Source organism: Paracoccus binzhouensis, assembly GCF_016446475.1.
In the GTDB taxonomy this organism is placed as follows: domain Bacteria; phylum Pseudomonadota; class Alphaproteobacteria; order Rhodobacterales; family Rhodobacteraceae; genus Paracoccus; species Paracoccus binzhouensis.
On the sequence record NZ_JAEHFP010000006.1, the window covers coordinates 1 to 56,137 of the forward strand.

Annotated in this window: 52 protein-coding genes and 1 tRNA gene (1 of these 53 cut by a window edge); 17 read left to right on the forward strand and 36 right to left on the reverse strand. The window is 68.3% G+C overall.

Translation table 11 applies throughout. The features are described from left to right. The 5 genes from I9P22_RS03215 to I9P22_RS03235 form a co-directional block, all read right to left on the reverse strand. Positions 1-198, reverse strand: a 198-nt coding sequence (locus I9P22_RS03215; RefSeq protein WP_199257956.1) for a patatin-like phospholipase family protein, incomplete at its 3' end; no start/stop codon positions are given. Positions 199-369: 171 nt separating this feature from the next. Next, positions 370-1,497 carry a peptide chain release factor 2 gene (gene prfB / locus I9P22_RS03220; protein ID WP_199257957.1) on the reverse strand — a complete coding sequence of 376 codons (1,128 nt, stop codon included), beginning with the start codon at positions 1,495-1,497 and terminating at the stop codon, positions 370-372. Between the two features lie 148 nt (positions 1,498-1,645). Next, positions 1,646-4,183: a penicillin-binding protein 1A gene (locus I9P22_RS03225; RefSeq protein WP_199257958.1), complete on the reverse strand. Its 2,538-nt coding sequence runs from the start codon at positions 4,181-4,183 to the stop codon at positions 1,646-1,648. A gap of 70 nt (positions 4,184-4,253) precedes the next feature. Continuing rightward, a complete protein-coding gene (locus I9P22_RS03230; protein ID WP_199257959.1) occupies positions 4,254-5,489 on the reverse strand; it encodes an N-acetylmuramoyl-L-alanine amidase in 1,236 nt (411 codons plus the stop codon). Beyond that, positions 5,486-6,622 carry a pyridoxal phosphate-dependent aminotransferase gene (locus I9P22_RS03235; protein ID WP_199257960.1) on the reverse strand — a complete coding sequence of 379 codons (1,137 nt, stop codon included), beginning with the start codon at positions 6,620-6,622 and terminating at the stop codon, positions 5,486-5,488. The genes I9P22_RS03230 and I9P22_RS03235 overlap by 4 nt, the downstream gene beginning before the upstream one ends. A gap of 136 nt (positions 6,623-6,758) precedes the next feature. On the opposite strand from I9P22_RS03235, the gene I9P22_RS03240 reads away from it, so the two are divergent. Further along, entirely contained in the window at positions 6,759-7,511 is a 753-nt protein-coding gene (locus I9P22_RS03240) for a DsbA family protein (protein WP_199257961.1), read from the forward strand. 89 nt (positions 7,512-7,600) lie between these two features. Here the strand turns inward: I9P22_RS03240 and ispG are convergent, their stop codons facing one another. The 3 genes from ispG to hemA form a co-directional block, all read right to left on the reverse strand. Next, on the reverse strand, positions 7,601-8,725 hold the full coding sequence (ispG, locus tag I9P22_RS03245; RefSeq protein ID WP_199257962.1) for a flavodoxin-dependent (E)-4-hydroxy-3-methylbut-2-enyl-diphosphate synthase: 1,125 nt from the start codon (positions 8,723-8,725) through the stop codon (positions 7,601-7,603). Between the two features lie 130 nt (positions 8,726-8,855). Continuing rightward, complete coding sequence (locus I9P22_RS03250; protein WP_199257963.1) at positions 8,856-10,079, reverse strand: helix-turn-helix domain-containing protein; 1,224 nt, start codon at positions 10,077-10,079, stop codon at positions 8,856-8,858. Positions 10,080-10,187: 108 nt separating this feature from the next. Continuing rightward, on the reverse strand, positions 10,188-11,417 hold the full coding sequence (gene hemA, locus I9P22_RS03255; protein ID WP_199258021.1) for a 5-aminolevulinate synthase: 1,230 nt from the start codon (positions 11,415-11,417) through the stop codon (positions 10,188-10,190). Between the two features lie 170 nt (positions 11,418-11,587). On the opposite strand from hemA, the gene I9P22_RS03260 reads away from it, so the two are divergent. After that, positions 11,588-12,973: a dipeptidase gene (locus I9P22_RS03260; RefSeq protein WP_199257964.1), complete on the forward strand. Its 1,386-nt coding sequence runs from the start codon at positions 11,588-11,590 to the stop codon at positions 12,971-12,973. Between the two features lie 102 nt (positions 12,974-13,075). Here the strand turns inward: I9P22_RS03260 and I9P22_RS03265 are convergent, their stop codons facing one another. From I9P22_RS03265 to I9P22_RS03285, 5 genes are all read right to left on the reverse strand, one after another. Beyond that, positions 13,076-13,585, reverse strand: coding sequence for a CarD family transcriptional regulator (locus I9P22_RS03265; RefSeq protein WP_036749634.1), 510 nt, complete (start codon positions 13,583-13,585; stop codon positions 13,076-13,078). 456 nt (positions 13,586-14,041) lie between these two features. Further along, positions 14,042-14,380 (reverse strand): ferredoxin FdxA, encoded by a 339-nt coding sequence (gene fdxA / locus I9P22_RS03270; RefSeq protein WP_199257965.1) that lies wholly within the window; start codon positions 14,378-14,380, stop codon positions 14,042-14,044. Between the two features lie 175 nt (positions 14,381-14,555). Then, the gene (locus I9P22_RS03275) at positions 14,556-14,831 is read right to left on the reverse strand and encodes an RNA-binding S4 domain-containing protein (RefSeq protein ID WP_199257966.1); all 276 of its coding nucleotides are present in this window, start codon (positions 14,829-14,831) and stop codon (positions 14,556-14,558) included. After that, complete coding sequence (locus tag I9P22_RS03280; protein WP_199257967.1) at positions 14,828-17,791, reverse strand: helicase-related protein; 2,964 nt, start codon at positions 17,789-17,791, stop codon at positions 14,828-14,830. The genes I9P22_RS03275 and I9P22_RS03280 overlap by 4 nt, the downstream gene beginning before the upstream one ends. Further along, entirely contained in the window at positions 17,791-18,252 is a 462-nt protein-coding gene (locus I9P22_RS03285; protein ID WP_233253175.1) for a tetratricopeptide repeat protein, read from the reverse strand. Before I9P22_RS03285 ends, I9P22_RS03280 begins: the two co-directional genes overlap by 1 nt. 304 nt (positions 18,253-18,556) lie before the next feature. Between I9P22_RS03285 and I9P22_RS03290 the strand changes: the two genes are divergently transcribed. The 6 genes from I9P22_RS03290 to I9P22_RS03315 all read left to right on the forward strand — a co-directional run bounded on the left by I9P22_RS03290 (position 18,557) and on the right by I9P22_RS03315 (position 24,199). Next, positions 18,557-18,841 (forward strand): SCP2 sterol-binding domain-containing protein, encoded by a 285-nt coding sequence (locus tag I9P22_RS03290; RefSeq protein WP_199257969.1) that lies wholly within the window; start codon positions 18,557-18,559, stop codon positions 18,839-18,841. A gap of 3 nt (positions 18,842-18,844) precedes the next feature. After that, a complete protein-coding gene (locus tag I9P22_RS03295; protein ID WP_199257970.1) occupies positions 18,845-19,792 on the forward strand; it encodes an alpha/beta fold hydrolase in 948 nt (315 codons plus the stop codon). A gap of 87 nt (positions 19,793-19,879) precedes the next feature. After that, the gene (locus I9P22_RS03300; protein ID WP_233253176.1) at positions 19,880-21,718 is read left to right on the forward strand and encodes a M3 family oligoendopeptidase; all 1,839 of its coding nucleotides are present in this window, start codon (positions 19,880-19,882) and stop codon (positions 21,716-21,718) included. After that, on the forward strand, positions 21,715-22,224 hold the full coding sequence (locus I9P22_RS03305; RefSeq protein WP_199257971.1) for a GNAT family N-acetyltransferase: 510 nt from the start codon (positions 21,715-21,717) through the stop codon (positions 22,222-22,224). The genes I9P22_RS03300 and I9P22_RS03305 overlap by 4 nt, the downstream gene beginning before the upstream one ends. Before the next feature lie 97 nt (positions 22,225-22,321). Beyond that, a complete protein-coding gene (locus I9P22_RS03310; RefSeq protein ID WP_199257972.1) occupies positions 22,322-23,503 on the forward strand; it encodes a dipeptidase in 1,182 nt (393 codons plus the stop codon). A 36-nt stretch (positions 23,504-23,539) separates the two neighbouring features. Next, the gene (locus tag I9P22_RS03315) at positions 23,540-24,199 is read left to right on the forward strand and encodes a glutathione S-transferase family protein (RefSeq protein ID WP_199257973.1); all 660 of its coding nucleotides are present in this window, start codon (positions 23,540-23,542) and stop codon (positions 24,197-24,199) included. 10 nt (positions 24,200-24,209) lie between these two features. On the opposite strand, the gene ppk2 is transcribed toward I9P22_RS03315, so the two are convergent. Next, the gene (ppk2, locus tag I9P22_RS03320) at positions 24,210-25,148 is read right to left on the reverse strand and encodes a polyphosphate kinase 2 (RefSeq protein WP_199258023.1); all 939 of its coding nucleotides are present in this window, start codon (positions 25,146-25,148) and stop codon (positions 24,210-24,212) included. Positions 25,149-25,485: 337 nt separating this feature from the next. Between ppk2 and parE the strand changes: the two genes are divergently transcribed. Further along, complete coding sequence (gene parE / locus I9P22_RS03325) at positions 25,486-27,456, forward strand: DNA topoisomerase IV subunit B (RefSeq protein WP_199257974.1); 1,971 nt, start codon at positions 25,486-25,488, stop codon at positions 27,454-27,456. A 1-nt stretch (position 27,457) separates the two neighbouring features. Then, positions 27,458-27,790, forward strand: a complete 333-nt coding sequence (locus I9P22_RS03330; RefSeq protein ID WP_199257975.1) for a YnfA family protein — start codon at positions 27,458-27,460, stop codon at positions 27,788-27,790. Between the two features lie 482 nt (positions 27,791-28,272). Here the strand turns inward: I9P22_RS03330 and I9P22_RS03335 are convergent, their stop codons facing one another. From I9P22_RS03335 to I9P22_RS03360, 6 genes are all read right to left on the reverse strand, one after another. Next, positions 28,273-28,674 (reverse strand): hypothetical protein, encoded by a 402-nt coding sequence (locus tag I9P22_RS03335; protein ID WP_199257976.1) that lies wholly within the window; start codon positions 28,672-28,674, stop codon positions 28,273-28,275. 213 nt (positions 28,675-28,887) lie between these two features. Further along, complete coding sequence (locus I9P22_RS03340; RefSeq protein ID WP_332908994.1) at positions 28,888-29,367, reverse strand: phosphatase PAP2 family protein; 480 nt, start codon at positions 29,365-29,367, stop codon at positions 28,888-28,890. 200 nt (positions 29,368-29,567) lie between these two features. Beyond that, a complete protein-coding gene (locus I9P22_RS03345; RefSeq protein WP_199257977.1) occupies positions 29,568-30,242 on the reverse strand; it encodes an ABC transporter ATP-binding protein in 675 nt (224 codons plus the stop codon). A 71-nt stretch (positions 30,243-30,313) separates the two neighbouring features. Then, entirely contained in the window at positions 30,314-31,615 is a 1,302-nt protein-coding gene (locus tag I9P22_RS03350) for an ABC transporter permease (protein WP_199257978.1), read from the reverse strand. Between the two features lie 72 nt (positions 31,616-31,687). Further along, positions 31,688-32,146: an Lrp/AsnC family transcriptional regulator gene (locus I9P22_RS03355; protein WP_199257979.1), complete on the reverse strand. Its 459-nt coding sequence runs from the start codon at positions 32,144-32,146 to the stop codon at positions 31,688-31,690. Continuing rightward, entirely contained in the window at positions 32,143-32,598 is a 456-nt protein-coding gene (locus tag I9P22_RS03360) for an Lrp/AsnC family transcriptional regulator (protein ID WP_199257980.1), read from the reverse strand. Before I9P22_RS03360 ends, I9P22_RS03355 begins: the two co-directional genes overlap by 4 nt. Before the next feature lie 127 nt (positions 32,599-32,725). Between I9P22_RS03360 and ilvC the strand changes: the two genes are divergently transcribed. After that, the gene (gene ilvC / locus I9P22_RS03365) at positions 32,726-33,748 is read left to right on the forward strand and encodes a ketol-acid reductoisomerase (protein ID WP_199257981.1); all 1,023 of its coding nucleotides are present in this window, start codon (positions 32,726-32,728) and stop codon (positions 33,746-33,748) included. Between the two features lie 52 nt (positions 33,749-33,800). On the opposite strand, the gene I9P22_RS03370 is transcribed toward ilvC, so the two are convergent. Together I9P22_RS03370 and dnaE are read right to left on the reverse strand one after the other, a co-directional pair. Continuing rightward, positions 33,801-34,862 carry a hypothetical protein gene (locus I9P22_RS03370; protein WP_199257982.1) on the reverse strand — a complete coding sequence of 354 codons (1,062 nt, stop codon included), beginning with the start codon at positions 34,860-34,862 and terminating at the stop codon, positions 33,801-33,803. Between the two features lie 48 nt (positions 34,863-34,910). Next, positions 34,911-38,381 carry a DNA polymerase III subunit alpha gene (gene dnaE / locus I9P22_RS03375; protein WP_199257983.1) on the reverse strand — a complete coding sequence of 1,157 codons (3,471 nt, stop codon included), beginning with the start codon at positions 38,379-38,381 and terminating at the stop codon, positions 34,911-34,913. Between the two features lie 92 nt (positions 38,382-38,473). Between dnaE and I9P22_RS03380 the strand changes: the two genes are divergently transcribed. The 4 genes from I9P22_RS03380 to I9P22_RS03395 are packed head-to-tail and all read left to right on the forward strand — an operon-like array spanning position 38,474 to position 43,030. After that, positions 38,474-39,988, forward strand: a complete 1,515-nt coding sequence (locus I9P22_RS03380; protein WP_199257984.1) for an ABC transporter ATP-binding protein — start codon at positions 38,474-38,476, stop codon at positions 39,986-39,988. After that, the gene (locus I9P22_RS03385; protein WP_199257985.1) at positions 39,975-41,045 is read left to right on the forward strand and encodes an ABC transporter permease; all 1,071 of its coding nucleotides are present in this window, start codon (positions 39,975-39,977) and stop codon (positions 41,043-41,045) included. Before I9P22_RS03380 ends, I9P22_RS03385 begins: the two co-directional genes overlap by 14 nt. After that, positions 41,042-41,932 (forward strand): ABC transporter permease, encoded by an 891-nt coding sequence (locus I9P22_RS03390; RefSeq protein WP_199257986.1) that lies wholly within the window; start codon positions 41,042-41,044, stop codon positions 41,930-41,932. The genes I9P22_RS03385 and I9P22_RS03390 overlap by 4 nt, the downstream gene beginning before the upstream one ends. A 21-nt stretch (positions 41,933-41,953) precedes the next feature. Further along, entirely contained in the window at positions 41,954-43,030 is a 1,077-nt protein-coding gene (locus I9P22_RS03395; RefSeq protein ID WP_199257987.1) for a BMP family ABC transporter substrate-binding protein, read from the forward strand. 55 nt (positions 43,031-43,085) lie between these two features. Here the strand turns inward: I9P22_RS03395 and dps are convergent, their stop codons facing one another. From dps to I9P22_RS03420, 5 genes are all read right to left on the reverse strand, one after another. After that, positions 43,086-43,559: a DNA starvation/stationary phase protection protein Dps gene (dps, locus tag I9P22_RS03400; RefSeq protein ID WP_199257988.1), complete on the reverse strand. Its 474-nt coding sequence runs from the start codon at positions 43,557-43,559 to the stop codon at positions 43,086-43,088. A 178-nt stretch (positions 43,560-43,737) separates the two neighbouring features. After that, on the reverse strand, positions 43,738-43,971 hold the full coding sequence (locus I9P22_RS03405; RefSeq protein WP_010397399.1) for an acyl carrier protein: 234 nt from the start codon (positions 43,969-43,971) through the stop codon (positions 43,738-43,740). Positions 43,972-44,107: 136 nt separating this feature from the next. Beyond that, a complete protein-coding gene (gene fabG / locus I9P22_RS03410) occupies positions 44,108-44,845 on the reverse strand; it encodes a 3-oxoacyl-ACP reductase FabG (RefSeq protein WP_199257989.1) in 738 nt (245 codons plus the stop codon). Positions 44,846-44,909: 64 nt separating this feature from the next. Next, entirely contained in the window at positions 44,910-45,836 is a 927-nt protein-coding gene (fabD, locus tag I9P22_RS03415) for an ACP S-malonyltransferase (protein ID WP_199257990.1), read from the reverse strand. A gap of 72 nt (positions 45,837-45,908) precedes the next feature. Continuing rightward, on the reverse strand, positions 45,909-47,249 hold the full coding sequence (locus I9P22_RS03420; protein WP_199257991.1) for an ATP-binding protein: 1,341 nt from the start codon (positions 47,247-47,249) through the stop codon (positions 45,909-45,911). 58 nt (positions 47,250-47,307) lie between these two features. On the opposite strand from I9P22_RS03420, the gene I9P22_RS03425 reads away from it, so the two are divergent. Together I9P22_RS03425 and I9P22_RS03430 are read left to right on the forward strand one after the other, a co-directional pair. Then, positions 47,308-48,174: an MBL fold metallo-hydrolase gene (locus tag I9P22_RS03425; RefSeq protein ID WP_199257992.1), complete on the forward strand. Its 867-nt coding sequence runs from the start codon at positions 47,308-47,310 to the stop codon at positions 48,172-48,174. A 106-nt stretch (positions 48,175-48,280) separates the two neighbouring features. Then, positions 48,281-48,355 (forward strand) — tRNA-Asn (locus tag I9P22_RS03430). Positions 48,356-48,555: 200 nt separating this feature from the next. On the opposite strand, the gene I9P22_RS03435 is transcribed toward I9P22_RS03430, so the two are convergent. From I9P22_RS03435 to I9P22_RS03475, 9 genes are all read right to left on the reverse strand, one after another. Further along, positions 48,556-48,717, reverse strand: a complete 162-nt coding sequence (locus I9P22_RS03435) for a DUF2190 family protein (RefSeq protein ID WP_199258025.1) — start codon at positions 48,715-48,717, stop codon at positions 48,556-48,558. 1 nt (position 48,718) lies between these two features. Further along, positions 48,719-49,300: a DUF2190 family protein gene (locus tag I9P22_RS03440; protein ID WP_199257993.1), complete on the reverse strand. Its 582-nt coding sequence runs from the start codon at positions 49,298-49,300 to the stop codon at positions 48,719-48,721. Positions 49,301-49,650: 350 nt separating this feature from the next. Further along, positions 49,651-50,130 (reverse strand): MarR family winged helix-turn-helix transcriptional regulator, encoded by a 480-nt coding sequence (locus tag I9P22_RS03445; RefSeq protein WP_199257994.1) that lies wholly within the window; start codon positions 50,128-50,130, stop codon positions 49,651-49,653. 55 nt (positions 50,131-50,185) lie between these two features. Beyond that, positions 50,186-50,548 (reverse strand): nuclear transport factor 2 family protein, encoded by a 363-nt coding sequence (locus I9P22_RS03450; RefSeq protein WP_199257995.1) that lies wholly within the window; start codon positions 50,546-50,548, stop codon positions 50,186-50,188. Then, the gene (locus tag I9P22_RS03455) at positions 50,545-52,254 is read right to left on the reverse strand and encodes an FAD-binding protein (RefSeq protein ID WP_199257996.1); all 1,710 of its coding nucleotides are present in this window, start codon (positions 52,252-52,254) and stop codon (positions 50,545-50,547) included. Before I9P22_RS03455 ends, I9P22_RS03450 begins: the two co-directional genes overlap by 4 nt. After that, on the reverse strand, positions 52,241-53,026 hold the full coding sequence (locus I9P22_RS03460) for an SDR family NAD(P)-dependent oxidoreductase (RefSeq protein ID WP_199257997.1): 786 nt from the start codon (positions 53,024-53,026) through the stop codon (positions 52,241-52,243). The genes I9P22_RS03455 and I9P22_RS03460 overlap by 14 nt, the downstream gene beginning before the upstream one ends. Before the next feature lie 15 nt (positions 53,027-53,041). Then, positions 53,042-53,779: an SDR family NAD(P)-dependent oxidoreductase gene (locus I9P22_RS03465; protein ID WP_199257998.1), complete on the reverse strand. Its 738-nt coding sequence runs from the start codon at positions 53,777-53,779 to the stop codon at positions 53,042-53,044. 60 nt (positions 53,780-53,839) lie between these two features. Further along, a complete protein-coding gene (locus I9P22_RS03470; RefSeq protein WP_199257999.1) occupies positions 53,840-54,958 on the reverse strand; it encodes a C4-dicarboxylate TRAP transporter substrate-binding protein in 1,119 nt (372 codons plus the stop codon). Between the two features lie 79 nt (positions 54,959-55,037). Continuing rightward, positions 55,038-56,137, reverse strand: the 3' portion of a protein-coding gene (locus I9P22_RS03475) for a C4-dicarboxylate TRAP transporter substrate-binding protein (protein ID WP_199258000.1). The gene runs 19 nt beyond the window's last position; 1,100 of the gene's 1,119 nt are visible here — the last part of the coding sequence; its start codon lies beyond the right edge, outside the window — the gene reads right to left on this strand; the stop codon is at positions 55,038-55,040.

Here is a 56,137-nt window from a genome sequence, read left to right on the forward strand (position 1 = left end):
CGCCTGCCGGCCGCGCCGCCCCGGGCCGCAGGACAGGCCGGCGGCCAGCGCCGCGCCGTTCAGCGCCCCGGCCGAGGTGCCGCTGATGCCGCGGATCTCGATCCCCGGCTCGTCCAGCAGCCGGTCCAGCACGCCCCAGGCAAAGGCGCCATGCGCGCCGCCGCCCTGCAAGGCCAGGTTGATCCGCTTCGCTTCCATGCCCATCCCGCCATTTTGCATATGCAGCATATCATGCTGCAACGCAGCATTCCAGCGCCTGGTTCCCGCATCGCGCCTTCATCGTTTCCCAAATACCCGAATCCCGGCGCGAAGGCCCGCGCCAGCTGCTTCTTCGTTCCCCAAATACTCAAAAGAAGCCGGCGCTGCGGATCAGTCCTCGGCCTGCGCCTCGGCCCGCGACTTGCCCGCCACGTCCAGCGCCAGGGTCGCGGCCATGAAGGCGTCCAGATCGCCGTCCAGCACGCCCTGCGTGTCCGAGGTCTCGTGCCCGGTGCGCAGGTCCTTCACCATCTGATAGGGATGCAGCACGTAGGAGCGGATCTGGTTGCCCCAGCCGGCATCGCCCTTGGCCTCGTGCTGGGCGTTGATGGCGGCGTTGCGCTTGTCCAGCTCCAGCTGATACAGCCGCGCCTTCAGCGCCGCCATGGCGTTGGCGCGGTTCTGGTGCTGCGATTTTTCCGAACTCGTCACCACGATCCCGGTCGGCAGGTGGGTGATACGCACCGCCGAGTCGGTGGTGTTGACGTGCTGCCCGCCGGCCCCCGAGGAGCGATAGGTGTCGATCCTGATCTCGTTGTCGGGGACGGTGATCTCGATATTGTCGTCCACCACCGGATAGACCCAGACCGAGCTGAACGAGGTATGCCGCCGCGCCGCCGAATCATAGGGCGAGATGCGCACCAGCCGGTGCACGCCCGATTCCGACTTCAGCCAGCCATAGGCGTTCGGCCCCGAGATCTTGTAGGCGGCCGAGCGAATGCCCGCCTCCTCGCCCGGGGTCTCGGACAGCAGCTCGACAGTGTAGCCCTTCTTCTCGGCCCAGCGGACATACATCCGCGCCAGCATGCTGGCCCAGTCGGCGCTTTCCGTGCCGCCGGCGCCGGCGTTGATTTCCAGGAAGGTGTCGTTGCCGTCGGCCTCGCCGTTCAGCAGCGCCTCCAGCTCCTTCTGCGCCGCCAGCTCGGCCAGGGCCTTCAGCGAGGCCTCAGCATCGGCGACGATCTCGGCATCGCCCTCGGCCTCGCCCAGTTCGATCAGCTCGGCATTGTCCTTGAGCTCGGTCTCGATGCGGCGATAGGTCTCGACCGCGTCGGACAGCATCTGCCGGTCGCGCATCAGCTTCTGGGCACGGGCCGGGTCGGACCAGATGTCGCCGGCCTCGATCATGGCGTTGAGTTCTTCCAGCCGGTGCGGCGCGGTCTCCCAGTCCATGCGCTGCGCAAGCAGTTTCAGCGATTTGCGGATCGCCTCGATGGTGGCTTGGGTTTCGGCGCGCATGGGTCGGTCTCTTTCAGGTCGGAACCGCAGACAGATAGCGCGGGCGCGCGTCGCGGGCAAGGGATGCGCGCGAGGCAAGGCCGCTGCCGGGGGTCCTCGGCCCCCCGGACCCCCGAGGGTATTTTCGGAGCAAAGAAGAACCCCGGGACTAGTAGAGGCCGCCCGAGGAGAGGGTGCCGAAATCGGCCTTCTTCGGGATCACCTTCCTCTTGCCGGTCGAGGTGGTCACCGCCTGGCCGCCGTCGCGGCCCGAGGTGAAGAGCGGCAAGGTGCCCGGATCGGCGCGGCCGAAGCCGCCGTCGACCAGACCGAGCCCGCTGAGATCCTGACCGTCGCGGAAATATTCGGCGATGACATTGTCGCCCTTGGCATCGGGGCCGAGGATGGCGCCGGTGAAGCGGTCGATGTTCACGAAATGCCCGCCCGGCGGCACCTTGAACTCGGTGCCGCCGAATTCCTTGACCGCCTCCTGCATGAATTCGTTGAAGACCGGCACGCAAAGCGTTCCGCCATAGGCGTTGCGGCCCAGGGTGCGGGGCTGATCATAGCCCAGGTAGCAGCCGGCGACCAGGTTCGAGGTGAAGCCGATGAACCAGACATCCTTGGCATCGTTGGTGGTGCCGGTCTTGCCGGCCACCGGCACCGGCAGGTCCACGCCGCGCCCCGAGCCGCGCTTGACCACGCCCTCCATCATCGAGGTCAGCTGGTAGGCGGTGATCGCGTCCATCACCCGCTCGCGGTTCGAGCGGATCTCGGGCGCGACGCCGGACGGCAGGCTCGGCTGGCCGCAGGTCACGCAGTCGCGGCGGTCGTGGCGATAGATGGTGCGGCCGCGGCGATCCTGCACCCGGTCGACCAGGGTGGGCTCGACCCGCTCGCCGCCATTGGCGAACATGGCATAGGCGGCAACCATCTTGAACAGCGTCGTTTCCTGCGCGCCGAGGCTGTTGGCCAGGAAATGGCCGAGATGGTCGTAGACACCGAATTTCTCGGCATATTTCGCCACCGTATCCATGCCGATGCCCTGGGCGATGCGAATGGTCATCAGGTTGCGGGACTGCTCGATCCCGGTGCGCATCGGCGTCGGGCCGTAGAACTTGCCACTGGCGTTCTTGGGCGTCCAGAGGCCCTGCGGCGTGTTCACGGTGATCGGCTCGTCGACGATGATCGTCGCCGGGGTGAAGCCCGAATCCAGCGCCGCCGCATAGACGAAGGGCTTGAAGCTGGAGCCCGGCTGGCGCTGCGCCTGGGTGGCGCGGTTGAAGACCGAGCTTTGATAGCTGAACCCGCCCTGCATGGCGATGACGCGGCCGGTATTGACGTCCATGGCCATGAAGCCGCCCTGCACCTCGGGCACCTGGCGCAGGGTCCAGCGGATGAAGCTGCCGTCGCTGTCGCTGGTCATGCGGCGCACCAGAACGACATCCCCGACCTCCAGCAGGTCCGAGGCCACCTTGGCCTTGGGCGCCAGCGTGCCGTCGGCACGGCGCTTCCTGGCCCATTGCACGTCCTTGGCCGGAATGGTGGCGGTGCCCTCCTGATCCTCGATGCCGATGGTCGCGTCGCTGTCGCCCAGGGCCAGCACCACGGCGGGAAACCAGCCCTCGATGTCGCGAGGCACCCGGGCCTCGGCCAGGGCGGCGCGCCAGTCCTGCTCGCGGCCCAGCGTCTCGGCCGGGATGGTGACGCGGGTGCCGCGCCAGACGCCGCGGCCGCGGTCGTACTGCTCCAGCGCCTTCTGCAGGGCGCGGGCGGCGACCTTCTGTAGCCGCGGATCGACGGTGGCGCGGATCGCCAGGCCGCCGCCGAAGAACTCCTCCTCGCCGAACTGCGCGGACAGCTGGCGGCGGATCTCGTCGGTGAAATAGTCGCGCGGCGGCAATTGCTGCTGGAAGGCCGGGAAATCGCCGTTCTGCACCGAGCGCAGTGGCTGCTTGATCTCGGCCTCGTAGGTGGCCTGGTCGATATAGCCGTTCTGCCACATCTCGTGCAGGACGTAGTTGCGGCGCGCGGTCACCCGCTCCTTGGCGCGAACCGGGTGATAGCGGCCGGGGGCCTGCGGCATGGCGGCCAGCATCGCCGCCTCGTGCGGGGCCAGTTCGGTGAGCGGCTTGTTGAAATAGGTCTGGGCGGCGGCGGCGACGCCGAAGCTGTTCTGGCCCAGGAAGATCTCGTTCAGATACAGTTCCAGGATCTGGTCCTTGGACAGCGTCGATTCCAGCCGGGTGGCCAGGATGAGCTCCTTGATCTTGCGCTCGACGCTGCGGTCGCTGGACAGCAGGAAGTTCTTCATCACCTGCTGGGTAATGGTCGAGGCGCCGCGCACGTTCTGCCCGCGCGACTTGATCGCATCCAGCGCCGCCTTGGCCATGCCCAGCGGGTCGAAGCCGTGATGGTTGTAGAAGTTCTTGTCCTCGGCGCTGACGAAGGCCTCGCGCACCAGAGGCGGGATCTCGTCGATGGGCACGAAGATGCGGCGCTCGGCGGCGAATTCGTCGATGATCCGCCCCTCGCCGGAATAGATGCGGCTGATGGTTTTGGGCGCGTATTGCGCCAGCTGCTCATGGCTGGGCAGGTCGCGCGAATACATCCAGAACACCGCGCCCAGGGTCAGGGCGATGAAGAAGACGGCGGTCACGAGCCAGGAAAAGATCGCACCGATGAAGGACAGCAGGAAGCGCAGCAAGGGGCAAGCCTCTGGGGATGACGTGGGTCTCTATAGACAGCAGGGCGGCGGCCGTCAAAGCAACCTTGCGCTACCTGCGCGAAAGCGCCGCCCGCGCCGCATCGTCCTGCGCCCAGAGGCTGATCGCGCGGGCCAGCGCCTGCGCGGTGCGGGCGCGCCAGTCCGGGTCGAACAGGTTGGCGCGGTCGCCGGCATCGGTGAGGAAGCCCAGCTCGATCAGCACCGAGGGAATGTCGGGCGATTTCAGCACCGAGAAGGCGGCGCCGCGCACCGGGCGGCCGTGCATGCCGATGCCGGCCCGGTTCAGCTCCGAGACCGCGAACTTGGCGAAGGCCTGCGAGCGCGGATGCGTCTCGGTCCGCGCCAGGTCCATCAGCACGCCGGCGATCTGGTCGTCGGTGCCCGAGAGGTCCAGCCCGGCCAGCAGGTCGGCACGGTCGTGGCGCGTCGCCAGCTCGCGCGAGGCCCGGTCGTCGGCCTGCGGGTTCCAGACATAGATCGACAGCCCCGCCGCCTCGCCCGCCGGCAGCGCATCGGCATGCAGCGAGATGAACAGGTCGGCCCGGGCAGTGCGGGCGATGGTCATGCGCCGCTCCAGCGGGACGAAGCTGTCGTCCTTGCGGGTGGCGACGACCTCGAATCCGGCGCGGGTCAGGATCTCGGTCAGCTCGCGGGCGAAGCCCAGCATCACCGCCGCCTCGTAGATGGCGCCGACCTGGGCACCGGGGTCGTGGCCACCATGGCCGGGGTCGATGGCGATGCGCAGCGGCCGCCGGCCGGTGCGGCGCGGCGGCAATGGCGTCACCTCGGCGGGCTTGGGCAGGTCCCAGAGCGCCGAAAGCGCGTTGCCGCGGGTGACGAAATTCTCGGCATCGACCGGCTCGATGCGCAGCTTGACCAGCGCCCCGTCGGCCCCGCCCTCGGCCGGGCTTTGCACGGCGGTGCGCAGCGCATAGGGGCCGGGCAGTTCCATCACCAGCCGCGACCAGCCGGGCCGGAACCGGCCCCAGCGCAGCGCCGGCACCAGTTCGCGCCCCGGCAGCGCATCGGCTTTGGTGCCGGAAAAGTCGATCTCGCGGAAATCCACCACCAGCCGCGGCGGGCCGTCGAGGAAATAGACCCGGTAGGGCACCGGCTGGCTGATCGTCAGCCGCAGCTCCATCGGCCGCGGCTTGCCACGCTCGCGGCCCTCGGCCACCAGAGACGAGCCCGCCAGGTCGACCGTCGCCAGGGCCGAGCGCGCGCCGTCATCGGCCAGCGCCGGCAGTGCCAGCCAGAGCAGCAGCAGGGCGCAAAGCCATCTCATCGCGCCGCCATGAAGGCGGCCAGCCGGTCCAGCCCCTCGGCGATCTCGGCCGTCCCTGCGGCATAGCTGAAGCGCAGGGTCCGGGCGCCGCGATGCGGGTCGAAGTCCAGGCCCGGCGTGACGGCGACGCCCGCCTTTTCAAGGATTTCCGCGGCGAATCTCAGGCTGTCCTCCGTCAGGTCGGAGACATCGGCATAGATATAGAATGCGCCTTCCGGCGGCGCGATGCGGTCGAAGCCGATCCGCGGCAGGCGCTCCAGCATCAGCCGGCGATTTTCCGCGTAAACGGCCAGGTTTGCCTCGGCTTCCTCGACACAATCCAGCGCCGCCAGCGCCGCGACCTGGCTGGCATGCGGTGGGCAGATGAACATGTTCTGCGCGATGCGCTCGACGGTGCGGATCATGCTGTCCGGCACCACCATCCAACCGACGCGCCAGCCGGTCATGCTGAAATATTTCGAGAAGCTGTTGATGACGAAAACCTCGTCGGTGACTTCCAGCGCCGAATGGAAGCCGGCGCCGTAGTCGAGCCCGTGATAGATCTCGTCCGAGATCACGCTCATGCCCAATTCCGCCGCCCGCGCGGTTAGCCCCGCCAGTTCCTCGCGCCGCAGCACAGTGCCCGAGGGATTGCCGGGCGAGGCGAGGATCAGCCCCTGCGCATCCGCCGGCAGATCCTGCGGCCGGGGCTGGTAGCGGTCCTCGGCCCGGGTCGGGATGCCGACGGGTTCCAGAGACATGGCGCGCAGGATCTGGCGATAGCTGGGATAGCCGGGTTCGCCCAAGGCCACCCGCTCGCCCGCGTCGAAGAGCGCCGAGAAGGCCAGGATGAAGGCCCCCGAAGAGCCCGGCGTCACCACCACGCGGCTCGGGTCGAGGTCGAGCCCGTACCAGCGCCTGTAGAGTGCGGCGATGCCGGCGCGCAGCTCGGGCAGGCCAAGCGCCACCGTGTAGCCCAGCGGCCGGTCCAGCGCGGCGGCCAGCGCCCGGCGCGCGCCCTCGGGGGCCGGGGTCGAGGGCTGGCCGACCTCCATATGGATGATGTGCCGGCCTGCGGCCTCGGCCTTGCGGGCGGCCTCCATCACATCCATGACGATGAAGGGATCGACCTGCCCGCGGCGGGATTGTCTCATGTCTGCCTGCCCTCATGGTTTTGGCCGGGTATCGGACCTGCGGGCGGCCCGGTCAAGCCCGCGTGAAGCCGGGGCGCATCGCTTGCAACACCGCCCGGGACAGGCCAAGTTGCCCGCAACAGGAAAGGACCCCCGGATGAAAGCCCTTTTGACCGCCGCGCTGCTGACGGCGACCGCCCTGCCCGCATTCGCCTTCGACCCGGCGAACATGAGCGAAGCCGAGAAGGCCGCCTTCGGCGAGGCGGTGCGCGACTACCTGATGGCCAATCCCGATGTCCTGATCGAGTCGATCAACGTGCTGGAAGAGCGCCGCGCCGCCGACGAGGCCAAGAACGACCAGCTGCTGGTCGAGAGCAACCGCGATGCGATCTTCGACGACGGCCACAGCTGGGTCGGCGGCAATCCCCAGGGCGACGTGACCCTGGTCGAGTTCATCGACTACCGCTGCGGCGTCTGCAAGCGGGTGAACCCGGAACTGGAGAAGCTGATCTCGGCCGATGGCAATATCCGCTGGATCCTGAAGGAATTCCCGATCCTGACCCAGGAAAGCGACATGGCGGCGCGCTTTGCCGTCGCGGTGCAGCAGGAAGCCGGGCCCGAGGCCTATAAAAAGGCGCATGATGCGCTGATGGCGTCGCGCGGGCCGGTCAACCTGGAAAGCCTGACCAAGCTGGCCGGCGAGCTGGGCGTGGACAGCCAGGCGGTGCTGAACCGGATGAACACCGAGGAGGTCTCGGCGGTGCTGCGCAAGAACCACCAGTTGGCCGAGCAGATGCGGATCATGGGCACGCCCACCTTCATCATCGAGGGCGAGATGCTGCGCGGCGTGCCGGCCGAGGGGCTGGAAGGCGCCATCGCCCGGGCGCGGGCGGCCAAGGCCGAGGGCTGAACCGGCGCCGCCGGCGCGGGTTGCGCGTGCGGCATGGGTATTTGAGGAACGAAGAAGCACGGGGCGGCTCGCGAGGGCCGCCCTTTCGCCTACTCGGCGGCGGCGGCTTGCGCAGCCTCGAGTTCGGCGGCGCGTTTCTCGACCAGTTCGACGATGTGGTCGACCATCTGGTCGTTGGTCATCTTGTGGTCCTGCTTGCCGGCCAGATAGACCATGCCCGAGCCCGCACCGCCGCCGGTGAAGCCGATATCGGTCATCAGCGCCTCGCCCGGACCGTTCACCACGCAGCCGATGATCGACAGGCTCATCGGCGTCTTGATGTGCTCGAGGCGCTTTTCCAGGATCTCGACCGTCCGGATCACGTCGAAGCCCTGGCGCGCGCAGCTGGGGCAGGAAATGATCTGCACGCCGCGGGTGCGCAGGCCCAGGGATTTCAGGATCTCGAAGCCGACCTTGACCTCTTCGACCGGGTCGGCGGACAGGCTGACGCGGATCGTGTCGCCGATGCCCATCCAGAGCAGGTTGCCAAGCCCGATGGCGGATTTCACCGTGCCGGCCGTCAGCCCGCCCGCCTCGGTGATGCCCAGGTGGATCGGGGCGTCGGTCGCCTCGGCCAGCTGCTGGTAGGCGGCGGCGGCGAGGAAGACGTCGCTGGCCTTCACGCTGATCTTGAATTCGTGGAAGTCGTTGTCCTGCAGGATCCTGATATGGTCGAGGCCGGATTCCACCATCGCATCCGGGCAGGGCTCGCCGTATTTCTCCAGCAGGTGCCGCTCCAGGCTGCCGGCATTGACGCCGATGCGGATCGAGCAGCCGTGGTCGCGGGCGGCCTTGATGACCTCGCGCACCCGGCTTTCGTCGCCGATATTGCCGGGGTTGATGCGCAGGCAGGCGGCGCCGGCCTCGGCGGCCTCGATGGCGCGCTTGTAGTGGAAATGGATGTCGGCCACGATCGGCACCGGGCTTTCGCGGCAGATCTCGCGCAGGGCGCTGGTCGAGGCCTGGTCGGGGGTCGAGACGCGCACGATGTCGGCGCCCACGTCGGCGGCGCGCAGGATCTGGTCCAGCGTCGCCTTCACGTCGCCGGTGTCGGTATTCGTCATCGTCTGCACGCTGATCGGCGCGTCGCCCCCGACCGGCACATTGCCCACCATGATCTGGCGCGATTTGCGCCGGTCGATATTGCGCCAGGGGCGGATCGGATTATGCGACATGGCTGTGGCCTTTTCCTGCGCGAGCGGCGGGGATTCCCCCGTGAGAGATAGGCGCAAGCGACCGGGCGGGCAACCCATCCGGCCCAGTGGTGTCCCGGCGATGCCGCATCCGTGACCGCGGGCGCGCGGCCTATTCCCGGGCGGCGGCGGGATCTTCCGGCTTGTCGGCCGAGGCGAGCGAGACCATGCGCGCCAGTTCCGGATCCTTGCTCAGATCGGCAAAGGCGAATTTCGCCGTCAGCGCGGTGGGCGACAGCTCGACATTCTTGACCACCCTGGCGCCGGGCGCAGCCGGGCCATAGGTCCGGCCGTTCACCGCGAAATAGACCGCGCCGGAATTGCCGGCGCGCAGCACCGGCGGCTCTTCCAGCTTGGGCAGGGCGAAGCGTTCGCCCGCATCCATGGTCTTTTCCAGCAGCACCGTGCCATCGGCCGAGGTCACCCGCACCCAGGCCGGCCGCGCGGCCAGGATCTCGATCTCGGGGGCGTCGGGGGCGACGGTGCGCACCGCCAGCTGCTCGGCCGGCATCTCGGGGCCGTAGACCCGCTCTTGCAGGGCGGCGGTGCGGGTGGTGGGCTGGGTAGTCTCGGGCTGGATCGCCGGCTCGGTGAGGCCGGGGTCGATGGCGGCGATGGGGCCGTCGCGGGCGACCAGCACCGGCAGTTCCAGCGCCTGCGGGCGATAGGTGCGGTCCAGCCCCTCGGGGCGCGGCAGGTTGACCTGGGCCGATTCCACGGTTTCCGGCTGGGCGGCTTCCTGCACCGGATCCAGCGCCGCGATCACCCCGGGGGCCTGGTCGCCGGGGGTCAGGTTGACCTTCTGCACCTCTTGCAGCACGGCCCAGCCGCCATAGCCGAGACCGCAGGCCAGCGCCACCATGACCAGCAGCGAGCCGATGGCGCGCGGCTCGACCGAGCTCCAGATGCTTTCGGGCTTGGGCAGGAAGATCGGATGCGGATTGGCCAGCGCCTCGGCCGGGTCCGAGGGCCGGCGCTGCGGTTTCGGCCCCGAGGCGGCGGGCGCCATGCCATGCGTGGGCTGGAAGCCGGATTCCTGGCAGAAGCGCCGGAAGGTCCAGTCGGAATCCATGCCCAGATAGCGCGCATAGGAGCGGACATAGCCGGCGATGAAGCTGGGCGTGTCGAAGGCAGAGATGTCGCAATTCTCGATGGCGGCGACATAGGAGGCACGGATGCGCAATTCGCGCTGGACGTCCAGCAGCGACTTGCCCAGCGTCGCCCGCTCGCCCCGCATCAGATCGCCAAGACGAATATCCGGATCGTCGAAACCGGGCGGCAATGCCGCCGGTTCCTCATGGCCATGCGACGGGGGATTCCCCCTCAGCCCGATCATCGCGCCTGCCCCATTCTTTGCTGCTCGCCTTCCCGAATCGGAAGACTCTCACCATTTGATTAAAGCAAGGTTATCACGGGCGCGAGAGCTGTTCACCCTCAAACCGCGTCAGGCCGCGGAAGTCGAACGGTTCAGTTTGCATTGCGACCAGAGGTTGTCCATGGCGCGGACCAAGTGGTCGATCTGCCGGGGATCGTGTACCGGCGAGGGGGTGAAGCGCAAGCGTTCCGTGCCGCGCGGCACGGTGGGGAAGTTGATCGGCTGGACGTAGATGCCGAAATCGGCCAGCAGCATGTCCGACAGCGCCTTGCAATGCACGGGATGGCCGACATGCACCGGCACGATATGGCTGCCATGGTCCATGATCGGCATGCCGAGGCCGCGCAGCCGCATCTTCAGGATGCGGGCGTTCAGTTGCTGGCGGTCGCGCAGCAATTGCCCCTCGGCCGTCTTCAGGAAGGCGATCGAGGCCGCCGCGCCCGCCGCCACCGCCGGCGGCAGCGAGGTGGTGAAGATGAAGCCCGGTGCATAGGAGCGGATGGCGTCCACCATCTTCGCCGAGGCGGCGATGTAGCCGCCGAACACGCCGAAGGCCTTGCCCAGCGTGCCGTTGAAGATGTCGATGCGATGGCTCAGCCCGTCGCGCTCGGCCACGCCGCCGCCACGGGGGCCATACATGCCGACCGCATGGACCTCGTCCAGATAGGTCAGGGCGTTGAATTCGTCCGCCAGGTCGCAGATCGCGGCAATGGGGCCGAAATCGCCGTCCATGGAATAGATCGATTCGAAGGCGATCAGCTTCGGCGCCTCGGGATCGTCGGCCTCCAGCAGCTCGCGCAGATGCGCCACGTCATTGTGGCGGAAGATGCGCTTGGCGCCGTCGAAGCGCTTGATGCCCTCGATCATCGAGGCGTGGTTCAGCGCGTCCGAATAGATGATCAGCCCGGGGAACAGCTTGCGCAGCGTCGAAAGCGTCGCGTCATTGGCGATATAGGCGCTGGAGAAGACCAGCGCCGCCTCTTTCCCGTGCAGGTCGGCCAGCTCGGCTTCGAGCCGCTTGTGATAGACCGTGGTGCCCGAGATGTTGCGCGTCCCGCCCGAGCCGGCGCCGGTGGCGTCCAGCGCCTCGTGCATCGCCGCCAGAACCACCGGGTGCTGGCCCATGCCCAGATAGTCGTTGCCGCACCAGACGGTGATCTCGGTCTCGCTCCCGTCGGGGCGGGTCCAGATCGCCTGCGGATAGGCCCCCTTGCGCCGCTCGATGTCGATGAAGGTGCGGTAGCGCCCTTCCTCGTGCAGCTTGCCGATGGCCTGATCCAGGGCGGCTGAGTAATCCATCTGCGGTCCCTTGCCTTGCTTGAACTTGCTCGCTTGGGGGATCATGCTCCGATCCCGCGGGTCACGACTTGATACGTGTCAAATCAGAGAAAATATAGGGTCAAAATGCCGCATTACGACCATGGAAGCAGTCAAATTCTCTGATCAAATCATTCAGGAATAGAGAAAACATGCCGAACAGCCCGAAAATCGACGAAGTACTTTCAACGCTGGACGCGGGTCTGCCGCAGGCGCTGGCGCGACTTCAGGATTTCCTGCGCATCCCCTCGATCTCGACCGACCCGGCGCATCGCGGCGACGTGCGCCGCGCCGCCGAATGGCTTTGTGCGGAATTGCAGTCCCTGGGCTTCGACGCCTCGGTCCGCGACACGCCCGGCCATCCGATGGTGGTGGCGCATTCGCCGAAAGGCGCGCGCCGGCCGCTGCTGTTCTACGGCCATTACGACGTGCAGCCGGTCGACCCGCTGGAACTGTGGGACCGCCCGCCCTTCGAGCCCGAGATCCAGGACACCCCCGAAGGCCGGGTCATCCGCGGCCGCGGCGCCGCCGACGACAAGGGCCAGCTGATGACCTTTGTCGAGTCCTTCCGGGCCTGGAAGGCGGTGCATGGCGAACTGCCCTCGGACCTGACATTGCTGTTCGAGGGCGAGGAGGAATCCGGCTCGCCCAGCCTGCAGCCCTTCCTGCGCGAGAACGCGGATGAACTGCGCGCCGGGCTGGCGATGATCTGCGACACCGGCATGTATTCCGACGGCCGGCCGGCGATCACCACCCAGCTGCGCGGCCTGCTGGGCGAGGAGATCGTCCTTCGCGCCGCCGACCGCGACCTGCATTCCGGCAGCTTCGGCGGGCTGGCCGCCAACCCGATCCAGATCCTGGTGAACGCGCTGGCCACGGTGAAGGATGCCGGCGGCCGCATCACCCTGCCCGGCTTCTACGACGGGGTCGAGGAACTGACCGACGAGCTGCGCGCCGATTGGGACGCGCTCGGCTTCGATCCGGGGGAGTTCCTGTCGCGGGTCGGCCTGAAGCAGCCGGTGGGCGAGACGGGCCGCACCGGGCTGGAGATGGTCTGGAACCGCCCGACCTTCGAGATCAACGGCATCTCGGGCGGCTATACCGGCGAGGGCTTCAAGACCGTGCTGCCGGCCGAGGCCCGCGCCAAGGTCAGCTTCCGGCTGACCGGCAGCCAGGACCCGCTGGCGATCCGCGAGACCTTCCGCGCCCATGTCCGCGCCGCCATCCCCGCCGATTGCGCGGTCGAGTTCCACGGCCACGGCGCCAGCCGGGCCAGCCGCATGGACATCTCGGACCCGGCCTTCGCAGCGGCCAAGGCGGCGCTGTCGCAGGAATGGGGCCGCGAGGCCGCCTATATCGGCGCCGGCGGCTCGATCCCGATCGCGGGCGATTTCAAGACCATCCTGGGCATGGATTCGATGCTGATCGGCTTCGGCCGCGACGACGACCGCATCCATTCCCCGAACGAGAAATACGATCTGGAAAGCTTCGCCAGGGGCGCGCGCAGCTGGGCGCGCATCCTGGCGGCGCTGAGCTGATCGAACACGGCAGCAGGCTGGCGGCCTGCTGCCCCGGACCGTGCCGGACATGCGAAGGGCGCCCGCGGGCGCCCTTTTCTCCGTCGCCTTGCCGGCCCTGGTTCAGGCGGCGCGGGCGGTCAGCACCGTCTCGACCTTCTTCTGGGCGCCGGCCTCGTCCATGCCGCTGACGGCGGCGACTTCGCGGGTCAGGCGGTCCAGCGCCGCCTCGTAGAGCTGGCGCTCGGAATAGGACTGCTCGCGCTGGTCGTCGTTGCGATGGAGGTCGCGCACCACCTCGGCAATCGACATCAGGTCGCCCGAATTGATCTTCTGCTCGTATTCCTGGGCGCGGCGCGACCACATGGCGCGCTTGACCCGGGCCTTGCCCTTCAGGGTGTCCAGCGCCCGCTCGACCAGGTCGGGGGTCGACAGGCCGCGCATGCCGATTTCGGTGGCGCGCGCGGTCGGCACGCGCAGGGTCATCTTGTCCTTCTCGAACGAGATCACGAACATCTCGAGGCGCAGCCCGGCAACCTCTTGCTCTTCGATCGAAACGATGCGACCCACGCCATGCGTCGGGTACACCACGAAATCATCGGGGCGGAATTCGGTCTTCTTGGCTTTCGACATTGGGCTTCCTTCGCAGTTGCGCCGGCGGGCGGCACAAAAGACCCCAAGGCGGGATGATCCCCCCCTTACGGGCCGGTGTCGTTGTTCTTGCATTTCCGGCCGGGCAGTCGGCCAGAACAGGCAGCAACGCCGGACGGGCCACAGCAGGCAGCCCGACCGGCGCGATATGGCGGCACCATAGCATAAAATTCGCGCCGGTTCAAAGGTTCGCTGCAAAGCGGCACCGATCCTGTCCGAAGCCGTGAAATCATTGAAAATCAATCACTCGAAAACCCAGCGCCGCCAGAATCGGTGCATTGACCGGGACGAATCGACCTGCCCCGATCACGGGTCCGGTCTAACGATTCCGACCCCGCCCCGCCACCGATCCGCAGACAAAAGCGAGGAATGATGCGCATTCAACACAGTCGTTAGCCCTGGAAACGACCGTCGCCGGGCCAAGCGGGACTGCAGGTCTCAATCCCCTTCGCCGGGGGCCTCCGAGAAGTATTTCTCCAGCTTGCCGGGCACGCCATCCATCTCCTGATAGCCGGGCATCGGTTCCTTCTTGCGGGTGATGACCGGCCAGAGCTCGGCATACTTGCGGTTGAACTCGACCCAGCTTTCCATGTCCGGCTCGGTATCCGGGCGGATGGCGTCGGCGGGGCATTCCGGTTCGCAGACGCCGCAATCGATGCATTCGTCGGGATGGATGACCAGTGTGTTCTCGCCCTCATAGAAACAGTCCACGGGACACACCTCGACGCAGTCGGTGTATTTGCACATGATGCAGTTATCTGTGACGACATAGGTCATGGCGCGATATTCCTGTTTCCTGAGCGGCTAGTTACGCCCGAGCCAGCCATCATTCAAGGCCGGGACGGGCGAAAAGACGGCGATGCGGCGGCAGCTCCGGCAGGCCGGGACGGCGTTCCGCCATCCGCCGCCAGGCAGGGACCGCGTTCCGGATCCGGCCGAAGACAGCCGCGAATCAGAACGCGATTTCCTCGTAGAGGGCGGCGGCCTCGCTGGCCGGGCCGCGGCGCTCGCCCAGCAGCAGCACCCGCAGCACCCGCACCCGGCCATGGGCCGAGACGGTGACCGTGTCGCCATGCCGCACCGGCTGGGCCGGCTTGCTGCAGGGCTGGCCGTTCACCCGGATGCCGCCGCCGGCGATGGCGTCGGCGGCCAGGGTGCGGGTCCGGAACAGCCGGGCGTGATGCAGCCAGCGGTCGAGCCGAATCGCGCCGGCCCCTGCCCCGCTCACGTCTTGTTCTTGAGCGCGGCGAGGACGGCGAAGGGGCTGTCCGGGTCGGCCTGTTTCTCGGCCCGCGGCGGGCGGGCCTCGAAGTTCTTGGGCCCGTCATGGCGCGGCTTGCCCTTGTGCTTGCCCTTCGGGCCGCGGTCGGGGCGATCCCCCCTTTCGCCGCGATTCTCGTCGCGGCGCTTGCCCTCGAAAGGCTTGCCCTCGCGCCGCGGCTCCTGCCCGGCCTCGCGCTCGCGGCGCGGACCGCGCTCACCCTGCGGACGGCCCTGGCCATGACCCTGACGCTCGGGGCGGCGCTGGCCACCGCGCGGACGCGGGGCCCAGGTGAAAGTATAGAAGGCCTCCATCTCGGGCGCGGGCGCGCCGGCCTCGGCTTCAGCAGCGGCCTCGCCTTTACCTTCGCCCCCGGCCTCGCCCTCACCCGCGGGCTCCGCGGCCTTGCGGGCGGCCTGCTCGGCCTCCCACCGGGCACGGGTCTCGGCGGCAAGGACGCTTTCCTCCTCGGTCAGCGGATGCTCGCGATCGGCGCCTTCGGGCTCCGGCACCGGCCCGGGATCGGTACCGGCAGCGGCGGGCGCGGCCTCGGCGCGGGCCTTGACCCGCTCGCCCTTCTCGGCGCGATAGCCCAGCCCCTGCATCAGCCCGGCGAACTGCTCCAGCGTCATGCCGGTGATCGACAGCATGTCGGGCGTCGCCTCGAATCCGCCGCGGCTGTCCTGGCCACGCAGCATGTCGGCCAGCCGCTCCAGCATGTCGATGCGGATCGCCCGCTCGCCCGCCGGATGATAACCCGAAAGCGTGTAATAGCCCTTGGGCACGTCCGGCAGGTTCGGGATGGTCACCAGGCCCGGAGGCGGGCTTTCCGGGAACTCGGCCAGCCCCTGGTCGAGGCCCCAGAGCACCAGCCGCAGCCGGGTCGGCGCCGGCTTCAGCAGCGCCGGCTGGAAAATGGTGAACTGGCCGAAGCGCACGCCATGCTTGCGCAGCAGGCCGCGCGCCTCCTGGTCCAGTTCCTTGACCTCGGCCGCGACACCCTCGCGCGGCAGCACCCCCAGCGCCTCGACCAGGCGGAAGGCAAAGCCGCGGGCCAGGCCGGCCAGCGTCTCGTCGTTCTTCAGCGCCAGCAGCGGCTCGAACAGGGTGGCGATCTTGCGGTCGATGAAATGCTGCAGCCGGCGGCGCACCTTCTCGGCGATCTCGGGCCCGGCCTCCTCGTCGACGAAGGGCTCGACGCCGGGTTTCAGCGGCTCGGCGCCCTTGACCAGCTTGCCCACCGCCGAGGCGCCCCACATCAGGCCGCCCTGTTCGGTGAAGTCCAGCTCGGTATCCGGCGCGTTGTAGAACCTGTCGGCGCGCAGATGGAATTCGGGGCGCAACGCCTCGTAGGCGGCGCGTTGCAACATGCGCGCCTCGTCCCCGGTTGCGCTTGGATCGGCGTGGAAGCGGAAGCCCTCCAGACGGCCGGCGAACTCGCCCTCGACCGTCACTTCGCCCTTGTCATTCACCTCGGCCAAAAGGCTCTCCTTCTGCTTGAGCCGGCGCAGCAGCACGGAAGTGCGCCGGTCCACGAATCTTTGCGTCAGGGCCGCGTGCAGCGCGTCCGACAGTCGATCTTCTACCGCGCGCGTCTCGGCGCGCCAATGGCTTTCATCCGAAACCCAGCCCGAACGCTGGGCAACATAGGTCCAGGTGCGTATATATGCCAATCGTTTCGACAATGTGTCGATGTCGCCTTGCGTTTTATCAATCCGGGCGATCTGACCCTGCAGCCAGTCGCCGGGCACCCTGCCTTCGCGCAGGAAACCGTAGATGCGCGCCAGCAGCGTCGAATGCTCGGCCGCCGAGATCGAGCGGAAATCGGGGATCCGGCAGACATCCCAGAGCAGCCGCACGTTGCGGGGGTGCGGCACGTGGTCGCGGATCTCGGGCATGGCCGAAAGCGCCTTGAGCGCCCGCAGGTCGTCCGCCTCGCGGCCGCGGGCCAGCCAGCCGCTTTCGGGCGCGGTTTCGAGACTCTGGATCAGCCGCTCGACCGTGCCGAATTCCAGCGCCGCGTTGCGCCACATCAGCCGCTGGATCGGGGCGAAACGGTGGTTTTCGATGGCCTCGACCAGCCCCTCCTCCAGCGGGCCGGCATCGCCGGTGACGCCGAACGTGCCCGGCTCGGTATGCCGGCCGGCGCGGCCGGCGATCTGGCCCAGCTCGTGCGGGAACAGCTCGCGATAGCGGCGGCCGTCGAATTTCTCGGTGGCGGAAAAGGCGACGTGGCAGATGTCGAGGTTCAGCCCCATGCCGATGGCGTCGGTGGCGACCAGGTAATCCACCTCGCCCTGCTGATACATGGCGACCTGGGCGTTGCGGGTGCGCGGGCTCAGCGCCCCCATCACCACGGCGCAGCCGCCCTTTTGCCGGCGGATCAGCTCGGCAGTGGCATAGACCTCCTCGACCGAGAAGCAGACGATGGCTGAGCGCGGCGGCATCCGGCTGATCTTCTTCGAGCCCGCCCATGACAGGGTGGAGAACCGCTCGCGCCGCATGAACTGCGCCTGCGGCACCAGCGCGGCGATGGCCGGGCGCATGGTGTCGCTGCCCAGCAGCAGGGTTTCGTGCAGCCCGCGCATGTTCAGCAGCCGGTCGGTGAAGACATGGCCGCGTTCCGGGTCGGCGCAAAGCTGGACCTCGTCGATGGCGACGAAATCGGCGCCGACCTCGGGCATGGCCTCGGTGGTGGCGACCCAGTATTGCACGCGCTCGGGGACGATCCGCTCCTCGCCCGTCACCAGCGCCACGATCGAGGGGCCGCGCGCCTTGACGATGCGGTCATACACCTCGCGCGCGAGCAGGCGCAGCGGCAGGCCGATGACCCCGGTGCGATGCGCCAGCATCCGGTCGATGGCGTAATGGGTCTTGCCGGTATTGGTCGGGCCAAGCACGGCCGCGACCCGGGATCTGTCGTTCATCAGGCGTCCGTGCCTTGCAATTCCTGTTCGATGCGCGTCACCGCATCCTGCGCGTCCTGCTGATGCGGGTGAATCTTCAGGCTCGCGCGGAAGGCGTCCAGCGCGCGGCGGCGGTCGCCCAATTCCTCCAGAATCGTGCCCAATTGGGTCAGCGCCCCGAAATGCCGCGGCTCGAGCCGCAGCACCTGTTCCAGATCGCCCAAGGCGGGGCCGTAGTCGCCCTCGAGATAGAAGGCGATCGAGCGCAGATACCAGCCGGCGGCGAAATCCGGCGCGTGATCGGTCAGCGCAGTCAGGTGGCCCAGCGCCGTCGCCGTGTCGCCGGCATCCAGCGCCGACTCGCCCCGCTTGTAGAGCAGGTCCATGGCGGCCGAGCCCGAGCGCGACCAGATGCGCAGGATGTCGGTCTCGGCCCGGGCCCAGCTTTCGCCCTCAGGCTGGGCCAGTTCGGCGAAAAGCATGTCCAGATCCTCGCGCGCGCGCAGTCGTGCGGCTGCGGTCGGCTCCGCGGGTGCGGCCGGTTCGGACAGCGCGTCCCCGGCCGGCGGATCGCTCTCATTTTCGGGAGAATCCTCTTGCGGGACCGCGTCCTGGGCGGGTATCGCACGGGGGGCATCCTGCCATGCCACGGCCGCGCCGGGAACCAGCAGCCCCAGGAAAAGCCCTGCCGCGACGGCATGATGGAAATGAGGGACTGGCCAACGCATATTCCCCATGTAAACCTCTGCCCCGACCAATTCCAGACACGAGAACAGGAGATATGGAATGAGCAAAGTCATCGAAGGCGCCGTGGCCGCGCTGGACGAGAAGGCCAAGGGCTTCGACGGCACCGCCAAATTCGTCATCGAGGGCGAAGGCTCGGTCTATATCGACGCCAACGGCGCCCGCGCCGCCGATGACGAGGCCGAGGTGACGCTGACCGCCAGCCGCGAGACCTTCGAGGGGCTGCTCTCGGGCGACGTGAACCCGACCACCGCCTTCATGACCGGCAAGCTGAAGGTCGACGGCTCGATGGGCACGGCGATGAAGCTGGGGGCGCTGCTCTCGTAAGCGATGAAGCCCGCGCCCTTCAACACCCTGCCGGGCGACCCGCTGCCCACGGCCCGCGCCTTCTGGCTGCGGGCCGATGACGGGGTGCGGCTACGCGTCGCGCATTGGCCGGCGGGCGGCGCCGAGGGCACGGTGCTGCTGTTTCCCGGCCGCACCGAATATGTCGAGAAATACGCCGAGACTGCGGCCGAGCTGAACGCCGCCGGGCTCGAGGTGCTGGCGATCGACTGGCGCGGCCAGGGCCTGTCCGACCGGCTGCAGGCCGATCTCCGGCCCGGCCATGTCGGCAGCTTCGCCGATTACCAGCGCGACGTGGTCGAGCTGGTCGTGGCGGCGCAGGAACTGGATCTGCCCCGGCCCTGGCATCTGCTGGCGCATTCCATGGGCGGCGCCATCGGCCTGGCCGCACTGGAGGCCGGGCTGCCGGTGGACAGCGCCGCCTTCTCGGCGCCGATGTGGGGTATCGCGCTGCGCGGCCTGCCGGAATGGCTGGTGCTGGGCCTGGTCACCATCCTGTGCCGGCTGGGCCGCAGCGGCCGCCCGGCGCCGCGTTCGGGGGGCGAGGAAAGCTTCGTCCTGCTGGACCCGTTCCGGGACAACCTGCTGACCCATGACGGCCGGCGCTGGGGCCGGCTGGTGGCCGAGGCCGCGGCCTGGCGCGACATCTCGGTCGGCGGCGCCAGCAACGGCTGGCTGCGCGAGGCGATCCTGGAATGCCGCCGCATGGCCGCCCTGCCCTCGCCCGCCCTGCCGGCGCTGATCGCGCTTGGCGACGGCGAACGCATCGTCTCGGCCCCGGCCATCCGCGCCCGCGCCGTCGGGTGGCCCGGCGCCACGCTGCTGGAACTGGCCGAATGCCGACACGAGCCGATGATGGAGCGCGACCCGGTCCGCGCCCGCTTCCTCGAGGCGGTGCTGGCGCATTTCTCGGCCGTCGCCGGTCCGCGCTGAGCGGCGCTTCGGCCCCCCGCTCCTTCCCTTCGACTTGTAGCCGGGCGCATCAGGCGTCACATGTGGGCGCAGAGGAAAGGAATGACGATGACGATTTCAGCCTGCCGCCTTCTGCCGCGAGACGAAAACGCCCTTCCCGTCGCAGCCGAAAACCCCGACCTGGGCCCGCTGCCGGAATGGGATCTGAGCGACCTCTACCCCGCACCGGACGCGCCGGACCTGACCCGCGACCTGGAAGCGGTCGAGAAGGCCTGCTGCACCTTCGCCCGCGACTACGAGGGCAAGCTCGCCTCGCTTTCGGCCGAGAAGATGCTGGAATGCATCGAACGCTACCAGCAGATCGACATCCTGGCCGGGCGGATCATGTCCTATGCCGGGCTGCGCTATTACCAGAACACCACCGATGCCGGGCGCGCCAAGCTGATGGGCGACCTGCAGGACCGCATCACCACGGCGACGACCAAGCTGGTGTTCTTCAGCCTGGAGTTCAACCGCATCCCCGATGCCCGCTATGACGAGGTGTTTTCGGCCGCGGATGGCCCGGCGCGCTACAGGCCGGTCTTCGACCGCATGCGGGCCATGCGCCCCTATCAGCTGTCGAACGAGCTGGAGCGCTTCCTGCACGACAATTCCGTGGTCGGCGCCGCCGCCTGGAACCGGCTCTTCGACGAGACCACCGCCGGGCTGACCTTCGATGTCGGGGGCGAGCAGCTGGGCCTCGAGGCGACGCTGAACCTGCTGACCGACCACGGCCGCGCCCGGCGCGAGGCCGGCGCCCGCGCCCTGGCCGAGGTCTTTGGCAAGAACGTCAAGCTTTTCGCCCGCATCCACAACACGCTGGCCAAGGAAAAATCCATCGAGGACAAGTGGCGCAAGATGCCGACGCCGCAGACCGCGCGGCACCTGTCGAACCATGTCGAGCCCGAGGTGGTCGAGGCCCTGCGCAACGCCGTCACCGCCGCCTATCCGCGCCTGTCGCATCGCTACTACCGGCTCAAGGCCAAATGGCTGGGCCTCGACAAGCTGCAGGTCTGGGACCGCAACGCGCCGCTTCCCAGCGAAAACCCGCGGCTGATCGCCTGGCCCGAGGCGCAGGCGACGGTACTCGACGCCTATGCCGGCTTCTCGCCCAGGCTGGCGGAGCTGGCACAGCCCTTCTTCGAGCGCGGCTGGATCGACGCCGGCGTGAAGCCCGGCAAGGCGCCGGGCGCCTTCGCGCATCCGACCGTGACCACCGTGCATCCCTATGTGCTGCTGAACTACCTCGGCAAGCCGCGCGACGTGATGACGCTGGCGCATGAGCTGGGCCACGGCGTCCACCAGCGCCTGGCGGCCGGACAGGGCGAGCTCCTGGCCGCGACGCCGCTGACGCTGGCCGAGACCGCCTCGGTCTTCGGCGAGATGCTGACCTTCCGCGCGCTGCTGGCCAAGACCAGCGACAAGGCCCAGCGCAAGGCGCTGCTGGCCGGCAAGGTCGAGGACATGATCAACACGGTGGTGCGCCAGATCGCCTTCTACGATTTCGAATGCAAGCTGCACGCCGCCCGCGCCAAGGGCGAACTGACGCCGGACGACATCAACGCGCTGTGGATGTCGGTGCAGGCGGAATCGCTGGGCGACGCCTTCGAGTTCATGCCGGGCTACGAGACCTTCTGGACCTATGTGCCGCATTTCGTGCATTCGCCCTTCTACGTCTATGCCTATGCCTTCGGCGACGGGCTGGTGAACGCGCTCTATGCCGCCTACGAGGACGGGCTGCCGGACTTCCAGGCCAAGTATTTCGACATGCTGGCAGCGGGCGGTTCCAAGCACCACAAGGAGCTGCTGGCGCCCTTCGGCCTCGATGCCTCGGACCCGGCCTTCTGGGACAAGGGCCTGTCGATGATCGAGGGCTTCATCGACGAGCTCGAGGCGATGGAGGCGTGACCGCGCCGAAGATCGCGCTGGCGCCCCTGGGCCGCGACGGTCTCGACCGCGTGGCCCATATCGCCGTGCATCCCGAGCAGGAGCCATTCTGCGGCACCATCGCCGGCCATTTCGCCGCCGACGAGCCCGATTGCGACTTCCATGTCGTGACCCGCGACGGCCGCGCGGTCGGCTTCTTCAAGATCGGCCGCGCCTATGCCGCCCGCTTCGACTTCGCCCGACCGGACGAGTTGGGCCTGCGCGGGGTGATGATCGACGCCGCCGAACAGGGGCGCGGCACCGGCAAGGCGGCGATGCGGGCGCTCGGCAGCTACGTGGCCGGGCTCTATCCGCACGCGAAAGCCCTGGTGTTGACGGTCAACGAGGTCAACCCGGTGGCGCGCGCCGTCTATCTGGACGCCGGATTCGTCGATACCGGCGCCTTCCATCACGGCGGCCGGATCGGGCCGCAGCATATCCTGCGTCTGCCGCTCTCAACCGGGCCGCCGGGGCAACCGACGTCCTGATCCCGCGGGACATCGCCCGGCTTCGGGGGCAGTTTTCCATCGCATGGGCGGCGTCCCTGCCCTATGCTCCGCCGCGAACGAGACGAAGGGGGACGGCATGATCCGCATGATCCGGCGCATTTTCCTGTGGCTTCTCGGGCTTGCGGTGCTGGGGGCCATCGCAGTCGCCATCTGGGGGCCGGGCTTCGTCGAAAGCCGGCTGAACCCGGTGACCATGCCGGCCGAGGGCTGGCCGGTCTCGCCCCGGGCCGAGGCGCTGCACCAGCGGCTGGTGATCGGCGACTGGCATTCGGACGCGCTGCTGTGGGACCGCGACCTGCTGGAGCGGGCCGAGCGCGGCCATACCGACATTCCCCGCCTGGCCGAGGGCAATGTCGCGGTGCAGGTCTTCACCACCGTCACCAAAAGCCCGCGCGGCCAGAACTACAGCCAGAACTCCGCCGATGCGCCGGACAACATCACGCCGCTGTTCATCGGCCAGCTGCGCCCGCTGCCGAGCTGGTTCAGCCTCAAGGAACGCGCCCTGGTTCAGGCCGCCGCGCTGCGCCGCGCCGCCGAAGCGGCGCCGGATCGGCTGATGCTGATCCGCTCGGCCGAGGACCTGCAGACATTGCTCGAGGCCCGGCAGAACGGTGCCACGACCGTCGGCGCCATCCTGGGCAGCGAGGGAGCCCATCCGCTGGAAGGCAATATCGCCAATCTGCAGGTGCTCTACGGCGCCGGCTTCCGCCTGCTGGGGCTCACGCATTTCTTCGACAACGAACTGGGCGGCAGCCTGCATGGCGAAGGCGGGAGCGGCTCGGGCCTGACGGATTTCGGCCGCGAGGTGGTGGCCGAGATGATGGAAAAGCGCATGATCATCGACCTCGCCCATGCCAGCCCGCAGATGGTGCGCGACGTGCTGGCCATCCCCGGCACCCGGCCGATCCTGTCGCATACCGGCATCCACAGCCGATGCGCCAGCCCGCGCAACCTGCCCGACGCGCTGGTCAAGGCGATCGCCGACAAGGGCGGCCTGATCGGCATCGGCTACTGGGCCGACGTGAATTGCGGCAAGACCCCCGCGGACATCGCGGCATCCATCCAGGCGGCCATCGCGCTGGTGGGCGAGGATCACGTCTCGCTGGGCTCGGATTACGACGGCTCGGTCGATGCGCCCTTCGATGCGGCGCATCTGGCGGCGCTGACCCAGGCGCTGCTGGATGCCGGCCTGACCGAGCCGCAGATCGCCAAGATCATGGGCGGAAACATGATGCGCTACCTTGCCCAGACCCTCTGAACGCGCCTAAGCTCGCGCCCGGATCAGGAGAGAACCATGCTGACCGTCTATGGCGTCACCCGCTCGCGCGCCTCGCGCATCGTCTGGCTGTGTCACGAGCTGGGCCTGCCCTTCAAGCAGGTGCCGGTGATCCAGGCCTATCGCCTGCCCGATCCCGACGCCCCCGACGCGCCGCTGAACACCCGTTCCGAAAGCTTCCTGAAGCTCTCGCCCGCCGGCGCCATCCCGGTGATCCAGGACGGCGATCTGGTGCTGTCGGAATCGCTGGCCTGCACGCTGCATCTGGCGCGCAAATACGGCCAGCCCTTCGGCCCCGCCGATGCCATCGAGGATGCGCTGATGCTGCAATGGAGCTTCTACGCCGCCACCGCGATCGAGCCGGACGCGCTGGCCATCCTGTTCAACCACCGGGCCGGCCAGGCCCAGGCGGGCGCCGCCCAGGCCGCCATCGCCAACGCGGCCGAACGGCTGGTCCGGCCGCTGGCGGTGCTCGAGGATCACCTGAACCGGCATGGCCACCTGGTCGGCGGGCGCTTCACCGTGGCCGACCTGAACATGGCCGAGATCCTGCGCTATGCCCAGAGCCACCGCGCGCTGATGGAGCAGTTCCCCACCGTCCAGGCCTGGCTGGCTGACTGCCAGGCCCGGCCGGCCTTTCGCAAGATGTGGCAAGAGCGGCAGGCCGAGCCCGAATAGGCCGCCGCCCTCAGCCCGCCGCGGGCGCCGCCCGGCGCTGGTCGGGATGCAGCGACGCGCCCAGGATATGCGCGGCCTGGTGGATGACATGGCCGGCATGGCCGACGATCAGCGGATCGGGCGGCGCGGCGATCTCGGCATCCTTGTCGGGATAGTCCAGCGTCGACAGGAAATGCCGCATGCAGTTCAGCCGCGCCCGCTTCTTGTCGTTCGACTTGACGATGGTCCAGGGCGCATCGGCGGTGTCGGTATAGAAGAACATCGCCTCCTTCGCCTCGGTATAGTCGTCCCATTTGTCAAGGCTGGCCAGGTCGATCGGCGACAGCTTCCAGCGCTTCAGCGGGTCGGTTTCGCGCGCGGCGAAGCGGGCGCGCTGCTCGTCGCGGGTGACCGAGAACCAGTATTTGTAAAGCCGGATGCCGGACCGGACCAGCATGCGCTCGACCTCGGGGGTCTGGCGCATGAATTCCAGGTATTCCGTGGGCGTGCAGAAGCCCATTACCCGCTCGACCCCGGCGCGGTTGTACCAACTGCGGTCATAGAACACCATCTCGCCCGAGGTCGGCAGATGCTGGATGTAGCGCTGGAAGAACCACTGCCCGCGCTCGACCTCGGATGGCTTGTTCAGCGCCACCACCCGGGCGAAGCGCGGGTTCAGATGCTCCATGAAGCGCTTGATGGTGCCGCCCTTGCCGGCGGCATCGCGGCCCTCGAACAGGATGACGAATTTCTGCCCGGTCTCCTGCGCCCAGATCTGCACCTTCAGCAATTCGGCCTGCAGCCGGGCCTTTTCCCCCTCATAGGCAACGCGGCCCATGCGGCGCGGATAGGGATAGCGCCCGGTCTCGAAAGCCAGCCGGATCGCATCGGGATCGACGGTGGGAAAGCTCCTCGGCCCCTCGCCCTCTCCGTTGCCGGTCACCGCATTCCCGGCAGCGCCGCCGTCCATGGCAGGGGCGGCGGCCGAGGGCGCGACCTGCGCCGCCTCGACCACCGCCGCTCCCGACTCGTTACTCACGGAGGTTGCCGGCGCTTCCCTCTTGACTTGCTCACCATCCATTCGCGCGCGCCCCCGTTCACCCTTCAACGACAGAACTGTGACAGCGATTCCGGCAGTCGGCCTTGACCTGCGTCAAGCTGCAGGGCGATTTGTCGCATTCGACGGGCTTGACGCGGCAGCAGGCCACAATCCTTTGCGGCTGCCGGCCCGGCCGACACTTTCCCTTGCCCATGGCCCGCCGGGCATGAGATAACCCCGGCCCAGAAGAACAAGACGAGCAGGTGCCATGGCAGACGATCTTTTCCCGACCTCGGACAAGGCGAGTGACAGCTATTCCGCCGCGTCCATCGAGGTGCTGGAAGGGCTGGAACCCGTCCGCAAGCGGCCCGGCATGTATATCGGCGGCACCGACGAGCGCGCGCTGCATCACCTGGTCGCCGAGATCCTCGACAACGCGATGGACGAGGCGGTGGCCGGCCACGCCACCCGCATCGAGGTCGAGCTCCTGGCCGATTTCAGCGTGGTGATCCGCGACAACGGCCGCGGCATCCCGATCGACCCGCACCCGAAATTCCCCGGCAAGTCGGCGCTGGAGGTGATCCTGTGCACGCTGCATGCCGGCGGCAAGTTCTCGGGCGATGCCTATCAGACCTCGGGGGGCCTGCACGGCGTCGGCGCCTCGGTGGTGAACGCGCTTTCCGACAGCATGGTGGTGCAGGTCGCCCGCAACCGCGAGCTTTACGAGCAGCGCTTCTCGCGCGGCATCCCGCTCGGACCCGTCGAAAAGGTCGGCGCCGCCCCGAACCGGCGCGGCACCACCGTGACCTTCCACGCCGACGAGCAGATCTTCGGCCACCACCGCTTCAAGCCGGCGCGGCTGCTGAAGATGGTGAAATCCAAGGCCTATCTGTTCTCGGGCGTCGAGATCCGCTGGAAGACCGAGATCGACGATGGCGAGACGCCGCCGGAGGCGGTGTTCCACTTTCCCGGCGGGCTGGCCGACTATCTTTCGGAAACCCTCGACGGTTCCTCGACCTATGCCGACCGGCCCTTTGCCGGCAGCGTCGATTTCAAGGAAAAGTTCAACACGCCCGGCAAGGTGGACTGGGCGATCAACTGGACGCCGTCGCGCGACGGCTTCATCCAGTCCTATTGCAACACCGTCCCCACCCCCGAGGGAGGCACGCATGAGGCCGGCTTCTGGTCGGCGATCCTGCGCGGCATCCGCGCCTATGGCGAGCGGGTCAGCAACAAGAAGGCGGCGCAGATCACCCGCGACGACCTGCTGGCCGGCGGCTGCGCCCTGGTCAGCTGCTTCATCCGCGAGCCGGAATTCGTCGGCCAGACCAAGGACCGTCTGGCCACCACCGAGGCACAGCGCCTGGTCGAGGGAGCGGTGCGCGACCATTTCGACAACTGGCTGGCGGCGGATACCAAATCCGCCGGTGCCATCCTGGACTTCCTGGTGCTGCGGGCCGAGGAGCGGCTGCGCCGCCGGCAGGAAAAGGAAACCGCCCGCAAGTCGGCCACCAAGAAGCTGCGCCTGCCCGGCAAGCTGGTCGATTGCTCGAACGCGAACCGCGAGGGCACCGAGCTGTTCATCGTCGAGGGCGACTCGGCCGGCGGCAGCGCCAAGATGGCGCGCGAGCGCCAGACCCAGGCGCTGCTGCCGCTGCGCGGCAAGATCCTGAACGTGCTGGGCGCCGCCAGCGCCAAGCTCGGCCAGAACCAGGAGATCGCCGATCTCTGCCAGGCGCTCGGCGTCGGTATGGGCAGCAAGTTCAACGTCGACGATCTGCGCTATGACAAGATCATCATCATGACCGATGCGGATGTGGACGGCGCCCATATCGCCTCGCTGCTGATGACCTTCTTCTTCACGCAGATGCGGCCGCTGATCGACAAGGGCCACCTGTATCTGGCCTGCCCGCCGCTTTACCGGCTGACGCAGGGGGCGCATCGCGTCTATGTCGCCGACGATGCCGAGAAGGAAGCCTGGCTGACCAGGGGCCTGGGCGGCAAGGGCAAGATCGACGTGCAGCGCTTCAAGGGCCTGGGCGAGATGGACGCCAAGGACCTGAAGGACACGACGATGAACCCCAGGACCCGCAAGCTGATCCGCGTGTCCATCGACGAGGACGAGGGCGGCGAGACCTCGGACCTGGTCGAGCGCCTGATGGGCAAGAAGCCCGAGCTGCGCTTCCAGTTCATCCAGGAGAACGCGCAATTCGCCGATGCCGAGGAGCTGGATCTCTGAGATGGCGCTGGCCGCGCCGCTGGCCATCTACGTCCTTGCGGCACTGACCGAGATCGCCGGCTGCTTCGCCTTCTGGGCCTGGCTGCGGCTGGGCCGCTCGGCCTGGTGGCTGGCGCCGGGTCTGGTGTCGCTGGCACTGTTCGCCTGGCTGCTGACCCGGGTGGAGACGGATTTCGCCGGCCGCGCCTATGCGGCCTATGGCGGGGTCTATGTCGCCGCCTCGCTGGGCTGGCTGTGGCTGACCGAGGGCCAGCTGCCGAGCCGCTGGGACCTGCTGGGCGCCGGGCTGTGCGTGCTGGGCTGTGCGGTGATCCTGGCGGGGCCGCGGGGCTGATACGGGGCAGATCCCGGCACCGCCTTCCGGTCGCGGAAGAAGACCGGAACTCGTGCGCCGAGGGACGGTCCGCAAGGACCGGACATCTCGATTGCAGGGCCTTCCCGGAACTCGCACCGGAGGGATGGTTCCTACCGCCAGGCACAGGGACCGCGTTCCCGCGCCCGGAACCCGGCCGCGAAAGGATGATCCGGGCGAGCCCATGCCGGTGACGCTTCTGCCGGGTCGGCACCACCGGCGGAGGGAGGCTCCGCAGGGACCGGACCGCCCGCCTTGGCCGCCTGGTCCGCCGGCAGCGGGGCCCGGCCGCGGGAGGATACGGCCCCGCGTGCCAGCCTCTGCCGGCTCGGTGCCGGCCGAAACCCGGCCGCGGAAGGACGGGCCCGGGGCGGCGGACGATCCCGCAGCGGCGCGGCGGGAAGCCCGGGCGGCGCTTCGGGACACGCACGGTCTCGCGCCCGCCGGCCGGCACCCATGGCCGGTCAACTGCAGGTGGTGGGCGCCCCCTTGGCGACGATCTCCTGCCAGTCCGCGCCCAGGGTTTCGCGGGCCGACAGGGCGTTGCGAGCCTCGGGCGAGCCCTCGGGGATCATCTTCACGACCATGCCCTGCGAGTAGTTCTGCTGGAAGCCCGAGAAGAAATCGCCCTGCAACCCGCTGTCGGTCTGGTCGCCCAGGATCACGAACTTGTCGCCGCCCTTGCGGATCACCTCGATGGCGGCGGATTTGAACGCGACATTGCGGGCGCCCGAGGGGCCGCAGGCCGGCGCGGCATGGGTCGCGACCTTGAACGTGTCCCGGGTCATCGGCTGGATCTGGGTCTGGGTGCATGCCGCCAGCGCCAGCAGAAGAAGCGCCGTCACCGGCAGGGCAGGAATCCGCATCTGTAAACCTCACTTGCTAGGAACCGCGGCCGCCAGCATGCGGCCCAGCGGCGTAAAGTCAAACGCGGCCTTCTTAAAATACAAGGTTTAACATTGTGTTAACCGCATCCGGGCTGCGGTTTCCGACCGCTGTTCCGATGCCTCGCCTGCCCGCCTTGCGGGCGCGGCGCGCCATGCCGGACCGCCTGCGAAGCGGCGGCGCCGGGCGGCGGGTCAGAAGCGCAGCCCGATGCTGAGGCTCGCGCCCTCGCTGCCGATGCCAAAACTGGCGGCGCCGAAGCTGATCCCGATCAGTGCCCCGGTCCAGACCTGCTGCGGCGTATGCTCGCCGGCATGGAGGCGGCTCCAGCCGGTCAACCCGGCGGCGCCATAGGCGGCGGCACCGGCCAAGGGCTTGTCCTCGAAGCATTTTCCGGAGAGGTCGGCGGCGCCGAAGAAGGCCATCGCCGTATGGCCCGAGGGAAAGCCCTTGCCCTCGCCCGAGGGGCGGCGGGCGATCGGCGCGTCGATATATTCCTTCATCGCCCAGACCAGCGCCGTCTGCAGAAGCCCGCGCACCGCGAAATCCTCGAGCCGGTCCTGGTCGGCCGCACAGGCCGCCGCGGCCAGAGGCAGGCCGTATTTCATCGCCGTGCCGAACTGCTCGAACGGATCGGCGGAGGCCGGGGCCGGCAGCAGGCCGAGAAACGCCACCGCCGCCGCCAGGGTGCCTGAGTATTTGCAGAACGGTGAAGGGCGCGGGTGCGCGCAACGGCTGCGGGCATTGCGCGGCGACCGCGTGCGGGCTTCCGGGCTGCCGGGGCCAGCAATTGCTGGGGTTTCAAGCGTGATCCGCGTGCAGCGCGGGTGCACCGCGCGTACACCGGCCGTGCACCGCTGGCCGGCAGCCGCGCTCATGCCGCCTTGCCCTCGCCCAGCCGCACCACCCGGTCCATGCGGCCAGCAAGGTCGAGATTGTGGGTGGCGATCAGCGCCGCCAGCCCGGTCTCGCGCACCAGCGCCATCAGCATGTCGAAGACCTTGTCCGAGGTCGCTGGGTCAAGATTGCCGGTCGGCTCGTCCGCCAGCAGCAGCGAGGGCTGGTTGGCCAGCGCCCGGCAGAAGGCCACGCGCTGCTGCTCGCCGCCCGAAAGCTGCGCCGGCCGGTGCGCGGCGCGATCCGACAGCCCGACGCGGCCCAGGAGGTCGCCGGCCCGCGCCCGCGCGGCCGCCTCGGCCACGCCGTTGGCCAGCTGCGGCAGCACGATGTTCTCGACCGCGGTGAATTCGGGCAGCAGGTGGTGGAACTGGTAGACGAAGCCCAGCGCCTCGCGCCGCGCCTCGGTCCGGGCACGGTCGCCCTGGCCGCTCATGTCGCGGCCGTTGATGACCACCCGCCCGGCATCGGGCGTGTCGAGCAGGCCGGCGATGTGCAGCAGCGTCGATTTCCCCGCCCCGGAGGGCGCCACCAGCGCCACCACCTCGCCGCGCGCCACGCTGAGCGACAGGCCGGAAAGCACCGGCACCGGCGCCGGGCCGTCCTTGCCATAGGTCTTGGAAATGCCCTCGAGGACCAGGACGTCAGGCATGATATGGGGCCTCCTGCGGATTCGGGTTGGCCGGGGCTGGTTCCTGGCCAATGCGGCCGGGAAGCGCGAGGTCATTCATAGCGCAGTGCCTCGACCGGGTTCATGCGCGCCGCCCGCCGCGCCGGAAAGATCGTCACCACGAAGGCCAGCCCCAGGGACAGCGCCACGGCGCGGAAGATATCCCAGGCGCGCAGCTCGCCATGCAGCGCGTAGATGCCGCGCACCTCGGGCTGCCAGGCATTGCCGCCGGTCAGCGCGTTCAGCGCCGCCATGACATGGTCGACGTTCAGCGCCAGCGCCACGCCCAGCACCACGCCGGCGGCGGTGCCGATCACCCCGGTGAAGGCGCCGCAAAGGAAGAATACCCGCAGCACCGCGCCCTCGGTCAGGCCCATGGTGCGCAGGATGCCGATGTCACGGCCCTTGTTCTTGACCAGCATGATGAGGCCCGAGGTGATGTTCATCGAGGCGATCAGCACCAGGATCGCCAGGATGACGAACATCACGTCATCCTCCATGTCCAACGCGGCGAGGAAGCTGCCCGATGCGTCGCGCCAGGTCCAGACCTGGCCGTGCTCGCCCATCGCCGCCAGCAGCTGCGGCGTCCAGTCGTCCACCCGCTCGGGGTCCCGGACGAAGACCTGGATCTCGTCGGCGACGCCCTCGCGGTTGAAGAAGCCCTGCGCCTGGGCCAGGGGCATGTAGATGCGGGCCTCGTCTATGTCCCAGCGCCCGGCCGAGAAGACATAGGTCACCTCGTAGCTTTCCACGCGCGGCGTGGTGCCCAGCGGCGTCTGCGCCCCCTCGGGCGAGACCAGCTGGATGCGGTCGCCGACGCCGACGCCCAGGGTCCGCGCCAGGCCGATGCCGATGGCGACGCCCTTGTCGTAATCGCCGATATTGCCGCTGGCGCGCTGGGGGTCGACCACGCCGGGCAGCGCCTTCAGCGCCTCGGCCGAGATGCCGTAGACATCGCCCAGCCCCCGCGCCCCGCCCTGGGTGGCCATGACCTTGCCGCGCACCGCCGGATCGGCGCGGGTGACGCCGGGGATCGCCGCGATCCGGGCGGCGAGGGCGTCGTAATCGGCGATGGTGCCGGGGGTGACGTAGGTTTCCTCGGTCAGCTCATTATAGACCTGCGAGGGCGAATGATAGACGGTGCTGTGCGGATTGGCGCCCAGGATGGTGTCGACGAAATCGGCGCGGAAGCCGGCGCGGACCGCCAGCGTGGCGATCAGCGCCATGACGCCCAGGGTGATGCCGATCAGGCTGATCCAGGTCATCACGCTGACCCCGCCCTCGGCCCGGCGGGCGCGCAGGTAGCGCCAGGCGATCAGGAATTCGTAACGCGAAAACGGGGCGGGACTGGCCATCGCTCACCTCATGTTGGGTCGCGCCTGATTGGCGGCTTTGCCGGGGTTTTGCAAGCCAACAAGGCCGTGACCTTACAGCGGGCCGGGCCGGCGTTCCTCGGAGAGCATGACGTTCGCCTCGACCTGGCCGACCCCGGGCAGGGTCATGATGCGGCGGCGCAGGATGCGTTCGAAATCGGCGATGTCGCGGGCATGGATGCGCAGTCGGTAGTCGAACTGGCCCAGCACGTGCTGGACCACCTGCACCTCGGGGATGGCGGTCACCGCGCGCTCGAAATCCTCGAGGCTGCTGCGGCCCTTGGCGGCCAGGCGGATGCCCAGGAAGACGGTGACGCCGAATCCCAGCGCCGCCTCGTCCACCACCACGCGGCGGCCGGCGATCACCCCCGCCTCGGTCAGGCGCCTGATGCGCCGCCAGGTGGCGGGCTGGGTCAGGCCCAGGGCGCGGCCGATCTCGGCCGCGCCGCGGGTCGCGTCCTGGGCCAGGAGCCGCAGGATGGCCAGGTCGGTGGCGTCGGGGACGAAGCTCACAGCGGCAGTTCCTGCACGTCCTTGATGGTGCTGACCAGCATCAGCGCGTCGCTGTCCTGGACATGCGGCAGGGTCAGGATGCTTTCGCGATAGATCTGCTGCCAATGCGCCATGTCGCGGGCGATCACCGACAGCCGCAGATCCACCGAGCCGAGGAAGGTCTGGATCTCGGTCACCTCGGGGACGCGGCGGGCGGCGGCCTGGAATTCGTCGAAGGCGCGCGGGTGGGTCTTGTCGAGGGTGAAGCGCAGGCTGACCTGCACCTCGTAGCCGAGCTTGCGCCAGTCGATGCGGGTCTGGGTGGCGCGGATCACCCCGGTCTCGCGCAGCTTCTCCAGGCGCCGCCAGAGGCTCGCCGGAGTGACGCCCGCGCGCAGGGCCAGCGCGGCATTCGCGATGTCGGGATCGGCGAGAAGCTGGCGCAGGATGCGGCGGTCGGTGGTGTCGGGCATGATTTTTTCGATTAGATAAGTTATTACTTATTATAGTTTCGCAATTGAAGATAAAAGTGCGAAAAATGCGCTGATCTGCCGGCGCACGGCTGCTACAACCTCTTCAGCGAAATGGAGGGAGATTCCGATGCGCGTTTACTATGATCGCGATTGCGACGTGAACCTGATCAAGGACAAGAAGATCGCCATGCTGGGCTATGGCAGCCAGGGCCATGCCCATGCGCTGAACCTGCGCGATTCGGGTGCCAAGAACGTCGTCGTGGCGCTGCGCGAGGGCTCAAGCTCGGCCAAGAAGGCGGAAGCCGAGGGCCTGAAGGTCATGGGCATCGCCGAGGCCGCCGCCTGGGCCGACCTGATCATGTTCACCATGCCCGACGAATTGCAGGCCGAGACCTACAGGAAATACGTCCATGACAACCTGCGCGAAGGCGCCGCCATCGCCTTTGCCCATGGGCTGAACGTGCATTTCGGGCTGATCGAGCCGAAGCCGGGCGTCGATGTCATCATGATGGCGCCCAAGGGCCCCGGCCACACCGTGCGCGGCGAATATGTCAAGGGCGGCGGCGTGCCCTGCCTGTTCGCGGTCCACAACGACGCCACCGGCAAGGCGCAGGACCTGGCGCTGAGCTATTGCTCGGCCATCGGCGGCGGCCGCTCGGGCATCATCGAGACCAATTTCCGCCAGGAATGCGAAACCGACCTGTTCGGCGAGCAGGCCGTGCTGTGCGGCGGCCTGGTCGAGCTGATCCGCATGGGCTTCGAAACCCTGGTCGAGGCCGGCTACGAGCCGGAAATGGCCTATTTCGAGTGCCTGCACGAGGTGAAGCTGATCGTGGACCTGATCTACGAGGGCGGCATCGCCAACATGAACTATTCGATCTCGAACACCGCAGAATATGGCGAGTATGTCTCGGGCCCGCGCATCCTGCCCTATGAGGAAACCAAGGCGCGGATGAAGGCGGTGCTGACCGACATCCAAACCGGCAAGTTCGTGCGCGACTTCATGCAGGAGAATGCCGTGGGCCAGCCCTTCTTCAAGGCCACCCGCCGCATCAACGACGAGCACCAGATCGAGAAGGTCGGCGAGAAGCTGCGCGCCATGATGCCGTGGATCAGCAAGGGCAAGATGGTGGACAAGGAGCGCAACTGAGCGCCCCTGCCCCGGAAATGGAAAGCCCCGCCGATGGCGGGGCTTTTTCATGTCACGAGACGCCCTGCGCCGCTTGCAGCCGGTCGATGGCCCGCTGTTCGTCCGCGGCGGTCCAGCCGGCCTGCAGGAGCCGCAGCAGCTGCGCGATGAAGGCCGGATCGACGGCCCGCAGCGCCGCCAGCTGCTGGTCCGAGAGCAGGTTCACATATTCCAGCGCCACGTCGTCGCTGTCGGTGAAATGCGCCGCCTCCAGCCGGTCGAAGATCGCGCGCAGCCGCCTGGTGTTGGTGCCGAGCCCGGCGCAGAACTTCGCCAGCCCCTTCTCGTCCATGTTGACGGTCATGCCCCAGCCGCCAGTGCGGAAGCGGTTCACCACGAATTCGCCGTCCTGCGCGACATAGTTCAGGAAGCCATGCGCGACCTTGAAGCCGACCTTGGAGCTGGACCAGTCCATGGTCAGGTCGAGGAAGCTGACCGGGTCGAAGGTATAGGCGTTGTTCACCCGGTTCAGCCCGACCGGCCAGCCGCGCGCCGGCGAGCCGAAGCTGTTCACCTCGAGGCCCCGGACCGATTCCGCGCCCTTGACCAGCGTCACCGCGGAAAGCGCGTTCGAGGTCACCAGGTTGCCCTGGCTGTGACAATAGATCGGTGTGCCCAGCATGCCGCCCGGCTGGCCGATCAGCAGCGCGAACAGCGATTGCGCCGCCGGGTTGCCGGCCAGCATCTCATGCGCGAAATCTTCCTTGGTCAGCATCGGGCGCTTCTCGCGGCTCTTCTGCCAGACCTGGTCGAAGAAAGCGATCCAGTTGGTGTTGTGGTTCAGGTTCGAGGTCTGGACCTGGGTCAGCCGCGCCTTGTCGGTGATGCACTGGAACAGATCGGCCCAGAAACCGTCCTTGCGGTTGTAGACGCCGACGACCGGGCAGCCCAGCATCAAGGACAGCGCCTCGGCGCTGGCGCGATGGTCGGCGCCGGTGTTCATCATGCCGTTGACGAAGATCACCGGCCTGGTCGGGTTGAACCAGCTCTTGTTCTGGACCTCGGGCGAGACGAAGCGCGTCACCGCCCCGTCCGCCGAGGGCGTCGTGCCCTGCGCAATGGTCGGGAATCGCATGAAAGCTCCTTGTGACAATGGGCCGGCGGATCGGCCGGGATGAAAAACCTATTCTTCAAGCACTTCCAGCACGCCGGGAATGACGCGCAACGCCTGGCGCGCCGGCGTGGTCAGCGGCGCATCCTCGGCGATCTCGATATCCAGCAGATCCTCGCCGTCCTTGAGCCGCAAGGCAATAGGGCCGCGCGCGCGGGGGGGCGCGGCAACCTCGGCCTGGATGCGGGCCAGCGCCGCGGCGATGCCGGGCACGGCGTCCAGCCCGGCGATCTCGACCGCGAGGCGATTGGCCCCGGCATCGGCCACCGCCTGATCGAGCGGCGTCACCGCGCGGGCCAGGAGCTTGACCTGGTCGCCCGAAGGCTCGACCTGCACCTGCAGGACCACGTTCTCGCCCGGCTCCAGGTGCTGGCGATGCGCGTCGAGCGTGTCCGAGAACACCGTGACCTCGTAAAGCCCGGTCGGGTCGCTGAGGCCGACGAAGGCGAAGCGGGTGCCGCGTGCCGATTTCTTCTCCTGCCGGAAGGCGACCGTACCGGCCAGCGAGGCGACGAGCGCTCCGTCGGCCGCAGCCTGCGTCACCTCGGCCAGCGTCTGCACGCCCTTGCGGCGCAGCGCCGGCTGGTAATCGTCCAGCGGATGGCCGGACAGGTAGAAGCCGACCGCCGCATGTTCCTCGGCCAGCTTCTCAGCCGGCATCCAGATCGGCGCCGGGACGGGCCGCGGCGGCGGCAGGTCCTCGCCGCCGCCGAAGAGCGAGCTTTGCGAGGAGGCCGCCGCCTCCTGCACCGCCGCCGACCAGGCGACCAGCCCGTCCAGCGCCTTCAGCACCCGCGCGCGGCTCGGCTCCAGCACGTCGAAGGCGCCGGCGCGGGCCAGCATTTCCAGCGGCCGCTTGCCCACGCGCTTCATGTCCACGCGGCGGGCGAAGTCGTGCAGGTCGCGGAACGGCACCTGCCCGCGCGCCTCGGTGATCAGCCGCATCGCCTCGACGCCGACGCCCTTCAGCGCGCCGAGCGCATAGACGATCTTGCCGTCCTTGACGCTGAAGGTCGGCTCGGAGCGGTTGACGCAGGGCGGCACGGTCTCGATCCCCATCCGGTCGGCCTCGCGCTTGTAGACGGCCAGCTTGTCGGTCAGGTGAATATCGCAGTTCATCACCGCGGCCATGAACTCGACCGGGTGGTTGGCCTTGAGCCAAGCGGTCTGGTAGCTGACCACGGCATAGGCGGCGGCATGGGACTTGTTGAAACCGTAATTGGCGAATTTCTCAAGTAGGTCAAAGACCTCTCCGGCCTTCTTCGCGTCGATTCCCTGCGCCTTGCAGCCCTCGACGAACTTGGGCCGCTCCTTGGCCATCTCCTCGGCGATCTTCTTGCCCATGGCGCGGCGCAGCAGGTCGGCGCCGCCGAGGCTGTAGCCGGCCATGACCTGCGCGATCTGCATCACCTGTTCCTGGTAGACGATGATGCCCTGGGTCTCGGCCAGGATGTGGTCTATGGAAGGATGAATGGATTCAAGCGGCCGCAGGCCGTTCTTCACCTCGCAATAGGTCGGGATGTTCTCCATCGGGCCGGGGCGGTAGAGGGCCACCAGCGCCACGATGTCCTCGATGCAGGTCGGCTTCATGCGCCGCAGCGCGTCCATCATGCCCGAGCTTTCGACCTGGAACACCGCCACGGTGCGGGCGCTGGCGAACAGGTCATAGCTGGGCTTGTCGTCCAGCGGGATGGCGTTGATCTGGTTCTCGGCCCCCCTGGCGGGCTCGTAAAGCACCCGGCCGTCGGCCGCGACATGCAGCGGCCGGCCGCCGGCATTGATCAGGTCGACGGCGTTCTGGATCACCGTCAGGGTCTTGAGCCCGAGGAAGTCGAACTTGACCAGCCCCGCCTGCTCGACCCATTTCATGTTGAACTGCGTCGCCGGCATGTCCGAGGCCGGATCACGATAGAGCGGCACCAGCCGGTGCAGCGGCCGGTCGCCGATCACCACCCCCGCGGCATGGGTCGAGGCGTTGCGCAGCAGCCCCTCGATCTTGGCGGCATAGTCCAGCAGGCGGGCGACCACCTCCTCCTTGGCGGCCTCGCGCAGGCGCGGCTCGTCGGCCAGCGCCTTGGTGACGCTGACCGGCTTGACGCCCTCGACCGGGATCATCTTCGACAGGCGATCCACCTGGCCGAAGGGCAGTTGCAGCACCCGGCCGACGTCGCGCACCGCCGCCTTGGAGAGAAGCGCGCCGAAGGTGATGATCTGGCCGACCTTGTCGCGGCCGTATTTCTCCTGCACGTACTGGATCACCTCCTCGCGGCGATCCATGCAGAAGTCGATGTCGAAATCGGGCATCGACACCCGCTCGGGGTTTAGGAACCGCTCGAAGAGCAGGCTGTAACGCATTGGATCAAGGTCGGTAATCGTCAGCGCATAGGCGACGAGCGACCCCGCGCCCGAGCCGCGGCCGGGGCCGACCGGGATGCCGTGTTCCTTGGCCCATTTGATGAAATCGGCGACGATCAGGAAATAGCCGGGAAAGCCCATCTGCTCGATGATGCCCAGCTCGAAGCGCAGGCGTTCCTCGTATTCCTCGACCGTCGCGGAATGCGGGATCACCGCCAGCCGGGCGCGCAAGCCGTCCCAGGCCTGGCGGCGCAACTCCTCGACCTCGTCATCGGCAAAGCGCGGCAGGATCGGCTTGTGCTTCCTGACCGCGAAGGCGCAGCGGCGGGCGATCTCCACGGTGTTCTGGATCGCCTCGGGCAGGTCGGCGAACAGCGTGGCCATCTCGGCGGCGGTCTTGAAGTAATGCTGCGGGGTCAGCCGGCGGCGCGGCGCGGTCTGGTCGACATAGGCGCGGTCCGAGATGCAGATCAGCGCGTCATGGGCGTCGAAAAGCTCGGCTTTCGGGAAATACACGTCGTTGGTGGCGACCAGCGGCAGGTCGAGCGCATAGGCGAGGTCGATCATGCCGCCTTCCGAGCCCGCCTCCTCGGGGACCGGCTGGCCCTCGGCGTCGTGGTGGCGCTGCAACTCGACATAAAGCCGGGTCGGGAAGGCGGCCGCCAGCCGCTCGGCCAGGGCGCGGGCCTCGGCCGGGCGGCCTTGCAGCACCAGCTGGCCCAGCGGACCGCCGGCGCCGCCGGTCAGGCAGATCAGCCCCTCGGCATGGGTTTCCAGTTCGGCCAGCGTCACATGCGGCAGCGCGTTGTCGTCGCGCAGGTAAAGGCAGGTCGACAGCTCCATCAGGTTCAGCCAGCCGGCCTCGTTCTGCGCCAGCAGCACGACGGGGCCGGTCACTTCGGCCTGCAGCGTCACCTGGCAGCCGATGATCGGCTGCACGCCGGCATCCTGCGCCTTGACCGAGAATTCCAGCGCCGCGAACAGCGCGTTGGTATCGGTCAGCGCCACGGCGGGCATGCCGTTCTGTGCTGCCAGATCGGCAAGCTTCTTGACCGGCACCGCGCCTTCCAGCAGCGAATGTTCGGAATGGGTGCGCAGGTGGATGAATCGGGGTGAATTTTCCGGCATGGCGCAATCTAGGTCCGACCTGACGGATTGTGCAATTGCCCCTCGGCGGAAAACCGCTAATCTTGTCGCAAAAAGCAGCGAGGCGCGCGACAGTGACCGATGTTTTCCGGGCCGAGGGCCTGGGCAAGAGCTATCCCGGCGTGCGCGCCAATGACGATGTGTCCTTCGCGGTCGCGGGGGGCGAGATCCATGCCCTGCTGGGCGAGAACGGCGCCGGCAAATCCACGCTGGTCAAGATGATCTACGGCCTGGTGCGGCCGGACGAGGGGCGGATGGCGCTGCTGGGCGCGCCTTACGCGCCGCACGACCCGCGCGCCGCCCGCGCCGCCGGCGTCGCCATGGTGTTCCAGCATTTCAGCCTGTTCGAGGCGCTGACCGTGGCCGAGAACATCGCGCTGGGGATGGAGGACCCGCCGCCGCGCGCGGAACTTGCGCGCCGCATCGAGGAACTGTCGCAGGGCTACGGGCTGCCGCTGAACCCCGCCCGCCGCATCGCCAGCCTGTCGGCGGGCGAACGGCAGCGGGTCGAGATCCTGCGCTGCCTGCTGCAAGACCCGCGCCTGCTGATCATGGACGAGCCGACCTCGGTCCTGACCCCGCAGGAGGCCGGGATCCTGTTCGCCACCCTGCGGCAACTGGCCGAGGCCGGCACGGCGATCCTGTATATCAGCCACAAGCTGGAGGAGATCCGCAGCCATTGCGACCGCGCCACCATCCTGCGCCAGGGCAGGCTGGTCGGCACGGTCGATCCGCGCGCCCATTCCGCCCGCGAACTGGCGGCGATGATGGTCGGGGCCGAGATGCGGCTGGTGGATCGTTCCGGCCGCAAGCCCGGCGCGCCGGTGCTGGAGGTCCGGGGCCTGTCCACGCCGGGCGGCGAGGGCGTGGCGCTGAAGGACATCGCGCTGAGCCTGCGCGCGGGCGAGATCCTGGGCATCGGCGGCGTCGCCGGCAACGGGCAGGAGGAGCTGCTTTCGGCCCTGTCGGGCGAGACCGCGACCGCCCCGGGCACCGTGGTGCTGGAGGGGCGCGACCTCTCCACCGCCAGCCCCGAGACGCGGCGCCGCGCCGGGCTTCTGGCCGCGCCCGAGGACCGGCTGGGCCATGCCGCCGTGCCCGAATTCAGCCTGGCCGAGAATACGCTGCTGACCGCCGGGGCGCGGCAGGAGCTGATCCGGCGCGGGTTGATCGACCGCAAGGCGGCCACGGCTTTCGCGCAACAGGTGATCCACGCCTTCGACGTGCGCACCCCCGGCCCCGGCACGGCGGCGGGCGCGCTGTCGGGCGGCAACCTGCAAAAGTTCGTCATCGGCCGCGAGGTGCTGGGCCGACCCCGCGTGCTAGTCGTCAACCAGCCGACCTGGGGCGTCGATGCCGGCGCCGCCGCCGCCATCCGCCAGGCGCTGCTGGACCTGGCCGCGCAGGGCGCCGGGCTGATCGTCATCAGCCAGGACCTGGACGAACTCTTGGAGCTGTCGGACCGTTTCTGCGCGCTGAACCAGGGGCGGCTGTCCGCCCCCCGCCCGACCGAGGGGCTGACGATCGAGGAGATCGGGCTGATGCTGGGCGGCGCCCATGGCATGGAGGTGGCGCATGTTCCGGCTTGAACCGCGCGCCAGCGCCCCGCTGCTCTGGCAGGTCGCGACCCCGGTCCTGGCGGTGCTGGCGACGATGATCGGCGGCGGCGCGCTGTTCGCCGCCATGGGCTTCGATCCGCTGGCCGCGATCCGCACCATCTTCTGGGACCCGCTCTTCGGTCCCGCCGCCGCCTATTCGCGGCCGCAGCTGCTGGTCAAGGCCGGGCCGCTGATCCTGATCGCCTGCGGCCTGGCGCTGGGGTTCCGCGCCGGGATCTGGAACATCGGCGCCGAGGGGCAATACATCATCGGCGCCATCTGCGGCACTGCGGTGGCGCTGGCCGCCTATCCGCTGGATGCCTTCTGGATCTTCCCGGCGATGATCCTGGCCGGGGCGCTTGGCGGCTGGGCCTGGGGCATGGTCCCGGCGCTGCTCAGGAACTGGTTCGGCGCGTCCGAAATCCTGGTGTCGCTGATGCTGGTCTATGTCGCGCAGAAGGTCGCCGCCTGGATGGCCTTCGGGCCGATGAAGAACCCCAAGGGCTTCAACTTTCCCGGCTCGCGCAACCTGCAGCAATATGATGCCGCCGCGAACCCCGAGCTGATCGCGGGCTCCGGCCTGCATTGGGGCGGCGTGGCGGCGGTGCTGGCGCTGGCGGCGACCTGGTTCGTCATGTCGCGCCACGTCCTTGGCTTCCACATCCGCACCGCCGGGGCCGCGCCCCGCGCCGCGCGCTTCGCCGGCGTCCGGCCCGAGCGTCTGGTGGCGCTGTGCCTGGGCGTCTCGGGCGCGCTGGCGGGGCTCGCCGGGCTGTTCGAGGTCGCGGGCCCGGCCGGCCAGATCACCGAGAGCTTCGGCTCGGGCTACGGCTTCACCGCGATCATCGTGGCCTTCCTGGGCCGGCTGCATCCGCTGGGCATCCTGCTGGCCGGCCTGCTCATGGCGCTGACCTATATCGGCGGCGAGCTGGCGCAGATGATGCTGAACCTGCCCGCCGCGACGGTGCAGGTCTTCCAGGGGATGTTGCTGTTCTTCCTGCTGGGCTTCGACATCCTGACCCGCTATCGCATCCGGAGGCGCGCATGATGATCGACCCGCTTTCCGTCTTCATCCTGCTGCTGGGCGCCGCCACGCCGATCCTGTTCGCGGCCTTGGGCGAGCTGGTCGTCGAACGCGCCGGCGTGTTGAACCTGGGCGTCGAGGGCATGATGATCGGCGGCGCGCTGGCGGGCTTCTCCGCAGCCCATGCCAGCGGCAGCCCGGCGCTGGGTTTCCTGGCCGCCGCCGTCGCCGGGGCGGCGCTGTCGATGATCTTCGCGGTGCTGACGCAATTCCTGCTGTCGAACCAGGTCGCCACGGGCCTGGCGCTGACGCTGTTCGGCCTGGGCCTGACCGCCATGTTCGGCAAGCCCTACGAGGGGGTGAAGGCGCCGCCGATGCCGGCCGGGCCGCTGCAGCTGAACCTGATGATCTGGCTGGGCCTGGCGCTGGTGCCCGCGGTCTGGTGGTTCCTGATGCGCTCGCGCCCCGGCCTCATCCTGCGCGCGGTGGGCGAGAACCACGACGCTGCCCATGCGCTCGGCTATCCGGTGCGCGCCCTGCGCATCGCCGCCATCGGCTTCGGCGGCGCGCTGGCCGGGATGGGTGGCGCCTATATCTCGATCGCCACGGTGCTGCAATGGACCGAGGGCATGACCGCCGGAGCCGGCTGGATCGCGCTGGCCATCGTGGTCTTCGCGCAATGGAACCCCTGGGGGGTGCTGGCCGGGGCCTGGCTGTTCGGCGGCGTCACCGTGCTGCAGCTGCGCCTGCAGGCCGCCGGGGTCGCGGTGCCGGTGCAATTGCTCAGCATGGCGCCCTATCTGGCCACGATCCTCGTGCTGGTGCTGATCTCGGCCCGGCAGAAATTCGGCCGCTCGGGCGGGGCTGCTGCCCCCGGATCGCTGGGCAGGCCCTTCCACGCGCTGCGCTAGCGCAACCAACAGGAGACCATGATGAACCGCAGAACCCTTCTCGGCAGCGCCGCCGCCCTTGTGGCCGCCTCGGCCCTGCCCGCCTTTGCCCAGGGTGACAAGCTCAAGGTGGGCTTCATCTATGTCGGGCCGGTGGGCGACGGCGGCTGGACCTATCAGCACGACCTGGCCCGCCAGGCGGTCGAAAAGGAATATGGCGACCGCGTCGAGACCACCTTCATCGAAAGCGTCCCCGAGGGCGCCGATGCCGAACGCGCCATCACCCAGCTGGCCCTGTCCGGCCACAAGCTGATCTTCACCACCAGCTTCGGCTTCATGGACGCCACGATCAACGTCGCCAAGAAATTCCCCGACGTGAAGTTCGAGCACGCCACCGGCTACAAGACCGCCGAGAACGTCGCCACCTACGACGCCCGCTTCTACGAAGGCCGCGCCGTCATGGGCACCATCGCCGGGCGCATGACCAAGTCGAACAAGATCGGCTATATCGGCTCCTTCCCGATCCCCGAGGTGGTGCAGGGCATCAACAGCTCCTACCTGCACGCCAAGAAGGTGAACCCGGATGTCGAGATGAAGGTGGTCTGGGCCTATAGCTGGTTCGACCCCGCCAAGGAGGCCGACGCCGCCGCCGCGCTGATCGCCGAGGGCGTGGACGTGATCCTGCAGCACACCGACTCGACCGCGCCGCTGGCCAAGGCGCAGGAGGCGGGCGCCATCGGCTTCGGCCAGGCCAGCGACATGGCGGCCTTCAAGCCCACACCGCGGGTCTCGTCGATCATCGACAACTGGGCGCCCTACTACGTCAAGCGCGTCGGCGAGGTCCTGGACGGGACCTGGACATCGCATTCGGTCTGGCTGGGCATCGGCGACGGCGAGGTCGAGATCGGCGAGATCACCGAGGCCGTGCCCCCCGAGGTCAAGGAAGAGGCGCTGGCGCTGAAGGCACGCATCGCCTCGGGCGAATACCACCCCTTCACCGGGCCGCTGAACAAGCAGGACGGCACGTCCTGGCTGGCCGAAGGGGAAAAGGCCAGCGACGAAGACCTGCGCGGCATGAACTTCTATGTCGAGGGCATCACCGCCCCGATGCCGAAGTGACCAGACGACAAAACCGGGGCTTGCGCCCCGGTTTTCCGCTACACCGGCAGGGCCGTCACTCCAGATGGCTTTCCAGGAACCACAGGTCCTTGTCGGCGGTGCGCGAGGCGGCGGTGAACAGGTCGGCGGTATCGGCATCGCCGGCCTCGTCGGTGGCGTCGATGGCGGCGCGCACCTTCTCGCCATAGTCGCGCATCCGCTCGCAGACCGCCTTGATATGGTCTTCGGCCTTTGTCAGGTCGGTCGGATATTCCTTCAGCGTGCTGGCCTTGGCCACCTTCTCGACCGTGCCGACGGCCACGCCGTCCAGCACCTGCACGCGCTCGGCCATCATGTCCACATGCTCATCCAGCCGCGCCTTGACCGCGTCGAACAACTCGTGCACCGCGATGAAGTTGCGGCCCTTGACGTTCCAATGCGCCTGCTTGATCGCCGCCGACAGCGCCAGCGCATCGGCCAGACGGGCATTCAGCTCGGCGATCGCGGTCTTGCGGGCATTGTCGCTAAGCCCTTTGACATTCACAGCCATGAAATTCTCCTTCGTCAGGTTCGCCCTTGAAACGAAGGCCGGAAGGCGGCGGTTCCCCGCGACGCCGGGTCAAACTGCCGCAGCCTGTGAAACCGGCCCCCGACGGCCGGGAACAGGCCATGAAAAAGGGCGGCGCTTCCTGCGAAGCACCGCCCTTGAGAATTCGCTCAGAGCAGGATCAGACCGCGCCCTGGATGAACTTCACCGCATCGCCGAAGGTCTGGATCGTCTCGGCGGCGTCATCGGGGATCTCGATGCCGAACTCTTCCTCGAACGCCATGACCAGTTCCACGGTATCCAGCGAATCGGCGCCGAGATCGTCGATGAACGAGGCGGTTTCCGTCACCTTGTCCTCATCGACACCCAGGTGCTCGACGACGATTTTCTTCACGCGATCAGCAATATCGCTCATGTCTCTTCCTCGTTTTCGCGGGCAATCCGCCCAGATGTTCCAGCGATTGCCGGTCACAGCCCAGGGCGGTTCCCCTGCAGCCTTGCTTGCGGGATATAGCACGGAGACGTGATCTTGCAACCCGCATAAACCATCCTCAGATCATCGCCATGCCGCCGTTGACATGCAGCGTGGCGCCGGTGACATAGCCCGCCTCGGGGCTGGCCAGATACAGCACCGCGGCGGCGATTTCCTGCGCCGAACCCATGCGCCCGGCGGGGATCTGGGTCAGGATCCGGCCCTTCTGCTCGTCATTCAGCTTGTCGGTCATCGCGGTCTCGATGAAGCCGGGCGCCACGCAGTTCACGGTGATCCCGCGCGAGGCGACCTCATAGGCCAGGCTCTTCGACATGCCGACCAGGCCCGCCTTGGCGGCAGCATAATTGCCCTGGCCCGGATTACCCGTCGCGCCGACGACCGAGCCGATGTTCACGATCCGGCCCCAGCGCGCCTTCATCATGCCGCGCAGGACCGCCCGGCACAGCCGGAAGCTCGAGGTCAGGTTCACCTCGATCACCTGCGCCCATTCCTCGTCCGACATGCGCATGAACAGATTGTCGCGGGTGATGCCGGCATTGTTGACCAGCACGTCGACCGAGCCCATGGCCTCGGCCGCCGCCTTGGGCAGTGCCTCGACGGCGGCGGCATCCGACAGGTTCGCGGTCACGACATGCGCCCGCGAGCCCAGCTTCTCGGCCAGCTCGCGCAGCGGCGCCTCGCGCGTGCCCGACAGCGCCACCGTGGCGCCGGCGGCATGCAGCGCCTCGGCCACCGCGCCGCCGATCCCGCCCGAAGCCCCGGTCACCAGCGCATTCCTGCCCGTCAGATCAAACATCAAGCTCTTCTCCGTTCTCCAAATACCCCCAGGGGAATCCCGCAGGGATGGGGGCGGAGCCCCCTTATGCCTTCAGCGCCGCGATATCGCCCGGCACGCCGATATTCTTCACCACCGCCTCCCTGGCGATGCGCTTGATCATCCCCGACAGCGCCTTGCCGGCGCCGATCTCCCAGAACTCCGTCACGCCGGCCCCGACCAGGAACTCGACCGACTCGCGCCAGCGCACCGCGCCAGTCACCTGTTCGACCAGCAGCCGGCGAATGGCGCCGGGCTCGCTCACCGGCTCGGCGCGGACATTGGCGACCAGCGGCACGGCCGGCGCCGCGATCTCGACCGCCGCTAGCGCCTCGGCCATCACCGCCGCCGCCGGCTGCATCAGCGCCGAATGGAACGGGGCCGAGACCGGCAGCATCAGCGCCCGCTTGGCGCCGCGCTCCTTGGCCAGCGCCGCCGCGCGCTCCACCGCCGGCTTGTGGCCCGAGATCACCACCTGCGCCGGATCGTTGTCATTGGCGGCCTGGCAGACCTCGCCCTCGGCCGCGTCGCGCGCGATCTGGTCGACGGCGGCGAAATCGAGGCCCAGGATCGCCGCCATGGCGCCCTGCCCGACCGGCACCGCCTCCTGCATGGCCTGGCCGCGCAGGCGCAACAGACGCGCGGTATCGGCGAGGCTCAGCGCGCCCGCCGCGCAAAGCGCCGAATATTCGCCCAGGCTGTGGCCGGCGACGAAATCCGCATCCGCAATGCCGAAGCCCTCGGCTTCCAGCGCCCGGAACGCCGCGAGCGAGGTCGCCATCAGCGCCGGCTGGGCGTTCTGGGTCAGGGTCAGGGTCTCGATGTCGCCGTTCCAGATCAGCTCGGACAGGCTTTCGCCCAATGCCTCGTCCACCTCGGCGAAGACCGCCCGCGCCGCCGGATAGGCCTCGGCCAGCTCGCGCCCCATGCCGACGACCTGGGCGCCCTGCCCCGGAAATACGAATGCCCGCATCGCGGAATCCCTTCTGTCTCATGTCCTTGTGACAGCCTTAGCCCGCGACGGAACGTCCCGCAACCGCGCCGCTCAGCGCGGAATGACGATCTCGGCCCGCAAGCCGCCCAACCGCTCGCCCTCGCCCAGCCGCAGCTGACCGCCATGGGCGCGGGCGATGTCGGCGGCGATGGACAGGCCCAGCCCCACGCCCTGGCCGCGGTTCTGGTTCCTGGCCGGATCCAGCCGGGTGAAGGGTTTCAGCGCCTCCTCGCGCTTCTCGGGCGGGATACCGGGTCCGTCATCCTCGACCGAGATGCGGAAATAGCTCGGCCCCAGCGCCGCATCGACCTCGGCCCGCTCGCCATAGCGCACGGCATTGCCGATCAGGTTCTCGACGGCGCGGCGCAGGCTGTCGCGGCTGAAGGTGGCGCGGCCGGCCTCGTCCCCCGTCAACTCGTGCAGCACCACCCGCTGGCCGCCGCGTTGCGCATCGGCAACGATGCCGCGCAGGAAGTCCAGCGCCGGCACCGGCTCGGGCGGCGCGTCCTGGGCCGCGTCGCGGGCATGGTCCAGGAAGGCGTCGACCATGGTGCCCATCGCCGCCACGTCGCTTTCCAGCGCCGCGATCTCATCCGGCTCGGGCGGATAGTCGGGGCTCAGCATCGACAGGCCCAGCCGCAGCCGGGTCAAGGGCGTCCTCAGATCGTGGCTCACGCCGGACAGCATCTGCTTGCGCTGCTCGTTCTGGCGCTCGATCCGGGCGCGCATCTCCAGGAAGGCGGTGCCGGCGCTGCGGATCTCGCTGGCGCCGCCGGGGCGATAGGGGATGATCCGGCCCTTGCCGTATTCCTCGGCGGCGCGGGCCAGGCGCTTGATCGGCCGCAGCTGGTTGCGCAGGAAGATGGTCGCGATGGCGGTCATCAGCAGCGAGGTGCCGATCATCAGCACCAGCAGCTGATGCGGGTTCGAGGCGCTGACCCGCACCCGCGGAAACACCAGCTGATAGGGGCCCCAGCGGCCCTGCAGCGTCACCCGCACCTCGCGGCGCTGACCCAGATCGACGGCGCGCACATCGGCGACCTTCTCGTGCAACTCGGCGATGACGATGCGCCCCGAAAGGTCGTAGAAGACCCGCCGATCCTGCCCCCCGGATTCGGCCGGCAGGATCAGCTGCAGGCCCAGGGGCGCGGTCACCTGCGCCGCCGCCGCCCGCGCCGCGGCGACATCCGGGGCGGCGTCGATGCGGCTGGCGACCAGCCCGATCTCGCTGGCCATGCCCGAGGTCATCTGCCGGGTCACGTCCTCGAAATGCCGCTGCAGGAACATGACGGTGACGACCACGGTCACCACCACCACCGGCAGGAACAGGATCAGCGCCGCCCGCCCGTAGAGGCCGCGCGGCATGACCCGTTTCAGCCAGTCGAAATTCATCGCCCTTCGCCTCATTGCGGCCTTGGAAAACCGGCCGGCCCGCGTCTAGGTTAGCGGCATGACAAGCGCCGAGAAAGCCCTGCGGATCATCACCGCCGACAATCCCTCGCCCCTGACCGGGCCGGGCACCAACACCTTCCTGCTGGGACGCGACCAGGTCGCGGTGATCGATCCCGGCCCCGACCTGCCCGCCCATCGCCAGGCGATCCTGACCGCGGCCGGGCCCGGGCGGATCAGCCATATCTTCGTGACCCATGCGCATCTGGATCATTCCGGCGGCGCCCGCGCCCTGGCCCGGGCGACCGGCGCGCCGATCCTGGGCTTCGGCGCGGCGGAGGCCGGCCGCTCGGCGGTGATGGAGCGCCTGGCGCAGGAGGGCGGCATCGCCGGCGGCGAGGGGCTGGACCGCGACTTCCTGCCCGATATCGCCCTGGCGGACGGCGCCGCGGTCGAAAGCGACGAATGGCGGCTGACCGCGCTGCACACGCCCGGCCATTTCGCCGGCCATCTGAGCTTTCGCCACGAGGCGACGATCTTTTGCGGCGACGTGGTGATGGGCTGGTCCTCGACGCTGATCTCGCCCCCGGACGGAGATCTGGCGGATTACTTCCGCTCGCTGGCGCGGCTCGATTCGGCGGGGGCGCGGCTTCTGCTGCCGGCGCATGGCGAGGCGGTGGGCGATCCCGCGGCGCGGCTGGCCGAGCTTGCCGCGCATCGCCGCGCGCGCACGGCGCAGATCCTGTCGGCCCTGCGGGAGGGCCCTGCCACGGCCGAAAGCCTCGCGCGGCGAATCTACGAGGTCGCGCCTGCGCTGATTCCCGCCGCCACCCGCAACGTGCTGGCGCATCTGATCGCGCTGTCCGAGCTTGGCGCGGTCTCGACCCCCGGCCAGATCGCGACGGATTCGGTGTTTTCCGCGCATTGAGCGCCGGGTCACGGAAGCGCCGCGCGGATTCTGCCCCGGGGGGCGAAAAAAATCCGCGAACCCCTCTGGACGACCCGAAACAGCGCGGCTATACAGCGCCCCGTGTTCCGGCGTAGCTCAGCGGTAGAGCAGTTGACTGTTAATCAATTGGTCGTAGGTTCGATCCCTACCGCCGGAGCCAAAAATCCCTGAAAACCAGAGATTTGTGAGCAAGCCCTCACGGGCTTTCCTCGTTCATGCAGTCTGGGAAACACCAGGGGAACAGGGGATGCCTTGTCGTTCCCCATTCCGTGATCCGGCCGGCACCAACGAAAACGCCCCGACCTTGCGACCGGGGCGCTGCTCATGTGGCAAGTTACTTGCCCATCAGCGGGCCACGGTTCACCCGATCCTGACGCGCACCGTCGCGGCCGAGGCCAGCGCCGCAGCGACGGCGATGCCCAGCGGCCTGTTGTCGGTGATGGTGGTGGCCACGACACCCGCCGTGGCGTCCCAGAACACCGCTGCGCCCAGACTGACGGCCAGCGCGGCCTCCTTGGGCAGCTCAAAAAACGCCCGTCACCCGCAGGTTCAGGTTTTCGCCGATGGCGGCATCACCGGCCGCCACGCCGACAAGCGTACCGATCACCACAACCTCGCCGGACTGAACGGCAGACGGCGAAGGCACCGGGATGACGTCGCCATAGCTGCTGAAGTTTCTCATACTTTCACTGCCCTTTCGTGCAAATCGGGTGATGCGACCGCCCCGGCGCAGGGCAGCCACCAGCGGCTGCCTGCCCGCCCAGGCGTTCACATCGTCCACGGTCGTCGCGTAGATCGCCGCCAGCAGCTTTTTGGCGATGGTTTCGAGCTCCGGCCCGGCAACCGGATACATCGGCATGGCAGAGACGATGGTCCGGCCGTCCAGACCCGTCACCGTGCACAGATGCTTGCGCGCGGCATCCAGCGAACCCGCGATGCCCGGCCCCGTCGCAGCGGTATTGCCGCGGCTGGCATGAAACACGGGGTGCGGTTCTGGTCCATGTCCGAACGATCGCGGTGCAGACATACTGACCGATAACATCCAGTTCTCCGAGCAACCTCGGAACCGCCACACCATCCATTCCCGGCCGATGCGCTTCGACATGACCTGTGATGCCAACGGGATCGAGCACCGGCTCACAAAGCCCGACACCCCCGGAATGGTCAGGTCGAACGGATGAACCGCGCCATCAAGGAGGATGAGGCGAACACGGCCGATCCACTGGATCGGCCCACCGAATGGCAGGCGCTTCCATGACGATGACCACGGGCAGCGGCGCCGACACCTCGCCCACGATTCTCGAACCGGTGGCGACCACTGGCTCGATCATCGCTCGCATGCAGGATGAAGACACGCAGCAGTCTCACGCCCGACGAATGCGCCTGCAAGATCTGGACTACAGAGCCAGACAGATCCAACCTCGATCCGATCCGTCAGATGCCGGGACTGAGCAACTAGGCGGGACGCAGAAACGACGCGTCTTCCCCGGCTGCGGGACGGGGGGTGGTGGAGGCGGCAATGGCCTGGTCCAACGCGGCGATCCCTCGCTCCAATGCGGCGCGATCACATGCCGGCATCGCCTGCAATATCTCGTTCGCGCGTGCCTCGACCGCGCCGAAGGCGCAGCGGAACAGGTCGCGACCCGCCTCGGTGATGGCATAGTTGCGCAGCCGCCGGTCCGAGCCGAGAATGGTGCGGGTGATCAGCCCCTTGCCCTCGAGCCGCGAGGCGGCGCGGCTGACCTGCACCTTGTCCAGAGAAGTGCGCTGCGACAGCCGCAGCGAATCCAGCGAGCCGGCATCCTCCAGCAGAAACAGCAGCCGCCATTCCTCGCGCGTAAGGCCATGCTGCCGGCCATAGACCGCCACAAGCTGGCGCGAGAAGGCTTCGGCCACCACCGCCAACCGATAGGGAAAGAAACTCTCGATACGCATCACATAGCCCGCAAACCTGTTTCAATTGAAAGTGTTGGTCGATTTTCCGCGCGTTTCAATCTTCCGAGATCGAAACCGGCCGGCCAGAGCCCATGGGGGGCACATCTGTTGCAACACCGCCATGCCGGCGCGGATCATCCAGGATGTCGGTCATCTGGTGCGGGCACGGCCCGCGCAGGTTCCGCACCGGGGATGCGGCCAGTTCCGCCAGTTCCACCCGACCCCGCCTTTCGCCGGCGGCAATGCCCGAGCCGCCAAGCGCCGCGGGCGCGACGTTGCGGCGAATCCAGCGGCCGTCCGGGGTGAAAAGCCCCGCCCACGCCACCGCCTCGCCCGCATCCAGCAGATGCACATGACGGCCGAGCAGAAAGCGGATCTCGCGCTCGGCTTCCGGATCGATCATCCGCGCGAACGTCATGCGGCGGCCGCTTGTCCGACGATATATCCGAAGGTCAGCGCCGGACCCAGGGTGATGCCCGGCCCGGGATAGGCGCCGGACATGATCGAATTGATGTCGTTGCCGCAGGCATAGAGGCCGGGTATCGCCCTGCCCTGCTTGTCCTTGACCTCGCCTTTCGCCGTGATGTCCAGCCCCATCGAGGTGCCGATGTCGCCCGGATAGATCTCGACGGCGTAGAACGGTGCCTCCAGCGGGCGCAGGCAGGGGTTCGGCCAGTTCTCGGCATCACCCAGGTAGCGCTGATAGCTGGTCGATCCCTTGCCGAAGGCCGGATCCTCGCCACGGGCCGCCGCCTCGTTGAACACGGCAATCGTTTGCCGGAAGGTCGCGGCGGCGATGCCGCATTGCCGAGCCAGCCCCTCCGGCGTCGCATCGCGCTTCAGATAGCCGCTGGCGACATGCCGGCCGATCCGCGCCGGAAAGGCATGTGCGGCACCCAGCCCATAGCGCCGCACCGCCCGGTGATCGGCGACCAGCCAGGCGGATCTTTGCCCCTCGGCCAGCAGCTTGGCGATCAACCCCTGCACGAAATCGTGATAGCTGGAGGCCTCGTTCACGAAGCGCCGGCCGTCATGGCCGACGGCGATCACGCCGGGCTTGGCACGGTCCAGGAAAAGATGCGGGAAGGGCCGCACTGATCCGTCGGCATTGCGCAACAGCGAAACCGGCGTCCAGAAACCGGCATTGGGGTTGGTGTCGACGAAACCCGCGCCGATGGCCTCGGCCGCGGCGATCCCGCCGCCGGTGCCCGAGACCGGCGACATCGAATAATGCGGCAGACCGCGCCTGACATGGTCGAAGCTTTGCGCCCGGCGCGCGGCATCATGCGGATAACCGCCGGCCGCCAGAACGACGCCGCGGCGCGTCGCGACCCGGCATACGCCCTTGGGTCCCTTGACCTCGGCTCCGCTTACCCGCCCGGTTTCGTCCCTGAGCAGCCGGATCAGCTCGTGCCCGGTGCAAAGCGGGATGCTCAGCTTGAACACCGTCTCGGCCAGGCGCCCCGAGACCGCCGCGCCCATCACCAGCCGGGTGTTCCGCCCCCAGATCAGCCGGTCGCGGAAATAGCGCAGCACCGTCCTGGCCGCATGGGCCGCCGATTTCGCCGAGCGGGTCATGCGCAGGAAATGGAAGATGTCCGGCCGGCCCAGCGGCATCCCGCCCAGAATGGTGAAATCGGCGATGGGCGGGCGCATGCGATAAAGGTTCTCCCCCAGCCGGCGGCCGTCATAATCGAGCGCGTCCAGCGCCCGACCGCCTTCGGTCGCGCCCGGCGCATCCGAATGATAGTCGGGCGACAGCACGCGATGCGCCATCTTCAGCGCCGTCCTGTCGTGGAAAAAGCCGATAGCCTCGGGGCCCTTGTCGAGGAAGGCGTCCACCAGTTCGGCATTGAAACGATTGCCCGCCTCGGCCTGGATATAGCTGCGCGCCGCCTCGCGGCTGTCGGCCATGTCGGCCGCCGCGGCGATCGGATTGCACGGCACCCAGATCGCGCCGCCAGAAATGGCGGTGGAGCCGCCGAAGAACGCGGATTTCTCGATGATGACCGGATGAAGCCCATGGTGGTGGGCCGAGATCGCCGCCGCCATGCCCGCGGCGCCCGAGCCCACGACCAGAAGGTCGCAAGCCTCGGGCAGGTCCGGCAGATCAGGATTCGGCATGAATGGCCTCCTGGCGCGGAAACCGGCCGATGGCCCAGCCGCCGTCCACAGTCAGCACCTGGCCGGTGATGAACGACGCCTCGTCCGAGGCGAGGAAGCGGACGGCGCGGGCCACGTCCTCGGGCGTGCCGACGCGGCGCAGCGGGCAGCCGTCGATCATCTGGTGCCGCCGCCATGGCTCGCTGCGGATGCGGTCGGCGGTCAGCGGCGTCTCGATCAGGCCGGGCGCGACGGCATTCACCCGGATGCCGTTCGGGCCGAAATCGGTGGCCATCTGCCGTGTCAGCCCGATCACCGCCGCCTTCGACGCGGAATAGCCGCAGGAGTTCTGGGCGCCGATCAGCCCGAAGATCGAGGCGGTGTTGACGATGGCGCCGCCCCCCGTGCCCATCATCCGCTGCACCGCCCAGCGGGACAGGCGGAAAAGGCCAAGCACGTTGATGTCGAAATAGCGGGTGAAGTCCTCGTCCGCGGTATGCAGCGCATGGGCGCCGCGCGCGATGCCGGCATTGTTGACCAGGATATCCAGCCGCAGCCCGGCGCCGTCCAGCACCGCGCCGATCCGCTCCGGCAGGGCCGGGTCGGTGACGTCGCCCCGGACGGCCGTCACCTGCGGGCGGGCTGCCAGCGTCTCGATGCCCGCCGGTTCGCGATCCACGACCAGGACATGGGCGCCGGCCGCGAGCAGCGCCTCGGCGATCGCAAGGCCGATCCCCTGCCCCGCGCCAGTGACGATGGCCGTGCGCCCGGCCAGGTTGGTTGGTTCCAGCATGTCCTCCTCCCCGTCTCAGAACGCTGCCGTGCCGCCGACCGAGCGGCCGCCATCCACGATCAGCACCTGCCCGGTGACATATTCCGCCCGCGGATCGACGAAGAAGGCGACCGCATGGGCGATATGTTCGGGCGCGCCCAGCCTGCCCGTGGGCTGCTGGATGCGCAGCCCCTCCAACCCCTCGGACCGTTCCAGCAGCATGTCGGTGGCGATCACGCCCGGCGCCACCGCGTTCACGGTGATCTGCCGCCCGGCAAGTTCCAGCGCCAATGCCTTGGTAAAGCCGGCAACCGCCGCCTTTGAGGCGACGTAATGCGCATAGTTCCGCGCCCCGAAGGCCGCGCGCGACGCGAGGTTCACGATCCGCCCGCCTTCGGGCAGCACGCGCGCCGCCTGCTGGCAGAGGGTGAACATGGCGACCAGATTGACCTCGTACATCCGGCGAAAGTCATCGGCGGTCAGCGCGTCGAACGCACAGGTGTTGAAGATGCCGGCATTGTTGACCAGCACGCGCAGGTTGTTGGCGCCGTCGATCAGCGCCTGGGTCGCCGCCGGGTCGGTGATGTCCAGCACGGCGGCGCGGGCGCTACGGCCCTTGGCGACAAGCTGGCGCACGGTTTCATGCGCGCCGTCGGCGGCGCGGTCGGCCACGATGACGGCGTGGCCCTCGTCGGCCAGGCGATGCGCGATGGCCCGGCCTATGCCCGAGCCTGCGCCCGTCACGATTGCGGTGGGAAGCGATTGAGAAGTCATGGGATCACCAGTCGGTCTGGCAGTTGACGGAAAGCTTGCGCGGAAACAGGCGGCGGGGCGTCAGTTCACGCCGAAGGTGGCCTCGTCCACCCTGGAATAGATCTGCTCGTTCACCAGCCACGCGATGGCCTCGGCATCGTTGCGATCAACCCCTTCCAGGAGCTTCGTCCACTTGCGGGTCAGCGCCAGGTATTCCTCGATGATCGGCGTGGGATCGTCGATGCCGCGCTGCTCCATGGTGCGCTTGGCCAGCCCTGCCAGCATCCCGTCCTGGAACTCCTTCAGCTTCGCCTCCATTCCGGGCGCGGGGTCCGAGATGACGACCCCGCGTTCGGCCGCCCCCTTCAGCGCCGAATCCACCCCTTGCCGATAGGCCACCTGGGACCGGGCCAGCGCCAGCCCCGCCAGGTCCAGGATGGCCCGGCGATCCTGGGGCGAAAGGCCGGACCAGAAGTCCCGGTTCAGCACATAGCTCGCCCCGAGCGAGGCCCCCTGCGGCAGGCGGTTCACATGCTTGACGATCTCCTGGAACTTGTAGCCGAATTCCAGGTTGGTGGGGTCGGACAGCGTGCAGTCCAGCGACCCGCGCTCGAGCCCGGTATAGACATCGGTCATCGGCACCGCGACCGGCGTGGCGCCCAGGAAGGCGATCCATTCGTTTTGCGCCGTGCCGGCGGTGCGGATCTTCAGCCCCTGGACCGAGGCCGGGTCCGAAATCTCCTTCATGCAGAAGAAGTTGTAGATCGGCGTGGAATAGCCGCCCAGGAAGACGGCGTCATGCCTGCCGTATTCGGCGATCATCTCGGGATTGAGCATGCCGATCTCGGTCAGGGCGAAGGCTGCGGCATAATCGTCCACCGCCAGGAAGGCCAGGTCGTTGATCAGCCCCGACAGCGGCAACTCGGAGGGCGTGTAAGAGGCAGCGACGATGCCCAGCTGCGCCACGCCGTCGCCGATGGCTTGCAGCGTGGTGGGTGCCGGGACCAGCGAGCCCGAGGAATAGACCTCGAATTCGACGCGGTTGTCCGTGGCGGCCGCGATCTCCTTGACGAAAGGCTCATAGGCCACGGCGTTCAGGATATGCGAAGGCGCCATCCAGTTCGTGGCCTGATAACTGTCGGCCAGGGCGGCCGCCCCGAGAAGCGGCATCGCGGCCGCGGTTGCAAGCAGTCGTTTCATTCTGTTTCTCCCTTGGCGGCTGTTGTGCCATTCCCGTCCGAAGGCCCCGGTCCGCCGCTGACGGGCCGGGGTCGCAGTCTCACTCGACGCCAAAGGTGTTTTCGTCGATCCCGTCGTACAGGTTCGCCTTGAGGATCGCGGCGACCGCATCGGCATCGGTCCGGTCCACCTCGGCGACAAGCTTGCGCCACTTCTCCTCAAGCGCGACGAACTCGGCCAGCACATCGGTCGGATCCTCGATCCCCCGTTCCGCGACGGCCTTGGCCGGCAGGTCCTTGACCACCTGCGCCTGGAAGGCGGCAAGCCTGTCTCGCAATTCCTGCGTGGGCTCGGTGATCTTCAGCCCGCGCTCTGCCGATCCGGCCAGCGCCGCCTCGACGCCGACATGATAGGCAACCTGCGAGCGGGCCAGGCCAAGCGCGACATTGTCCAGCAGGATGCGCCGCTGCGCCGGTTCCAGCCCGGCCCAGAAGTCCTTGTTGAAGACATAGGTCGCGCCCAGGACCACGCCCTGCGGCAGGGTGTTCACGGTCCTGGCGACCTCCCAGAACTTGTTGCCCTTGTCGAGGTTGGTGGCGTCCGAAAGCGTGCAGTCGATCGAGCCGCGCTCGAGCCCGGAATAGACATCGGCGATGGGGACTGAAACCGGCACCCCGCCCAGGGACTGGATCCATTCCGTCTGCGCCGTGCCCGCCACCCGGACCTTCTTGCCCGCCACATCCCCGGGCGAGACGATCTCGCTCATGCAGATGAAGTTGTAGAAGGGCGTCGAATAGCCGCCCAGAAAAATCCCGCCATTGCTTTCCCACTCGGCGCGGATCTTCTCGTTGGTCAGGCCCAGCTCGGTCCAGGCGAAGGCCGCGGCCAGGTCGTCCCTGGCGGCGAAGGCCAGGTCGTTCACCGTATTGTTCAACGGCAGTTCCGAGGGCGTATAGGGCGGATAGACGATGCCCAGCTGCGCCACGCCGTCGGCGATGCCCTGCATCGTGGTCGGCGCGGGCACCAGCGCGCCCGAGGAATAGATCTCGAACTCCATCGCCCCGTCCGTCGCCTCGGCCACGTCCTTGGCGAATTGCTGATAGGGAAACTCGTTCAGGATATGCGCGGGCGCCATCCAGTTGGTCGCCTGCCAGGTCTCGGCCGAGGCCGAAGCGGCCAGGACGGGCAGCAGGCCGATGC

Excerpts from the sequence above, each read along its gene's own strand:
- prfB (WP_199257957.1), bottom strand. The coding sequence starts at position 1,497 with ATGCGCGCCGAAACCCAAGCCACCATCGAGGCGATCCGCAAATCGCTG.
- I9P22_RS03230 (WP_199257959.1), bottom strand. The coding sequence starts at position 5,489 with ATGAGATGGCTTTGCGCCCTGCTGCTGCTCTGGCTGGCACTGCCGGCG.
- I9P22_RS03235 (WP_199257960.1), bottom strand. The coding sequence starts at position 6,622 with ATGAGACAATCCCGCCGCGGGCAGGTCGATCCCTTCATCGTCATGGAT.
- I9P22_RS03240 (WP_199257961.1), top strand. The coding sequence starts at position 6,759 with ATGAAAGCCCTTTTGACCGCCGCGCTGCTGACGGCGACCGCCCTGCCC.
- ispG (WP_199257962.1), bottom strand. The coding sequence starts at position 8,725 with ATGTCGCATAATCCGATCCGCCCCTGGCGCAATATCGACCGGCGCAAA.
- I9P22_RS03250 (WP_199257963.1), bottom strand. The coding sequence starts at position 10,079 with ATGATCGGGCTGAGGGGGAATCCCCCGTCGCATGGCCATGAGGAACCG.
- hemA (WP_199258021.1), bottom strand. The coding sequence starts at position 11,417 with ATGGATTACTCAGCCGCCCTGGATCAGGCCATCGGCAAGCTGCACGAG.
- I9P22_RS03260 (WP_199257964.1), top strand. The coding sequence starts at position 11,588 with ATGCCGAACAGCCCGAAAATCGACGAAGTACTTTCAACGCTGGACGCG.
- I9P22_RS03265 (WP_036749634.1), bottom strand. The coding sequence starts at position 13,585 with ATGTCGAAAGCCAAGAAGACCGAATTCCGCCCCGATGATTTCGTGGTG.
- fdxA (WP_199257965.1), bottom strand. The coding sequence starts at position 14,380 with ATGACCTATGTCGTCACAGATAACTGCATCATGTGCAAATACACCGAC.
- I9P22_RS03280 (WP_199257967.1), bottom strand. The coding sequence starts at position 17,791 with ATGAACGACAGATCCCGGGTCGCGGCCGTGCTTGGCCCGACCAATACC.
- I9P22_RS03285 (WP_233253175.1), bottom strand. The coding sequence starts at position 18,252 with ATGCTTTTCGCCGAACTGGCCCAGCCTGAGGGCGAAAGCTGGGCCCGG.
- I9P22_RS03290 (WP_199257969.1), top strand. The coding sequence starts at position 18,557 with ATGAGCAAAGTCATCGAAGGCGCCGTGGCCGCGCTGGACGAGAAGGCC.
- I9P22_RS03295 (WP_199257970.1), top strand. The coding sequence starts at position 18,845 with ATGAAGCCCGCGCCCTTCAACACCCTGCCGGGCGACCCGCTGCCCACG.
- I9P22_RS03300 (WP_233253176.1), top strand. The coding sequence starts at position 19,880 with ATGACGATTTCAGCCTGCCGCCTTCTGCCGCGAGACGAAAACGCCCTT.
- I9P22_RS03310 (WP_199257972.1), top strand. The coding sequence starts at position 22,322 with ATGATCCGCATGATCCGGCGCATTTTCCTGTGGCTTCTCGGGCTTGCG.
- I9P22_RS03315 (WP_199257973.1), top strand. The coding sequence starts at position 23,540 with ATGCTGACCGTCTATGGCGTCACCCGCTCGCGCGCCTCGCGCATCGTC.
- ppk2 (WP_199258023.1), bottom strand. The coding sequence starts at position 25,148 with ATGGACGGCGGCGCTGCCGGGAATGCGGTGACCGGCAACGGAGAGGGC.
- parE (WP_199257974.1), top strand. The coding sequence starts at position 25,486 with ATGGCAGACGATCTTTTCCCGACCTCGGACAAGGCGAGTGACAGCTAT.
- I9P22_RS03330 (WP_199257975.1), top strand. The coding sequence starts at position 27,458 with ATGGCGCTGGCCGCGCCGCTGGCCATCTACGTCCTTGCGGCACTGACC.
- I9P22_RS03335 (WP_199257976.1), bottom strand. The coding sequence starts at position 28,674 with ATGCGGATTCCTGCCCTGCCGGTGACGGCGCTTCTTCTGCTGGCGCTG.
- I9P22_RS03345 (WP_199257977.1), bottom strand. The coding sequence starts at position 30,242 with ATGCCTGACGTCCTGGTCCTCGAGGGCATTTCCAAGACCTATGGCAAG.
- I9P22_RS03350 (WP_199257978.1), bottom strand. The coding sequence starts at position 31,615 with ATGGCCAGTCCCGCCCCGTTTTCGCGTTACGAATTCCTGATCGCCTGG.
- I9P22_RS03360 (WP_199257980.1), bottom strand. The coding sequence starts at position 32,598 with ATGCCCGACACCACCGACCGCCGCATCCTGCGCCAGCTTCTCGCCGAT.
- ilvC (WP_199257981.1), top strand. The coding sequence starts at position 32,726 with ATGCGCGTTTACTATGATCGCGATTGCGACGTGAACCTGATCAAGGAC.
- I9P22_RS03370 (WP_199257982.1), bottom strand. The coding sequence starts at position 34,862 with ATGCGATTCCCGACCATTGCGCAGGGCACGACGCCCTCGGCGGACGGG.
- dnaE (WP_199257983.1), bottom strand. The coding sequence starts at position 38,381 with ATGCCGGAAAATTCACCCCGATTCATCCACCTGCGCACCCATTCCGAA.
- I9P22_RS03385 (WP_199257985.1), top strand. The coding sequence starts at position 39,975 with ATGTTCCGGCTTGAACCGCGCGCCAGCGCCCCGCTGCTCTGGCAGGTC.
- I9P22_RS03390 (WP_199257986.1), top strand. The coding sequence starts at position 41,042 with ATGATGATCGACCCGCTTTCCGTCTTCATCCTGCTGCTGGGCGCCGCC.
- I9P22_RS03395 (WP_199257987.1), top strand. The coding sequence starts at position 41,954 with ATGAACCGCAGAACCCTTCTCGGCAGCGCCGCCGCCCTTGTGGCCGCC.
- dps (WP_199257988.1), bottom strand. The coding sequence starts at position 43,559 with ATGGCTGTGAATGTCAAAGGGCTTAGCGACAATGCCCGCAAGACCGCG.
- I9P22_RS03405 (WP_010397399.1), bottom strand. The coding sequence starts at position 43,971 with ATGAGCGATATTGCTGATCGCGTGAAGAAAATCGTCGTCGAGCACCTG.
- fabG (WP_199257989.1), bottom strand. The coding sequence starts at position 44,845 with ATGTTTGATCTGACGGGCAGGAATGCGCTGGTGACCGGGGCTTCGGGC.
- fabD (WP_199257990.1), bottom strand. The coding sequence starts at position 45,836 with ATGCGGGCATTCGTATTTCCGGGGCAGGGCGCCCAGGTCGTCGGCATG.
- I9P22_RS03420 (WP_199257991.1), bottom strand. The coding sequence starts at position 47,249 with ATGAATTTCGACTGGCTGAAACGGGTCATGCCGCGCGGCCTCTACGGG.
- I9P22_RS03425 (WP_199257992.1), top strand. The coding sequence starts at position 47,308 with ATGACAAGCGCCGAGAAAGCCCTGCGGATCATCACCGCCGACAATCCC.
- I9P22_RS03440 (WP_199257993.1), bottom strand. The coding sequence starts at position 49,300 with ATGTCGAAGCGCATCGGCCGGGAATGGATGGTGTGGCGGTTCCGAGGT.
- I9P22_RS03445 (WP_199257994.1), bottom strand. The coding sequence starts at position 50,130 with ATGCGTATCGAGAGTTTCTTTCCCTATCGGTTGGCGGTGGTGGCCGAA.
- I9P22_RS03450 (WP_199257995.1), bottom strand. The coding sequence starts at position 50,548 with ATGACGTTCGCGCGGATGATCGATCCGGAAGCCGAGCGCGAGATCCGC.
- I9P22_RS03455 (WP_199257996.1), bottom strand. The coding sequence starts at position 52,254 with ATGCCGAATCCTGATCTGCCGGACCTGCCCGAGGCTTGCGACCTTCTG.
- I9P22_RS03460 (WP_199257997.1), bottom strand. The coding sequence starts at position 53,026 with ATGCTGGAACCAACCAACCTGGCCGGGCGCACGGCCATCGTCACTGGC.
- I9P22_RS03465 (WP_199257998.1), bottom strand. The coding sequence starts at position 53,779 with ATGACTTCTCAATCGCTTCCCACCGCAATCGTGACGGGCGCAGGCTCG.
- I9P22_RS03470 (WP_199257999.1), bottom strand. The coding sequence starts at position 54,958 with ATGAAACGACTGCTTGCAACCGCGGCCGCGATGCCGCTTCTCGGGGCG.